Genomic DNA, 42,166 nt, shown 5'->3' on the forward strand with positions numbered 1-42,166 from the left:
AGTGGCCGAACTTAAAACCGATGAAAAGGGATATTACGAGAAAGAGGTGGATATAGCCCTGTCTTACTTTATAAAGGCGGAAAAAGAAAAGTATGAACCCGAAGATGCCTACTCCCAAAAAGGCAAACAGGAAAGGGAACATAATTTTGAACTTAACAAAAATGTAATTGATGTTAAGGAAGGCGATGATATTGCAAAAATATTCAATGTCATTATCTATTTCGATTTGGATAAATCCAACATCCGTCCGGATGCGGCACGGGAACTGGAAAAAATTATTTCCGTGATGAAACTCCATCCTTCCATAAACATCGATGTAAGATCGCATACCGATAGCCGTGCCAATGATGCCTATAACATGGCATTATCCGGAAGAAGGGCCAAATCTACCATAAATTATCTGATATCTAAGGGCATTTCAAAGACCAGACTAACGAGCAAGGGCTATGGCGAAAGCCAATTGGTGAACCGTTGTTCCAACGGTGTGCCCTGTACAAAAGCCGAACACCAACTCAACCGAAGAAGTGAGTTTATTGTTGAGTTTCAAAAATAAAACCCAAAATATTCCTACAATGCAAACACAAGAAATTTCACAAAACACGAAACACTATTTTTTGCTCTACCTGCAAAAACTACTGCTCTTGAGAAACAATAAATTTGAAGGGGAAAATGGTTTGCTCCATAACGGCTATCCAAAGGATGCCGCAATTGTAGATCCCAATGAAGATTTATTGGAGGATAATAGCGGCCTCCTGATAAGGTACTATATAAACCAGTATTGCCATTTGAAGGTAATGGATTATGAATTGATTCCAAACGGAGAATTCATAGAAGAAAAATCTAACGGGATAGACCCCACACAACGACGTTTCTATTATACACTTTTAGATCATAAGCAGAATATCGTAGACATAAAAAGTTTAATGGTATTGAATAACTTTCCTTTCTTGGACAGTGACTTTTTTGAAATTAGTATCCCCCTGAGAAATAGGGCAAAACGAATAAAAATCTATAGGGGTGATAATCTGCTTATATCGCACTTTATCCCAACATCCGAATTAAAACTAAACATATATCAAGGCTAAATTTGTCTTTTTTCTTTATACAAACCCTAGCAGCACTATACGCAATAAAAAGTTTTTAATACGGTACTATGTTTGAAACAAAAGGAAATTTTATAATCTATGACAAGCAAGGGCCTTTGGGCAATGTAATAAGGCACTCTTTAAAGAAAACAAATATTAATGTGCACCGTTATAAACGGATTTCGAGCATTACCAATTTCATAAGTTTAAGGCCCAAGGCAAACTTTCTTTTTATACTGTTTGTCTTTAACGAAGAGTACGAGTTAATTGATTGTCTTGAATTGGCTAAATTTAACATCCCCATTGTCTTTGCGCCCACTAATAAGAACAGTTATAAAAACATATGTAAGATGAAAGGAATTGAAGTTATGGACGTCTCAACAAGTAAGATCGAGTATGTTTCCCAGATTGTTAACTTTTTAAAACTATAATTATATAATTAAAAGTGCATTTTTTCGTTAGGTATGTGGGAATTGTCCCCATAATATGTTAACCCCATTACTATAATGTATTTTTTCCCAAATTTTTTATCATGACCATTGTACTAATAGATGATGATATATCTGACATAGAATATTGTAAGGAGTTGTTGTCCAAAAACTTTGATGGTTTTGACACACTAGAATACTTTACCGACCCTTTAAAAGGGCTCGAATATTTAAACGAGCATAAACCAGATTTGCTCATTGTAGATGTTGAAATGCCCAATCTAAGTGGTCTAAACCTCTTAAAAGATCTAAAATCTCCAAATACAGAAGTGGTTTTTTGTACATCACATGATAAATTTGCCATTGACGCCTATCGACATTTTGCACTTGGATTTTTACTTAAACCGTATAATGAAACCGAATTCATCGCTATTATTACAAAGGCCTTACATAGATTAGGGAGTAGTAAAAAAGAACCCGTAAACAATAAATTGCTTTTGGACACCTTGGCATTGGAGAATAAAAAAATTGCAATTCCAACTTTGGGCTGCACCTATTTTTCAAAAATCATGGATATTGTTCGTTTAGAGAGTGTTGATAGCTATGCGAAAATTCATCTAACCGATGGAAATATACATATTAGTTCTTATGGGATTAAATTTTTCGAGAATTCCCTAACACCACCTTTGTTTTTTAGGGTGCACAAGTCGCATTTGGTTAACGTAAAGAAAATAACAAAGTTTTTTCCTGATGGAACCCTGGTTCTGGATACGGGAGAACGTATTCCCGTAGCAAGAAGAAGAAGGGCAGGTCTATTGGAGCTTTTTAATGGCCAAAGTACAAGCGTATTGAATTAAATTGAGAAAGATTCCTCCTTATATGGAATCTTAATAGTTACTTGGGTTCCTGTTTTTATTCCATCCCCTAGATCTTTCGTGGCAATTTCATAACCAAATTCTTTTTTATGTATTTGGTTCAATAGCTTTAATCTTTCGTATAATATTTGTGTTGCATACGACTGATGGCCCTCTTGGGGTTCCCGATTCTTTTTTGCTTCCAAAAGCCCTATCCCGTCATCTTCCATTGTAAGTATCAACTGTTTTGTGGCTATAGATCTTTCGATTTTTATCAATATTGATTTCTCCTTTTTATCGTCTGCAAAACCATGTACGATGGAGTTTTCCACTATAGGTTGTAAGACCATGGACGGGATAAAAGTATCTTCCAGATCAATATTCGACCCACATTGGATCGTTAAAACAATTTCGTTTCCACTCTCCGTATTGGTTAAGTCCACATAACTCTTTATGTACTGTATTTCCTTTGAAAGAAGAATACGGTCATTTCTGGTCATATCCAAGGTAAGTCGCATAAGCCCGGAAAAAGTAGCTACATATTTCTCTAGTTCAAATAATTTAGCGGTTTGTACTTTTTTTCTTATCCTATTTAGCATATTAAATAGAAAATGGGGGTTCATCTGGGTCCTCAATGCCTTTCGCTCCAATTCTACCATTGCCAGGTGTAGGTTGAATTTTTTACGTTCCTTGGAACTGTAGCTTACCATACCGAAAAGCAATATTCCCAGCAGCAATAGCGCTGTAACGGTCCTAACCCAGGGCCGCTTATAAAAAACTTGCGCCACATGCATATCATATTGCAATTCATTGGATGATTCAATACCGGTAGAATTTAATCCCTTGATTCTCAAAACATAATCTCCCGGGGGTAACGATAACAATTTTAAAGTGGTCTGGTTCCCCAAATTAACCCAATCATCGGTAAGCCCGTCCAATTTATAGGCATATTTGTTAATGCTTGTGTTAAAACAGTCATTGATGCTATAAGATACCGAAAACGAATTTTTGTTATAGGGCAGGCTAAAGCTGTAATTCCCCATGTTCAAAACATCAAGCTCCACATCCTTTTTTTCATCGATACTATAATATTCGAATTTGGTAGGGAGGATCCTAATTTCTTGAGATGAGACTGTATCATCAATACTGTCAAAAGCGATCAATCCCCTAATACCTCCAAAGAACAACTTGCCTGTTGAAGTGCTGTAATAAGAATTTTGATTGAAATCATTAAATATGAGGCCGTCTTCCACATAAAATGAGGTGATCTTTTTTAAATCTTTTTCATACCTGTAAAGACCATCATAGGTGCTGAACCACACATTTTCATTGGCATCCTCTAAAATTCCCACGGCGTTTAAATTGGTGAGGCCATCCGCCAAGTCTATTACTGTTGCTTTTTCTAGATCCTTATCCAAATAAACAGCTCCCTTATCGGTACCCAACCATACATTTTCTTGCCGATCTGTTAAAATCGAATATATCTTGTTCGTAGGAAGGGTAAATCCATTATGGTTAGGGTCATTTTTGAGGTGTAAAAAAGTATTGGAATCCAAATTCTGTATAATCAGTCCGTTCGCATCGGTACCAATAAAGAGTTTATCCCCGGTTCTGTGAAGATCCCTAATAAAAAGCTCTTCATTGTTCGCCACTGGCATAAAGGGAAGCTCACGGAACTTTTTTTGTCTAAGGTTGAATTCCTGCAGACCAAAATTACTGGCGAGCAACAAAGTAGAGTCCGAATGTTGTAGAATATCATAGTATCGCAATTGACCCAATTCCCAGTCTTTATCGAAGTGGTATTGCCCAATGATCTTTTCCGAAAGAAAATTTATCTCGGTAACCAAGCGGTTTTCACCTAGGCACCAAGCCGTGGAATCGCTGGCTTTTAAAAAAGACCTGAGGTAATTTAAGGTAGGAAAAACATTTTTCGTTACGTAGGGGCTTTGACTATATTCATTTTCTGATGGTGTAATCTTAAAAACACCCGAATAGGAAGCGGCAAGCATCTCATCATCTGGAAGCTCTAGCAACCCTCTCATGCTTATAACTCGCTTATCTTTGTGGTAAAGGATCCTGTCAAAATTGTTCTTGCTGAACTTTATTTTACTGATACGATCGTAATTGCTTACATAAATGACATCGTTTTCATCAATGATTAGGTCCTCAATCCAAAAGGGAAACGGAATCTCATATGTTTTTTTTAGATTGAATTTCCCTTCTATTTCAACCATTTTATACAGCGCTAGTTTCTTTCCAAGACCATCAATTCCGATGAGATCTGCATAGTCTTTGAGTATTGGATTGCTGTCTTTGGTAATAGGGATCATTTCCTGAAAAGGCAGATTAAGTACTTGTAAATTCAGGTCTTCAATAAAATAGCTTTCAAAGACTTTTCCTCCATAGGTAAACTGAGTTTCTTTAGACTTGGGAAGGAGTTCCCCGTTAGGGGTGATTAGGATTCCATCCCCACCATTGAAAGTCCATTCGGGATGAAAATAGCCCATCATTTCATAATCTTTTGTAGAAGTGTAATCCGCAATTAAACTGATTTCTCCCTTTTCAAGAATAAACAATTTACGCCCTTGCCTACAAAGGATTTTATCGCAGTCAATCATTTTTTCAAAAAACAAAAACTCCCTTTTATAATAGTCAGATAAAGCATAGGTTGGTTTAAGGGCCTCTATTCGATATTCTTCTACTACATAGGAAGGATCAACTTTTAAAATAACGTTGTCCGCCCCAACGATCCATAAATTTCCATGGCAATCTTCGATATAGGAGTTTCCCGAAAGATTTTCTCCTCGTAAAATTGGTTTGAACTTTACGTGATTAAAACTATCGTCCAAACCTGTGTCGGATACGAAAATTCCGGTCTGGGTCGAAACCCACATCCTTTGTTGGCTATCAATAAAAATCGTGAATGCTATTTTAGGCGGGTTATCTCCTTTTTCATCCAAAAATGTTGACAGCACACTATGGGTCTCAAAATCCTTTACAACCCCGTTATTCGTAGAATACCATAGAAACCCATCATGATCTACCTGCATTACATTGATGTCCTTATGGGATTCCCCATTGGCATTGATTTCAATATCTCGAATTGTATATTCTTGTGCGTACAATAGGGTACTGAAAATTAGGGAGTATAGAAGAAGGGAAAATTTCATTCTTTTGGCTAGCGCTTGGTTTATAAACTTTAAACAGCTTACCAGGTTTTGGATATCCTTATTACAAATGACTTGCCCAATATGGTTAGTACTGCTACAACAATCCTATCCTTGATAACAATTTAATCTTTGTTATATAATTCTTGTAAGGTTAAATTAAAACAATTTATGGACAAAAGCTAATCTATATAACAGGACCAAAAAATGGACATATACATGGTAAAAAAGATATATGACGCTTTTTCGTTAGTAGTATGGCTTTAGACCAAAGTATGTTTTCCTATTCATCCAATAGCTCTAACGTTACCAAATAGGTACAATGATCCGAGGCGTAAGTGTCCGCTATGACCTTACGTTTCAAAACCCGCCACCGGTTCTTTGGATAGCACATCACATAGTCAATTTTTGCCTGGAGATTGATGGATTTATATCCTAATGCTAAGGTAGTAGACTTTTGTTCGGCAACAGACATACCGACCAAAAAACAACATTGAATTATAAAGCAATTTTTATCTGGAACAGCGCTCATAACGGACATTGGCAGTTCTAAATCCCAAAACCCATGTTCACAAGCCACTTAAGTCAATATGGAATTTTAATGGTTACTTGGGTCCCTGTTTTTATTCCATCCCCTAGATCTTTCGTTGTAATTTCATAACCAAATTCTTTTTTACGTATTTGGTTCAAAAGCTTTAATCTTTCGTATAATATTTGTGTTGCATACGACTGATGGTCCTCATTGGGTTCCCGATTCTTTTTTGCTTCCCAAACTCCTATTCCGTTATCTTCTATAGTCAGTATCAATTGTTTTGTGGCCGTAGATCTTTCAATTTTCATCAATATTGATTTCTCCTTTTCATCGTCTGCAAAACCATGCACAATGGAGTTTTCCACTATAGGCTGTAAGACCATGGAAGGGATAAAAGTATCTTGCATATCAATATTTGGTTCGCATTGGATTACCAAATTTATTTTGTGCTCACTTTTCGTATTTGTTAGTTCAACATAATTTTTGATGTATTTTATTTCCTTGGAGAGCAAAATATTTTCTTTTCTGGTTAAATCCAAGGTAAGCCGCATAAGGGTGGAAAAACTTGTGATATAGCTATCCAACTTGGCCAACTTGCCGTCTTTCACCGTTTTTCTTATTCCATTCAAAGCATTGAATATAAAATGTGGATTCATTTGCGCCCTTAATGTTTTTCGTTCCAATTCTATCAGAGTAAGGCGTAATTCATGTTTTTTCCGCTCCCTTATGGTAATGTTCAACAAAACCAATGCTGCTATGCCAAGTAAAAAAAGTACCACGAGGGACTGAAACCAGGGCCGTTTGTAAAAAACTTGCGCTACATGTATATCATATTGCAATTCATTGGATGATTCTATACCGGTAGAATTTAATCCTTTGATTTTCAAAATATAATTTCCCGGAGGTATGGATAATAATTTTAAAGTGGTCTGACCCCCTAAATCTACCCAATCATCGGTAAGCCCGTCCAATTTATAGGCATATTGGTTGTTATCGGTATTATAGCAGTCATTGATGCTATATGATACCGAAAATGAATTTTTATCATAGGGTAAATTAAAACTGTAGTTCCCCATGTTCAAAACATCAAGCTTCGCTTCTTGTTCTTTATCGGTATCATAATATTCGAATTTGGTAGGGAGGATCCTAATTTTTTGGGATTTTCCACCATCATCAATACTGTCAAAGGCGATCAACCCCTTAACTCCTCCAAAGAACAACCTGCCCGTTGAAGATTTGTAATATGAAATTTGATTGAAATCGTTAAAGGTCAGGCCGTCCTCCACATAGAACGTAGTAATTTTTTTAGAACTTTTCCCATACCTATAAAGACCATTATGTGTGCTGAACCACATATTTCCATTCGCACCCTCCAAAATTCCTACTACGTTTAAGTTAGTGAGGTCATCCGTTCCATTTATTACTGTTATTTTTTTTAGGTCCTTATCCAAATAAACAGCCCCCTTATCCGTTCCTAACCATATGTTTTCTTGCCCATCTACGTAAACCGCATGGACCTTATTAGTGGGAAGGGTCAATCGCCCGTTGGTTGGGTCGTTGTTTAAGTGCAAAAAGGTATCGGAGTCTAGATCCTGTATAACCAGTCCGTTCGCATCGGTGCCAATTAAGAGTCTGTCCTTGGTCTTGTGAAGATCCCAAACAAAAAGTTCCCGATTGTTCGTTATGGACGGAATAAGCAGTTCACGGAATTTACTTTGCAAGATGTTGAATTCATGAAGGCCATAATGACTGGCTAGCAATAGTGTGGAGTCCGAAGATTTTACAATATCATAATAGTGCAAACTTGGCAATCTCCAGTGCGAGTTAAAGACATGAATCTCTTCGATCTTGTTTTTAAGAAAATTGATTTTCCAAAGCCCTTTGCTCTCTCCGAGGCACCAAGCCGTGGAATCGCTCTCTTTTGCAAAAGATTTCATGAAATTCAGGGAAGGAAAAACATTTTCCGTTTTGTAAAGACTTTCACCATAGCCATTACCACCCGATGGAGAAAGCTTAAAGATTCCTTCAGTGGTAGCGGCAAGGATTTTTTCATTAGGGAGCTCCACAAATCCCCTTACATCAATCTTTTGATCTTCGTAACGATCAAGGATTCCATCAAAATTACTCTTTCTGAACTTTATTTTACGGATTCGGTCATGGCAGCTTACATATGTAACGCCATTTTTATCGACTGCAACATCATCGATTAAATCTGGGAATGGAATTTCATATACTTTTTTTAAATGAAGACTTCCGTTTATTTCAACCATTTTGAATAACTTCAAGGTCTTTCCAAAGTCATCGATACCGATAAGATCGGCATAACTTTTTAATAAAGGATTGTCGTCCGAAATAAGGATCATTTCTTGAAAGGGTAGATTAAGCACCTGTACGTCCAAATCTTTTATGAAATGGGTCTTATAAATTGCTCCCTTATAGGCATACTGTGTTTCTATGGATTCCGGAAGAAGGTCGCCATTATCCGTAATCAAAAGGCCGTCACCTCCATTACGTGGCCATTCTGGATGATTATAAGGGCTCTCTTCATAATTTAATGTAGCGGTAAAATCTGCCATTAAAGCCGTCTTCCCTTTGTCCAGGACAAACAGTTTACGCCCCTGTCTAATCAAAAATTTATCGCAGCCGATCCTTCTTTCAAAATGCAGAAAGTTCCTTAAAAAATATGTTGCATACACATCTCTAGGTTCAATTCCGGGAATCTGATACTCCGTAACTTCGAAAGAGGGGTCCACTTTTAAAATAATATTGTTCACAGGGCCGCCAGCAACAATCCACAGGTTTCCATTGCAATCTTCGATAAAAGAGTTCGCCTGCAGTTCCCTTCCCTTTAAAAATAGCTTGAATTCTATGTGATTAAAACTAACATCCAAAGTTTCAGTGGATACGAAAATTCCTGTTATGGCGGATACCCATACCCTTTGCTTGCTATCAATAAAAAACCCATATATAAGTTTAGGCAAGTTATCTGCGTTTTCATCCAAAAATGTTGACAGCACACTATGGGTCTCAAAGTCCTTTACAATGCCATTATAGGTAGAATACCATAGAAACCCGTCATCATCCATCTGTAAGTAATTCTTGTATTTATGGGATTCCCCATTAGCATTGATTTCAATATCTCGAATTGTATATTCTTGCGCGTACAAAAGGGTACTGAAAATTAGGGAGTATAGGAGAAGGGAAAATTTCATTCTTTTGGCTAGCGCTTGGTTTATAAACTTTAAACAGCTTACCAGGTTTTGGATATCCTTATTACAAATGACTTGCCCAATATGGTTAGTACTGCTACAACAATCCTATCCTTGATAACAATTTAATCTTTGTTATATAATTCTTGTAAGGTTAAATTAAAACAATTTATGGACAAAAGCTAATCTATATAACAGGACCAAAAAATGGACATATACCTGGTAAAAAAGATATATGGCGCTTTTTCGTTAGTCGTATGGCTTTAGAACAAAGTGTGTTTTCCTATTCATCCAATAGCTCTAACGTTACCAAATAGGCACAATGATCTGAGGCGTAAGTGTCCGCTATAACCTTACGTTTCAAAACCCGCCACCGGTTCTTTGGATAGCACATCACATAGTCAATTTTTGCCTTGGGATTGTCAGAAGGAATAGTAGGTTGCGGGTTTTCTCTATCGTAGGTGGGGTTCCATACTTCTTCAAGAATGTTGATTGGTTCGCTCCCTGGAACTGCATTAAGATCGCCCACCAAAATAGTGGGGTACTTATTGTTGGAAACCATCTCGTTGATCTTTTTAGCCTGTAAAATCCTGCCAGGCTTCCCTTCATGCGCAAAATGGGTACCTATAAAGGAAATAGTGTCCTTTGAGGAGGGGAGTTCTGATGTTACTTCTAAAGCCGCTCTAGGTTCTTGCCCGGGAATGTACGGCAAAGCCACATTCCTAGTGTTTAAAAAACTATATTTTGATAAAACACCCTCTCCATATTCGCCGCCATCATAGTACATGGCCCTCGCAAAAATAGGGGCCATTTTCGTCCTCCAACCCAGTTCGGTCGCCAAATCGTATTTCTTGGATCTGTTTACTTTATAATCCACCTCTTGCATAGCTACAAAATCTGGGTCGGCATCATTAATAAGTTTTGCCAATACATCAAGATTAAAATCATTTTTAGTAGTTCTCCCACCAAGTATATTGAATGACAATACTTTTACGATCCTGGTACTATCCACCTTGGTCTGTGACCTTAAGGGAGGGCTGACAACAAGGGCCAAAAGTAGTAGGGTTATTGCTATTGTTTTAGTTTGTTTCATATTTTTTGATTGTTGTTCAATTATTTGGAATATATGTCAATATTTATGGAGGTTCGCTAAACTTCCAATGTTTTTCTTTGTATTATGTTTAAAGGTAAATAATGAAGTTCAACTTTAATACAATCAGAAAAAACGATCAGCAAAAACCTTGTCATGATACTGAAATAATTTCTCTAGTGGTCTTTTCAGTGTATTCCTAAAATTCATCAGGTCCGATTTCGTTTCATAAAAATAGCAAAATATCGGAAATTGCCTAGGTATAGGCTTTAAAGCAAGGTTTAAACAAATTACGCTAACTAATTATCGTAATACCTTAGTGGAGCATGTACTAAGTATTACATGACCTTGGATTTTGAGAACAATATGGTAAATTCTTCCTGTCAGCTAAGCTCAAATATCGATATCTATTCCTTCACGCTTTATTAAAAAAATACCATAATCCCTTATCGTAGTAATTATTGGGATGCATGTTTTCCCTTTTTCTGTAATCGAATATTCCACTTTTGGAGGAACCACAGGATATACTTTTCTATGTACAAACCCTTCCTTTTCCAATTCTCGCAACTGTGTAGTTAGCATTTTACCCGTTATATGGGGGATATTTCGTTTTAGCTCACTGTACCTCATAGTTTTGTCCTTTAGACGCCACATAATAGGCATTTTCCAAGTACCTCCAATTCTACCCATTGCAAATTCCACCGGATTGTAGTATAACTTATTATTGTGTTTAAAAGAAGGCATAAATCATTTATATATAGATTATTATATAAGTATTGCTAAACTTGATAAATTCATCTGGATAGCCAAATATATGGTTTTATCTGAAAAAACAACGGTCAAGAAGAGATATCCACATACTATGTTTTGGAACCAAGCGAGATGTTTTGGCCAAACAAAAACATTGAAATGATAATCAAAAAACTTTGGGCTAGAATTATAATTTTAAATCTCAGCTTTTTTACAAAAAGGAGAAATGCCACGTTAAATATCTGTTTAAAAGGACTTTAGTCTACTATTGAAATTTTTATACTGGGTATTTCAAATTGAATTGTCATTCGATTCTTAATAAACTGACTGCTTTCCAGCGACTTTTTTTTTGATTCCTTTTTCCATATAACTAACTCATTTTCAGTTATGGTTACAAATATGTAAGTATGATACAAATATGTAACTACTTTATTATCAATAAGTTAATATTGATATTTGTGCAACTAACGTATACTAACTAAATTATGAAAAACAAATTACTTAAAAGACTGGTGCTTCTAGGTTTGCTCTTGAGTGGAAGCCTTATTTATGCACAAACCATTACAGGGATTGTTTCTGATGAAGGTGGCCCTTTGCCTGGGGTCAATATCTTGGTAAAAGGCACAACAAACGGGACCCAAACCGATTTCGATGGACTTTACACTCTGGAAAATGTAGGCGATCAAGCGATTATTGTTTTCAGCTACATAGGGTTTAAAACACTTGAGATTACGGTAAATGGACAAACAAAAATTGACGTCACCCTAGAAGAAGATGCAGCGCAGCTGGATGAAGTGGTAATCATTGGATATGGTACTACCACTGTAAAAGACGCAACAGGATCTATTGCTTCCGTTAAGGCAGAGGATTTTAACAAAGGTGTAATAACTTCTCCCAATGAACTACTCCAAGGAAGGGTATCCGGGGTGCAAATAACCGGTGCCAGTGGTGAACCTGGTGCAGGATCTAACATACGTATCCGAGGTACTACCTCCATTCGTGGAGGCAACAACCCGCTCTACGTAATAGATGGTATTCCTTTAGATGGTAGGGACATTAGTGAAGGAACAGATGTGGAGGGCCTAGGAGAATCTACAGCAAGGAATCCGTTGAATTTTATAAATGCCAATGACATTGCAAGTATTGATATCCTTAAGGATGCTTCGGCTACGGCCATATACGGATCAAGGGGTGCCAATGGGGTAGTGATCATTACCACAAAAAAGGGGAAATCCGGAGATATAAAGCTTTCTTATAACGGCGCCGTAAGTGTTTCCACAATTTCCAACAGGGTAAATCAATTGTCGGCAGATGAATTTCGAGAGGCCCTAGTAGTAGAAAACCTTGGAAATGCCAGTGATTTGGGAGGTAATGAAGATGCCTTTGATGATATATTACGTACTGCCTTTACACAGACCCACGACGTTTCCTTTAGCGGTGGGTCCGAGAAATCCACATACCGGGTATCTTTTGGATATCAGAATCAGGAAGGTATCGTTAAAAACTCGGGGCTCGAAAGAACAACAGGGTCTTTTAATCTTACTCAAAATTTATTTTATTCCGAAGCATTGGGGCAGGACCGGGTTAGAGTAGATACCAAACTGATTTATTCTTCCTTAAATGATGATGCAGTACCTATTACCGATGATGCCGGATTTGAAGGAAGTCTAATAGGACAAGCCTTGCAATGGAACCCAACAAGACCCTTAAGGAATCCGGATGGTAGCTTTAACCAACCGGGAAACGACGTTAGAAACCCCTTGGCATTCCAGGAGTTTTATAATGACCGCACCAATACGTCGCGTATTTTGGCCAATATAGGAGCAACCATAAAGCTAACAAGTGAACTAGACTATAAGCTAAGTATTGGTTACGAAAGGTCCGAGTCCAATAGAAGACTTGAACTTAGCCCACAACTTATTCTGGGAACCATATTTGATGACCCATTTACGGATGAACGAAGAGGGCAAGGCTTTGCCGAAATTCGAACTTTAACGGCTTCTACCTCCTTATTTGAACATACCTTGAACTACAGAAAGGAGTTTGGTGAAAATTTCCGTTTTGAAGCTCTTGCCGGATATTCTTTTCAAGAGTTCTTAAGAAGGGGCAATTCTTTAAGTGCCCAAGACTTCGTAAACGTTCGCCTGCCAATAGATTTTGTAAATGTGATTGAGTCCGTAAGAGACCCTGAAGATATAAATGGAGATTCTTTTAAAGACCCAACCTATGAATTGCAATCTTTTTTTGGTAGAGTAAATTTTAGTTTTTACGATAAATATCTGTTTACGGCATCTTTAAGAGCCGATGGTTCCACCCGTTTTGGAGAAAACAACAAATACGGGTATTTCCCCGCTGCTGCATTTGCCTGGAAACTTACCGAAGAAGATTTTATCCCCGAAGCTTTTTCCAATTTAAAACTAAGATTGGGATACGGTATCAACGGTAACCAAGAATTTGGATCGGGCTTTTCACGAACAACGGTTACTGTTGGACAGACCCCATCTGGAACTGCCCAAACAAGAACAGGAAATCCCGACTTAAAATGGGAACAATCTTCCCAGATAAATATTGGTTTGGATTACGGTTTTTTTAACGGCAGACTTTCGGGATCTGTAGATTGGTTCAATAAGAACACCACAGATCTTTTATTTCAAACAGCACCTATTTTGCCTGCTCCCGATGCGCGGTTTTTTGAAAATCTGGATGCGGAGATTGTAAATACAGGTGTAGACGTGTCCTTATCAGGTGTTATCGTACAAACCAAGGATATGGACTGGGAAGTATCTGTCAACGCCGGTTTTATAAAGAATGAGGTGAAAAATTACGATGGCGCCCCAATATTTGCTGGGCAGATAGATGGCCAAGGCCTATCCGCGGAAAGAGCGCAAATTATAGCAAACGGCGAAGCTCTCTTTGCTTTTAGTCTTCCAATTTTTGAGGGATTTGATTCCAACGGACTTTCCATATTTACCGATGTGGATGGCGATGGCGTTTTGGAGACCGGCCCTGGAGGGGACGATCGGATCATTGCCGGTGGAGCCATTCCCGATATTACGATTGGGATTAACTCTTCCTTCCGATATAAAAACTTCGATACCACGGTTAACCTCAACGGAGCCTATGGAGGCGAGGTCTATAACAACACCGCCAACGGGGTTTTTGTAAAAGGAAACATCAATAACTCTAGAAATATCAGTGCCAATATTGTGGGTAACGGAGAAAGTGTATCCAATGCCAATTCTGTCTCTACCAGATACCTAGAGTCTGGTGATTTCTTACGATTGGCCAATCTTACCGTTGGCTATACATTACAAAAACCGACACCGTTCATAGATTCTGCAAGATTCTATGTAACCGGTCAGAACCTTTTTGTTATAACACCGTATTCAGGATTTGACCCTGAAGTAAACACAAATAAAACAACCGATGATGACATTCCATCGCTGGCCATTGAATATACACCTTACCCAAGGGCCACTACGTTTGTATTTGGACTTAATGTAAATTTTTAAAAAATAAAAAATGAAAGAATATATAAAATTTAAAATATCCTATTATTTTTTAGGACTGTTTTGCACAGTATTAACTGTGAACTGTACAGATTTAGACGAAGAACTTGAAGATGTTTTAGACAATGATCAGGCTGCAGAATTTATAAGTGGAGCACAATTTTTAGAAGGTGCCTACGCATCGCTGGCTCAATTCCAAGATCAGGGTAGGGTTTGGGCGCTCCTTACACATCCATCTACACAATTGGCAGGACCAACAAGGGGGACGGATTGGGATGATGGTGGTGTATGGAGACAATTGCATCAGCATAATTGGGGAATAAGTAATCCATTTGTAGTAGATACCTATAGTGCACTACTTGCCGGTGTAAACGATGCTACCAATGTACTTGGGTTTGATGTAGATGCTTCTACCACTGCCCAGGCCAAATTTCTAAGAGGGTTTAATTTGTTTTTTACCATAGATCTTTTTGGTCAGGCAGCAGTTCGGGAACCCGGTGAAGATCTAAGGGAAGTGCCAAGTATTTTCATTACTAGGCAAACAGCTGCCGATTTTTTAATAAACGATATAGAACCTATTATTAATGATTTTCCCACTTCTGGAGGTACCAACATGAATTCTTCGGATATTGCCACAAAATGGGCGGCACACGCCTTGCTGGCAAAAATCTATTTAAACAAAGCAGTATGGGGGGCAGCTAATCCTGAAGGACCCTATACTTTTACGGATATCGACCTAAACGCCGTTATTGCGCATTGTGATGCTATAATTGATTCTGGAAATTTTTCCTTGGAGGCGGATTATTACAAGAACTTTTCATCTACCAACGGACAGCAATCCACTGAATTGATATTCGTATCCAAAAATAATCCGGGACAAGATTTAAATACTGACTTGAACGACGTACAATCCAGACATAGAATGAGTATGCACTATAACCAAAATCCTGGAGGATGGAATGGTTTTGTTGTTTTAACCGATATGTATGATATAATGGAAGATGGGGACATCAGAAAAACAAGCGACCCTACCATATCCAATGTAGTTTCACCATCAGCACAGATAATGACGGATATGACTGGAATAGTCCCTGGTTTTATTTTGGGACCACAAACGGACGATAGCGGAACCCTGTTAGAGGATAGAACAGGAGAGCCTCTTATTTTTACTAGAGATTTCTCTTTGGCTTCTTCTAACGAACGCCAAGGAATACGACAAATGAAGTACCTTCCCGATTTTGAAAATGGTGTAGATCTACCCGATACGGATTATGTGCTTTTTAGGTATTCCGATATTCTCCTGATGAAAGCTGAGGCCCTTTTGCGTTCCGGTGAAGCGGCGGCTGCTCTAGTCATTGTTAATAATATAAGGGCGATTAGGGGTGCAACAACGTTGACCGCTTTAAACGAGATCGAACTTTTGAATGAAAGAAATCGTGAATTGTGGATAGAAGGATGGGGACGAAACGATGAAATTCGATTTGGCACATTCATGAATGCTGCTCAGGAGAAACCAATAACGGGATCGCCTGCTTTCATTCTTTTTCCCATTCCTCCCGAAGCACTTGGCACCAATCCCAATTTAACTCAAAATCCGGGTTATTAATTTTAAGCAGAAGTGGTTTTAGTTCAATTTCGATTAGTTTGTGGATAGAAGAAGGGTAATGAACACCCTTCTTTATCTACGATCTATAGCATGGACATAGGCCTCTTAAAACTTTATAACACATAATTTGGTCAATCTTTTAGGTAAGGTTAATGATTACATCTATGGTTGTATTCTTCAGTATGCTAAATGACAGTTTAGTAAAGTGATATTGATAAGTAACCAAAAAACTATTCTAGGGAAAATAGCCCTTGTATGAAACTTGCAATGACTACGTAGCCAAACCAATAGATGATAAACCAAAATTAATTGAAGTATGAAATCGGAAATGACAATTAGACAAATATCCCAACTCTCTGGATTTTCCATTTCCACCATTTCTAAAGCTTTGAACGATAGGATGGACGTAAGTAAAAAAACAAAATCCAAAATAAGGGCGTTGGCAAAGCAACACAATTACGTCCCAAATAATTCCGCAGTAGCGCTAAGTAGCTCAAGAACCAATATAATTGCCGTGATATTGCCTAAAATTACGGCGGGAATGTGTGGCTACATTATTTCGAAAATTCAAATAGATGCTTTCAAGAAAGGCTATCGTATTTTGGTTTTACAAAGCTTTGGATGCGAAAAAAAAGAAGCGGAATGCTTTGAGAACATTAGCAATGGTACAGTAGACGGGGTTATTGTTGTAAGGCCTTCAATATTGGATTTTGTTGAAACGGATGCTGATAACAACGCTTTCTGTTTAAAATCAGGATTGTTATCTACCATTGTGCTAAAAGTAGCTAACACCACTTGGACTGCGAACCGAATAGATGAGATATTGGACAAATCCTTAACCTTGCTATTGTCGAAAATAGACCATCAAGAACTCCAACAATGCATTTAAGCAGCCTAAATAATTAGCGCCGGATTGCATTGAAATGTAATAGTTGATCAACATGTTCTGCCGTTCTATGATTTGTTAAATTATTCATATGAATTAAACATAATACTATGAAAGTATTGGCTACTTTACAAGCATTGCTCCTTGGCATCCCTCTTTATTTTTACAAACAAGCAACGATTACGTGCAGGTACAAAAGCAAATAGATATTAGGGTAGAAAATCTTTTGGACCAAATGACATTAGATGAAAAAACGGCGCAACCGCTATTATATAGCATGGATTTCTCAAAGAGCATCATCGATACTGAAAGCTCATAATCACCGAAATGGTGCAAATAAAATATACCGGTAATGTGATTAATGCACTAGATGATGATCTTAAATAGGTAAAAACGAATGGATCTTGAAACCGGGAGAACGTGCTATTTTATATGCAGTGGGCCTTAAGATAAAACGTTGCCTTTGCAGCAATGATTTAGTTAAGTTTTAGATTGACCAAAAATCTAGTCGTAAGTATTATCAACTAAAATATTTCTTTATGAAAAGACGCACTTTTGCAAAAAATATTACACTATCTACAGGGTTGGCCGGAATTACCTTTTTAGAGGCATGTAATGGAAACTTGGATACCAAAGGACAAAAAGCTTCAAAATCTAAAGAGTACGAAATTTCCAAGGATCTTTCGGAGCGGATGTACGCCCATGCTTTGGAAATTACCAAGTCAAAAATTCGCGGTGGAGATTCCGAAGTTTTCTTTAAGAAACCCTTTATCGATGCTGCCTTTAACAAGAATATCTTTTTGTGGGATACCTGTTTGATGTGTTGCTTTGCAAAATATCATTTGGATGAACTACCCGTTTATCAGGCATTGGATAATTTCTATGGAAGAATGGAAGAAGATGGGTTTATATGTAGAGAATACAAACAAACCGGGGAGCCTCTTTGGCCTAAAGATCACCCAGTATCCATCAACCCACCGCTCTTGGCATTTGCCGAATTGGAAATATTCGGGGTATCCAAAGACACGGACAGATTAAAAAAAGTCTATCCTATTTTAAAAAACAACTTCCAATTTCATGTAAATACTTATATGATGGATGATCATCTGTTTTATGGGGATACCATGGGATTGGGAATGGATAATATGCCCAGGGAACCAAGGGGTTGGGAGCCTACAGAAGGAAATGGATGGTCGCAACACGAGTTAGGTTTACAATTGGCGGCGCTTAAGAAAACGGATGAAGAGAAATTAAACTTCTTCGTAACAGAATATGTAAATACTAGAAATGGGGTTTGGAACAAACAAGGAAGACAGGTTGATTTTTCTTCACAGATGGCTATGTATGCACTACAACTAAAGGAAATTGCCGAATTGATTGGAAGGGAAGAGGATATAGGTCTGTACACCGAATTACATGCAAAGATCAAAAAAGCACTGAACGACCTTACATGGAACGAAGAAGATTCATTTTACTACGATCTAGGTTACAACAAGCAAATTAACAGAAGACATATTGGAATGTACTGGGCGTTATTGGCAAAGGTAGTACCTGATGACCGTTTAGAAGGATTTCTTGGCCATTTGTTAAATCCGGACGAGTTTTATAGAAAAACCCCGTTGCCTGCCTTATCAGCATCGGACGAAGACTATGTGGGCTGGGGCGATTACTGGCTTGGTGGGGTTTGGGCACCAACGGTCTATATGGTCTTAAAAGGGCTTTCCGCTTATGGAAAAGAAGATTTGGCAAGACATTTGGCGGCTAAGGTCTATGCAAGCGTTACAGAAGTCTTTGTGGCTACAGGTACGTTTTGGGAAAACTATTCCCCAGATCTGATATCCTATGGAATGCCATCTAAAAAAGATTTTTGTGGCTGGACCGCCCTTATCCCAATTTCGATTTATAGAGAATATATATTATAAAAATAGAATTATAACATCTTAAACTAATTGTTTATTAAACTTTAGCGTTATCCAGATTTTTCGAAGCCAAGAGAATGTCGAACTTCAAATCTCGTTAGACTGAAACGGTCTTTAGATTAGTTTCGCTTTAAGTAATTAATTAAGAAGTATGTTTTAAGTCCCGTAAAACGTTAAATTTAGGAAACTAGAGAATTAGTTAGAGAATAAACCAATCAATGTTCAATACCATCTTCCTTCATTAGATCAAAACCATAATCTCTTAGCATTGATATTATTGGAATGGACTCCTCCCCTTTATTAGTAAGTGAATATTCTACTCTTACAGGCACTTCTGGAATAATATTCTTTGAAATAAAGCCATCGGACAGTAACTCTTTGAGGTTTTTACTAAGCATCTTATCCGATATGTTGGAGATACTTTGTTTCAATTCAGAATATCTCCAAACTTTATCCTTTAACCTCCAAAGTATCGGCATTTTATACGTCCCCCCTATTTTAGCAAGCACATATTCTACCGGTGTGTAATACTTCTTGTTGTCACTTAAAAATTGTGGCATACTTACATAAATGTTAGTTACTAACAAATATAACGATTTGTCATTCGAAACTTACTCTTGAATACTTTTGTTCTAGTAATTCCTTGTTCTAAATGAAAAACACATTAATCGTTATAGGCTATGCTATTTGCAGCATTTTTAACCAATTGTAATTCACAATCTCAATCAGATAAAAAAATTCTAATCTTAAAAAAAAGAAATGACCGCACAAATAAAGGAGATAGAAAATTATGTGCATTTTCACGGTGCACCTTTTAAAGGAAAAATATTAATGGTTGCAAGCAGCCTTACAATTTCAAAACAAACGGGTTGGCCAATAGGGTTTTGGGCTGCAGAACTCACACATCCATTACATGTATTTCAGGAAGCAGGATATGAAGTAGATCTGGCCTCTACCGAAGGCGGAAAATTGGTTATGGACAGTTATTCCGATCCCACTGACGAAAGTGGCTATTCTGCACACGATGTAATAACACTCGGGTATATGCAACAAAAGTACTTCAATACAATGCTAGAAAACACCAAAAAACTGACCAAAGTAAACGCAAAAGATTACGATGCCATTTTTTTAGTAGGCGGGCAAGGCCCAATGTACACCTTTAAGGGCAATGAAGACTTGGAAAAACTTTTTGTGGATTTTTACGAATCCAAAAAGCCAAGTGCGGCAGTATGTCATTCGACCACATTGTTATTGGAAGCTAAAAAATCTAATGGGGAGTTGTTGGTATCCGGAAAAACCTGGACAGGATTTGCAAATTCCGAAGAGGATTTCGCTGATGAAGCAGTAGGCATGAAAATACAACCTTATCGCATAGAGGATGAAGCAAGAAAACTTAATAATACAACCTTTAAGGTTGCAGCTCCTTTTGCTTCCTACGTAATTCAGGATGGCAATTTAATTACCGGTCAACAACAAAATTCCGGAGCGGCAGCGGCCAGAATGCTGGTCGAACAATTGACCCGATAATCAAATTACCAATAAAAAAAGAGCGGATTTTTGCGCTTCGTTTTTTAAAGGGATAGATGAAGATTACTTATGATAACAAAAAGGAACTTTAATCCCTTAAAGGTCTGGCAGTATGTAAAGAAACCCATGCTGTTCGTATTGTTATGGTCAATAGTGGTGTGGCTGGGTTTTTACCTATCCAAATCGAGCATATTGGCAATAAACTTTACGCCCATTGGGGTAATGGGTTCAGCATTGGCCATTTTCGTTGCCTTTAGGAATAATTCGGCTTATGGTCGTTGGTGGGAGGCAAGACAACTTTGGGGAGGTATAGTAAATTCGAGCAGGGTGCTCTCCAGACTGATAATAACCTTCACGGATAGCCATTTACATCAGGAAAATTACGACGAGCAAAGAAGTGAACGATTTAAGAAAGAACTGGTTTACAATTGTATCGCCTGGGTACATACGTTGCGTTTACATTTGCGAAAGCAAAAAAGCTGGCAAGAGATCAAACCGTTTCTTTCAAACGAGGAGTATAGCGAACTTCTGAAATTCCACAACAAGCCAAATTTTATCCATTTGTTAATGGGCAAAAAAATATACAAGGCTATGGCAAATGGCACCTTAGGTGGTTTCGATAGTTTCCAGATGGAAGGTCAATTATTTACACTGACCAATTATCAAGGAAGTTGTGAACGAATAAAAAATACCCCTTTGCCCCGACAATATGACTATTTTACACGCCTTTTTGTTTACTTGTTCGCTTTAATGTTGCCATTTGGTCTCTTATCGTTTTTTCAACATACCGCGGCAATATCTTGGTTGATCATTCCCTTTTCATTTTTGATAGCATTGGTATTCGTAATAATGGAAAGAACAGGAGCAGCCAATGAAAACCCTTTCGAAAACAGGATAACCGATGTTCCCCTATCTGCAATCTGCAATACCATTGAAATAGATTTGAAACAAATGTTGGGCGAAACAGAACTACCTGAAAAACAAGAACCCACTAAAGGATACTTATTTTAAGAACAAAACTAGAAACGATATGAAATTGGCATTTATAGGAATAGGAAATGTAGGATTTGCGCTTGCGAACAATCTTGAAAAGAAAGGGCATGAAATTCTTTTGGGTAATAACAATACCAACAGTGAAACTGTTTTAAAAGCTATTTCAAAGAACAATAACTTCAAAGTAGTAACAATCCAGAAAGCTATTGACAGTTCGGATGTGGTGTTTTTGGCCACGCCCTTCGCAGTAAATGAAAAAATTCTGAAGGCGCTAAGGTTCAACGACAAAATTTTGATAGATTGTACTAATCCTGTGGGTGCCGGTATATCGCACGGGTTACAAAGCAAAATTTCGGGAGCGGAAAAAGTACAGGAGTGGGCACCTGATGCCAGGGTTGTAAAAGCATATACAATTTATGGTTTTGAAAATTTGATCGATTCGAACTTTCCAAACTACCATTTAAAACCAGTAATGATGATTGCCGGGAACGATGCCAAGTCAAAAAACACCGTTGGTAAGCTTAATTCCGATTTAGGCTTTGAAACACTTGATGTGGGAGGTCTTGACCTAGCGCTACATTTGGAACATATGACATTATTATGGGTAAAAATGGCAAGGCGGGATGGACATCATCCAAATTTTACTTGGGCATATATTGAAAAATAAACTACAAGACCTAATTCCCGGTTTACCTACTAAATACATTGTACAAACCCCATCTCGAATTGAGATAATAATTAGCCATTTTTTGATATCATTTGATATCAAAGTTGTCGGGATGACAGATCGAATGATGTCATCGCAATACGCTGTATGTCAATATTTTACACTGTTTTTCTGAGTTGGTTAACCGAACTCTAAACTACCATCAAATTAGCACATTTAAATGCAAATTTTAGGTGTCTTTTGCGGTACTAAAGTACGAAATAATTCAATGCTGAAAGAATTTAATTAGTTTGATTATTTAACATCCATTTGAAATATCAAGAAGAAACAATGTGCAAGCTTAACTAAACAACTTTATAGTCAATTAGGAAGACTACATCTTTAATCTTATGGTCGTCCAAAGAAGACCGGTCAGCGGGTGTTGTTGATGAAACTGCAAGATCTCCGGAGTCATTCACAGTAAGGTTAACTTCCAAGCCCTGTACTACAGGCTGGAAGGCTGAAAAAGCGGTAGTTACCGGGATTTCTCCTAGAAATAATTTTGTATTTTCCTCGCGATCCCAGGTCGTAATTTCACTTCCTGTAGTTCCGTTGCTTTCAACGTTTAGTGCAAAACTTAACGGAGCGGGCAACTCAACATCGCCATCTTCATTTCTAAAGCCATTTTCATCAAGTTCTACGATGCAACGTGCGCTGGAAATTTCTAAGCGTTTCCCTTGCAGAAACAAAGGAAAATGCCTTTCGCCTAGTTCCAACGGAACCTGCTCACCAACTGCACCATGCAATAATCTGTGGAAGGTTTGTGAAAATTCTTGCCTAAGGCTAAACGCTCTGCTTAGACTAAACTCTTCACCAGATAACAAAGTATCTAAATGACCACTTGCTTCTTCTACGGCCTCCCTAAACTGCACATCGTATTCGGCCGTGTAGCTAATGTGTAATATAACGTCATTGATACTACTATAGTCAAAAGGTTTTAAATTTTTGGGTAACTCTAGTTGCCAGGTACTTTCAACCGCACCAGCACCTTCGAAAGGCATATATCGTTCGTCTCTAAAGTCGAGACGGAAAACCCCACTATCGTTTTGAGCAGTGCTCGTAGCTACGGTAGTAGATCGCGAGGGAGGCACAAGCGCCAATTCTTCGCTACCCCATTTTGCTTCTTTTCGAATGTAACTGTTTGTCAAGGTGAGTGTGGCGCTCACATTGCTATAGGGTCCAGTGATACAGGGTATGGTCAGTCGGGCCGACTTTATGCGCCGCCGATACTGTCCTGGGTAAAAGATGTCGAAAAATAACTCGGGAACTGTGAATTCGCAACTACCTGTATTTTTCAATGATAGCAGGGCTTCCGGTGCAATTTGAGTTATTGAAAAGGCCTGGTCAATTTCCATACTGCGGTGATTGGTCTCCATGTATTTGAGTTCCATTCTTCGCAGGGCGCTCATTAGTTTTTCTCCGGCCATCATTCCCGCTTTAGTGCTTTCCCAATAATTACCCTCCAGAAATACGGAGGTTTCATCGTGCCGTTCAAATCGGTACGCCCGTTCTGCCATGCGGGCAACGGTCATCGCATTTTGATAGGCTTCTCGATATAGACGTTGTAATTGGGTGGAAAGCCACGTATAGAGACCAAGGTTGGTAAACTTATCCCGGTAGAATTCAAAAGTCTCCTGATGTTGCTCCATACTTTTTTCGTGCAGTTCTCTTGATTTTACCGAGATTTCTTTGCGGATCTCAGCTGCTGCAATTTGCTTTTCAAGTTCCTGTTCCTCTTTTTTTACCTGTTCCAGAATAAATTCCCAATTATCCCTTCGACGTTCCTGACCTCCTTTTACGGATACGATGCTAGCATCTCTCTGGTATCCAGCAGCTATAGCGTTAAAATAATCTGCATAAAGCTTTAATGCCTTTGAAATTGCTCCGGAACCGGTGGAATTAGCCATTCCAACTATCTGAGGTGGCATTCCGGCAATAGATGAGGACAAATAAAACGGCATTGCTACCAAGGAAAATGTATTGCTAGAATCCATATGGCTCAAATGCATGGATTCAAATCGGTTCAATCCAACACTTATCAACTGTTCGTAGTATCGAATCTTTAATTCCACATTCTCTTTTCTTTTTAGCAATCCCTCTAAGCTTTCTTCCGCTGCCTTAATCTCTAAATCTCTCAACTGCGTTGTATACAGTTTAAGCACCTCATCTTGTTGCTTAAGTCTTAGCAAGGCCAGATCCTCGGCGCTCTTTTTTTCTAAAGCCCCCAATAATGCAGCCCCAAATCCTTGCAACGCCCCTGCGTATTCCTTGGCCTTTGCTAGTAGGAATGCAAACCTGTAGGGAGGTAATTGGCCCTGAGTAGCAGTTAGAACATCTTCAAGTGATAAACCGGCAGCCCTTGCTCGTACCAGCAAGCGTGGATCTATTTCAGGGGCAAATAAAGAAAGTTGTCTTCTTACCCCGCTGATATTCATACAATTTCTAATTTTAAACAAGCGATCCTGGACCCGATCCCAGTACGACAAAAGATCAGGATTAGAAGGAATACAAAATAAGCAGCTCTGCTCTAATAAACTGGTATGAAACGAAGGTAAGAAATAGTGGTCCTGAAATTTATCTTTCCAATTAATTCCACCAAAATCACTGGTATCCAAACCAATATCAGCCTTTCTGCCGAAATCTATTAATGGCGTATCCAAGGAAGTGCCTGTTTCGCCTCCTGCTTCTTCTTCCTCCTCCTCAGCGGTTCCAAAATAGTAGTCAACCCAAGAACTTGCATCAAAAACAGACCATAAAATACCCAGATAACCTGTCCCAGGTCCAAAGGGCTCGGAACTTTCATCAACCCTACATCTTTCCTTTGTCTCAATGGTATTTTCTACCTCCTGTATAAAATTTTTGCACCTTGGGCTAGACAGTTCTGACTTTAATTCCCGTAAAGTAAATTGTTCCTTTTCTAGGGTATCGCATTCTCCAAGCTCCGCGGGTTTGGGACCTAGAATTTCTGAGGCCATTATATACAATAAAGAGGCTTCATTAATAGATTCCACGGTATCTTGGATGAACAAGTGATCTCCCCAATCCAACAAATTATCTATGTACTTCATAGTAATGCTCTTCATGTACGCCCCTAGACGTAGACGAGCTACCGCGTGGGGATTAAAAGGATCTTTCTTATAGGCTTCAATCGCTCGAGGGTCGTTTAGGTTTTCCTTCCAGGATGCCAGGCGGTGATTCCTAAATTCTATAAACTGCCAAACATAATTTGCCGCCTCAGCCGCACTGCTATCTTCAATTTCGATCTGAGCCATTGGGTCAAAAATATAATGGTACCAACGCTGGGCTTCAGCATACTTCTTTTGGCTATTTAAGTGATTGGCAATTAAAAAAGGTGCGTGAAAAAACATTTCACGATAGTATGTGCCTAAAGAGCCGCTAAAATCAAGCTTCCCGTGATTCCCATCATTGCAAACCAAAGAATATAGATATACAGGAAGAGGCTTTTCAACCAATTCGGCCTGGGTTTCATAGCTCAAAAGATGCTTGACCCCGCCGGCAAAAAGGAGACTACCCAGTCTGGTTCCTAGGGTCGTGCCAATTCGTTTGATCATGTATCTAAACCCCTGTCTCTCATACGAATGAACAAGCAAAAGGTCATCATCTACGCTAAAAACCCCATCGGTAAGACTACCATTTATTGACTCATAATCTATAGTACTACCATTGAAACTGAGTATTCGTGTATTCCCAATTAGATCTCCAGGTTCATCCTTCAAATACAATTCGCAATCTGCATATTGCTCTCCATCCACATAGCTAGGAATATATCCATAGGAAAGGTCTCGATCCGAAAGGTTCAATCTTTTCAGGTCAGCCAAAGGTTCTCCAGCCGAAGTCCTTAACATATAAATAGGAATTGGAAAGCCACCATCAATCGTCTTCAATTCTGAGGAACTTATATCTAAATTAGCTGTCAATTCAAAATTAGCACCAACCAGAACAAGGTTTCCGTAAGCATTATCATCGGCTAAAAGCCTCACAAAATTAACATCGGGATAAACCCGGTCCCATTGGTAACCCCTTAAAGTATAATTCTCTTTATAACCCAGATGAATGTTGTTGTCATACATTGGTTTGTAAAGGTTCTTCACATTGTCATGACTAAATTGCACGCTACATCTAAAGGTGCTGCTACCTTCTGAAGAGTCAACCGTCATGGGAATGTCTATATAGCGCGAGTTTTCAAAAATGCCCGGGTCCTGATCTATTTTTTGGTTCATCTTATCGAGCAGAAGCGCAATAACATCACTTTCTTCGATATTCAGATCAGCCAGACTTGGGCCGAAGATATTCCAACTCCCGTCGGCAATGTATATATGTCGTACAATAGATCTTTTAAATGCCTGAAATTCTTCAGGGGTTCTTAGAGGATCGAATATCACATTGCCATCATTCAAAAATTCTTCATCACTGATTTTTAATTGTTGTATTGGCGCCCATGAGCCGTCCAGCGTTAAGAAGCTATATTCAATATTCCATTTGTGATTATAACCCGTAAACTGAGATTTGCCATTTATCATTTCCGTAACGGGGTTTGTAATTACCGCTACCCAAAAAAGAAACAACTTATCCTGATACATAATAGGGGAGACTTTCCTTGCCGAAATCTTAAGATTTAGTTTGGTCCAATTACCCCATTCCATACCATGAGAAGAATCTCGGTTTTCTGACCTATATAGGTTGTCTATGTTTCTATAATAATGTTCAGGTGGATTTGAACTGGTCACTCCGAATAAATGGAGCCTGTCTACATTAGTGTCTAACTCATGAAATGACCCGGCAATTTTCAGGGAGGCTATTTCCTCGAATCCAGCCATATATTTTGAATATGCATTCAAAACATTTTGTGGGGTAATTTCTTGATGAAGCAAGTCGGATTCTAGCTTCTCAAACAGTTCCGTTTTGTTATCTCTTAAATCGGGTTCAATGTAGTTCTCCGGATACAAAAAAACTTTTCTATTGGCCTCCCATACTCTATAATTTTTTCGCCATAACCATTCCTCTTTGGGAATATCCGATGGTTTAACCCTCAAGCCTCCATCTTTGCTTTGCTCCAAATTCATTAAACAACGCTGAATATAAAGTTGAATGCTAGAGATTGCAGCAACCATTCTGGATGTTCTTGCACATCCTTCAAATTCTGTATCGATCAAAAAGTAATTGTAGAGATCATTGCTGGTATTAAACCACCTATCCTCAACAGTAGTAGTTGCCTGCCATGAATGTATCAAATAATTAACTAATGCATCTCTTTTTAATCCGCGTATGGTATCTTCAAAAGGTGTAATCTTTTCAAGCCAGGCTTCCTCCGTTTGGTATTTGGTACGTATCGCTGTAAATACACTTTTAGAGGCGCTTAGTAGTACATTAAAATCCTTGGAAACAAAGTTGGCCATTATCTCTGCTCCGATCCCCAGATATTGAACGAGTTCATTTATTTCTTTTAACTTTTTTAAAGCCGCAATGGCCTGGTTGGTAACACCGGTTGAGCTGGACGCGGGAAAAACCATATTACCGTTTAACACGCCTAGGGTGCTCTTTTTTGCATTAAGCACACTGGAATTTGCCTCAAGTTCTGCTGACGAAAAAGCGGGTCTTGCAAGATCGTATTCATAAGACTCCAATAGTGTATGAATTCCATCCTTCTCGCTCGCCATATCCTTGATCAAAGTGGCGTACAAGCTTGTTTGCGTTAAATGGTTCAATTGAGGTGCATTGTAATCATCCGGTATGTTAATTTGAAATATAGCTGTTTCCAACCCAGAGTTGTTTCTTATGAAATGAAGCGAGGTTGTATCGAACACTTCGTTTTTAAACCATACATTAAGTTTTATGAGCCTTCCTATAAGATCTTGGAGCGGCCTGAGGGAAGTCCGCCCTTGGAGTATGTTAGAAAGCAGACTGCTATTTGTGCTATCTTCAAACCTGTAATTAACCAGGGCCGCAAGATCTAAAATCTTCTGGACCGATGTACCTAGTTTACCGGCAATTAAATGAGGGACTAAAGTGCTGCTGTGATATGCCTTAACGGACGTCTTAGCAACCTCTTCTGTTATAGGGATGGAAGGAGGAATCACCATAGGAGATTCCAAACTTGCCTCTGCTTCAAACCAGTATATTCTTTCGCTTGAAACTTTTTCAAACAACGCGCCGTTTTCTATAAAAATTTCACGCGATTGTTCCAGCAATATGCTAGCAATCCCAACAAACGCTCGGTCAGTAATTTCAGGAGCGCCGGATTGGATGCTTCGAGCCACCTTGTGTAGTAGTGTAGTATAGAGCGCTACTCTATCTTCTGGGCTTAGCGATGACCAAATTGTTGCCGGAAAAGAAAGACCCAGTAGGGCTGGATCACTTTTCACCGCAGGGAACAAATCATACTGATCTGTTGTACCGGTTATAGGCCTAAAGATTCCGGGGTTTGCTTGTAAAATTGCATTTGAATCTGAACTAGATGTTCCGGAAACATTTGTCAGAATTTCGGAAGGTATCTGGCTGATTGATTCGGTGATTAGATCAGCAATGCTTTCCAGGGCTAATCCAATTATCTGGAGTAGTTGCTCGGCAGAAAGAGTAGTTAAAATAGGTGATGGAATCGTAATATTATAAAAGCCTGGATCTAAAGCAGCAGAAGCTATTCTGTACGTTTGCAAATCTGCAGGAATGAAAATGGTATCATTTGCCTCAATAATACTTTTAGATTGTTCTTCGGATATTCCCTCGTAGGCAAACAGCGTATCAGTAAACAATAAATTCTGATTCTTTTGTACATCTAACCAAAGTTCATAAGCCAAAACTTCTGGATCTTGATCTGCTGTATCTGTAGGAAGCGATCCTTCTAGAATAAGAGACAATTCGGCCAAATTATAGCCGCTTTTCTTGTACCAATTGATGGTATCGATCAGCGCTGTAATGTCATCAGAATGGCCTAAATAGGGTGTTGCTATATCGGGAGTTATCGTTATAAGAAAAAACAACTCGGAAACCTCTAATTCATACCGTTTCGACATGAATGCATGTTTGAACAGCATGGACAAATTCTCAATCGTAATTTTGATAGTGCCTTCGGAGGCCCCGGTTGGCGCTTCCAGGTGGTCTTTAAGCGCCGCTAGCAGCGAAAAAAGTTCCTCATCATTTAGCGCAAGACCTGCAAGCATCCGATGTAATGTCGCATCAGAACTTGATGAAGTCCCGTGGGCGGGATGTCTAAAAGTTAAGGTACTCCTTGAATCAAGATCTTCACTAATCCATCTATCGGACTCGTTGGTCACGAATGCTTCAAGATTGAATCTTTTGTCAAAGAACGAAGGACTTCCTTTTGTTGGAAATTGGTTTATCAAAGAGCAAAGATGATCTACATCTGTTTTAAGGGTTTTTTGAAGATCAACGAATTGTACTATTTCGTCTGGAAATAACCGGATTTGCTCGCTGTCTGGTAGCCCTTTTGAAAGATGTAAATGCTCCACAACGCTATCGAGCTCATTCATACTCCAATTCAATGATCTCCAGAGACGAATAAATCGATGCATTCTATCTAAGTGCCCCACGGATACTCGAGCATATTCCTTATTTATTTCCAGGCTACCGCCTTCTCTTCTTGCTTCTATAAGAACTTCTTGCGGCGGACTATTCTTAACAAAGTAAGTATTGATTAGCGTTGAAAATTCTTTTCGTGTTAACCTCATTACAGAGAGGAGCTCCTGGACATCAAGTAAAGGAATTCCTGTCCCAGTGGTAATCCCGTAAAGAAGTCTTATAAATTCTAAATTATCTGCCCGCGGATTCAGTATCAAGTTGTATTCCTTGGATGATACTTCTAATTGAGCCTGGGGCAAAACATTGTGTGTATCTTCCACTCCACTTAGCCATGCCTTGGCAATTGAATATCTGCTGATGGGGAAATGTTGCAAATACGTCTCGAGCATGGAGAGCGCAAGATGAAAAGGTTGATCAAAACTATTTATTAATAATGCGTCATCAGTTTCTGCCTCATGACTTAAAAGCTCATAAACATAATTTACTATTTGGTTCCTGTCTCCCGGTAACTCAGAATGAATAATATCCCCGTTATCTTGAGAGTACATAAAGTTCTCGAGAACTTCATTTATGATTTTTAAATAAGGTTCTAGCTTGTGCGTATTCTCACAATTTAAAACCAAGCCTGACCACAGATCTGGCCTTCTTCTCATCGGACTTAATATATGATGTCTACTTCCATCGACATCTTCCCCCGGAAAGTAGGTATTCATAACTTTCTTCTGAAGGAAGTCCATTAAGTCTACGAAGTAAGCCGCCGGGCTAATAATAGAGGCACAATGCTTGCACTTGCAAAAATCAGTTTCTCCGAAAAAACTCTCATACCCATCAAAGCGTCTTAAGTAATTATCGGCCTCTGCACTTATGGCAAAAACGGCACTGTTCGTTAAAGGACTATTTTTTACATCCATTACATTCCCCAGTGCAATATTTAGATTAAACGCTTGCAATTGAGATCTATCAAAATACTTTTTAGCCAACTGTTCGTTGAAACCGGTACGTTGCCGGAAATCGGCTAGACCATCTATAGCAATTTCAAAACCCGTGGTATAACCAAGGCTTTTTAATTCAAAGGTGTGTGTAGCATCCTTAGTGATATTATAAAGACTCTTGTTTGTCCTCAGTTCCCTCATCACCGTCTGTTGATCTTGCTCATTAAATCCACTAAAATCCAGACTGGTAACCGTAACACCTTCGGGATCCAGGTCTCCGGTCAAAAAATTAAAACTATTGTTCGCCCTGTAAAAGCGGTTCATAAGGCGTCTGGTAGCAGGTTGTTCCATGCTTGCCATGCGTGCCTTGAATACAGCTTCGGGAAATGTTAGTTCTACCTGTTTTTGCCTCAGTCTGGCTTCCCTTTCTAAGGCATTGTCATCGTCCGTTACCTGAGCGTCCTCCAAAGCAGTTCGCCAATCTTGCACATCCAATTTCGCCAGGTCTACTAATTTTGAAGTCGGTTTTTTTGGATTTCGGTTTTTAATGGCCCGGGCCAGAGGCATATTGCCTTGCACCAATGTAAACAGACCTGCATTGAATTGCAGGGTTTGTCCTTGTTTTTTGGTAATTGTCTTAGCTTCTACCAGCTGAGCAATTCGATTGGGCTCCAGATTTAAGGGCGTTAGATTATGGTCTAACAAAGTTTCTGTAAGGGTGTCTTTGAACTGAGCCAATTCTGCAATCTTAAAAACGTCGGCTTGATGGCGATCAACTGCTAGTAAAGGATTCTCTTTTATGGCTAGCTCGGGTTGAATTAATTCGTCTAAATTCTTGGGACCATCCCATTGTTTCAATCGGCTCAGCCCTTCTTCCTTAACAGAAACCGGAAAGGAGGTCTTCTCCAGGGCTTCGGAGAGATAATCAACCGTATTGTGCTTTGAATCAACTAAACCACTGAGATCCAGACTCTCAGCAAAATAGGTGAGCTCGCTTGTGCCAGAACTAAAAAAGCGAGCGGTGGTCTGGGCTAATTGATTCTGTGCCTTTAAGACCAAATGCTTGTATAGCTTGGGTTGCTTTTTTTTAAGGGATTTAGGGGGTAGGTCTGCATGGGCCGACAAATCTTGTAGCAGGCTTTTCGAAGCTCTTGGAGAAGGTATAAAAGGTGTGGGCGCTTCTTTAATTAAGATCTCGATCCCACTCCTATGCTTTACATTTTTTATGGGTCTTCGTTCGGTACTATGGATCATGTTTTCTCCGCGATAAATGCGGAAGAAAACATCGGGCCAATAATCGGTTGGATCGTCTCTGAATCGGGAGGGTTCATACGAGATCACAAAAGCGCCGCTAGCATCTGAAATAGCAACACCCAACTGGTCGCTGATCTTTTTGTCTTTGTCCCAGGCCTCTACTTTGAGATCTTGTACAGGTTGTTTGTTGTTTTGACGTAACACATTTCCCGAAAGTGTATACAAGCCTTCTTCTGTGGGACTCACCTCAATTTCCTTATCCAAAGTAATGGTAACCTTAGCAAGTTCTTTGACATTTTTAATGGGTTTATTCTCTGTGCTGTGAATCACCCGATCTCCCTGGTACACCAGAAAGAACACATCCGGTAGGTTGTCTTCTACCCCATCAAAAAAACGATCCTCTCCAAAACGGATGGTAAACTTTCCTTGGGCATCCGTATAAGCTGTTCCCAGATGGTCACTTACGTTTTTGTCTTTGTCCCAGGCAGAGATTTTAAAATTTGCATAAGGTAAACCTTTAGGGGCTTGTAATGTTCCTTTGATGAAATATGTTGACATAATTTTAATTAATTAGAGACTATTGCCGTTAATCGAGTTATATGTTTTATTACCTACTTTCTTCTGAGTTTTGAGAATTGAAGCCTTCCTTCAAAAATTTGATTATGTTCTTTTCTTACCTTTTGGTCTAACTGGGACTTGGAGACTCGGATTCTGGTCATTCCAAGCTCTCCTTCTATCTGCCAAAGCGCGCTCACGTGAAGACCAACTTCTGTTGCCTTTAGCTGTTTGAGGAACGACACGAACTCTCCGACCAGCCGGCGATAATACGTGAGCATGACCAATATCATGCCCCACATGTACGTCTTTACCGGTTGCTCCCGGAATTGGAGGTCCATCCACGGTACCATATATTCTTGCGAGGCGTTGATGCTCTGCTCTAAGTGCAGAACTAATGCCATCAGATGTGTCTCCAGGAGTAATTTGATGTCTTATCAAACCGCCAAGCCAAGAATGAAACAAGGGTTCTCCATTGGCATCTAATGGGAGATTTCTGGGATTATCAGGAAGTTCGAGGAAAAGCACCTCTGGGGGTGGTAATTCTGTTTGAGTTTGATTCGGTGTTTGATTGCTTCCCACAGATCGTCCACCGTAAAGATCCAATCCTCCGGAAATCCCAAGGCTAATCCCACCAGAAATTACACCTGTTGTCAATACTCTTTCCACATCAAATTCATCTTCAAAAATTGCTTGCCTTAAAGCCTCCGTGCCGCCTCCTTCAAGTGCACCGGAAGTAAAATATCCGGCACCTCTTGTAATGAAATTTGACCCTATTCTGTTGCTGAGACTAGCTATGATAGTTTGTCCTCTTGATGCACTTCCAGCCAATACTGCACTCCTAGCGCCGCTAGCATATCCGCCCAACCCCGCAGTAAAACCTCCAGTTACTAATCCTACCGCTCCCGAAAACAAAGTTTGTTCAAAATCATAATCCTCAAGAGTTAGCTGATCACTAACGGCTATGGTCAATAATTGTGAGGTAGCATCAGCTAGTAGCCCACTGGCTAGTCCAGCAACGGCTCCAGCGATAACTAGTTGACCAATGGTAGCAGTCGCCGCGGTAACACCCATAACCGCCAAAGCAGCACCAAAAGTTACTATCGTAACAGCAATAGCGACTATTGCAACCGCAACAACAATAAGAGCAGTTTGCCACCATGCCAGATCTTCAGGAGTTTCTCCACCAGCTTGTCCATTTGAAGTACCTTCCATACTTCCGTTGGGATCACCATTTCCAACGGGCAGCTCACTATTAACCGCTTCAGGGCCTAAAGCTGTCCCATTGGGATTTCCCTGTAAAGCTGCATCCGGATTAGGAATTCCCTGCTGAGCAGGAAGACCCTCATTTTCTGGTCTATTTTCCCCTATCGGTACATCAACCTCTTGGTTTTCCTGGTTTGTACGCCCAGTTCCGGTTCCACCCGTTCTTCCACCCGGCCGGCCATTTCGTCCAGAATTTCCTTGTCCAGATCCTCTTCTTCTTTGAGAACCATCTCCTCCGCCTCCGGAACCTGAACCACCCCCTTGCCCATTTCCAGTATCGTCTGAACCATTCGTTCCATCTCCAGACTGACTTCCAGATGTATCTCCAGAACCGGAACCTTCATCTTCTTCAGAATTTGCCCCACCTTCTCCCTGGCCACCTAAGCCCTCTGGGACAATCATGCCCGCATTCACAAGAGCTTCTTCCAGTTCCCGCTCAACATCTTCGATAATTTGTTCAGAGGTTCTCTCGGGAACCGCTAGGGCTAAGTTTTGACTGTTTTCAATAGCGGTACGTGCCTCCGCTCCTAGTAATAATTGCCCTTCTGGAGTGAGTGCTATCGCACCGTTCGGATTTACAGATCTAAAATTATTGACAGCCTCCCTTTGAGTCTCACTTAGGCTATTCCAAAGTTGAGAATAAGGTATGGGGGTCACTCTTCTATTTTCACTACTCTGTAATCCATCAGGGTCCACATTACTCAAAGGATTATTATGCACAAACTGATACACATTCAATCCATCCTCCGGCCCAATAGGATCCGGGTTCATCCAGCGACAAAGCCAGGGTGCATAGTAACGGAAACCGTAATAGTAAAGCTTGGTCACATCATCGCGCTCCTTCCCTGAATAGCGGTAGTCTTTTGCACGAACATCGCGTAATGCTTCCCCAAACAAGAAGGAAGAGCCTCCAAAGGCAAAGTATTCCTCGTAATTGATAATTTCTCCCCGCTCTCCCAGCTCAAAAGCGGCAGAGCCCAAATGACAATTCAAATGGTAATATACTTTTCTTTCTGTAAGATCGGTTGTTTCCCTTCCTCGCGTATCGCGCGTCCAATGATGTACAAGAGCCACACGTTGCCTGCCATCGTTAATATCCGAGGTAAACCGTTCGAGCAAGACCGAAGCCCCAGTCCGAACCCGTTTTATTTCGCAACCGTCTAAGTAAATCTTCTCTGTAACTTCTAGCGATCCGTTATCTAAGCGATGGCTCACCTTTCTGACCCTTTGCCCATCGCCTCCATATACATAGTATTCCTCATCGTGTTCCCCACTGGGGCGTTCAATGACCATGGCCCTTTGAAGTTGGTTTTGGTAATTCCAATAGATGGCCCTAAGATGTGGAAGGTATTCTAAATTGCCATTTTCGTCAAAGTGTTCTTCGGGTCGCGGTTCTGGATTTCCTCTTAAATCTCGGTTGTCCATAGAGCGATTAGAACTTCTGGAAATCCAAAAATCCCGGCGCCAACGGAATACATCTGAAGGCCTAGAGCCAGCGCTTTGAACCATGCTCTCCATATTACCGTTGAGGTCGTACCGGTAGGTCCGGGTATAGGTCTGAAGCTGGTCTAAATTGCCCAGGTTTAGGTGTCGGGTTCCTTTGATAAAACCAGGTGCCTCAAAACCATGCGCATGATCCGTTCGCTGCATAGCCTGATGTGTGCGCCCTTGAGCTTCAATCAGCTGGTAAAAAGCGTCGTACGTATAGGTATTGACTCTTGCCGAAGTAAATAAGGCATTGGCTTGGGGCTGTGCGGTATCTCGAAGCTGGGTGATGTTGCCCACTGCATCGTACGTATATTGAATGTTTTGATATTGTCTTGAGGGAGCAGATGAGCCCGCCGGGATGTAGCTTCGCTTTCTAGTCAGGCGAAAACTCAAAGGATCATATTCGTAGCGCTGTACCAGGTTGTTACCGTAAGTAGTCATCAAAGATTGACCCCTGGCGTTATAACTGCTTCCGGTAACTATAGGCTTATCTATCCATTCTCCATCGACAGTACTTACTAATAATTGTTCCAAAGCCCCGCTTAAGGAATAGCTAAACCGGCGTATAGTATCGTCCGGAAATCGTTGCTCTACGGTACCTCCCAGCGCATTGTAACGCAATTGAGAAACAAAAGGCGAATCGGCTGTCCAAATCGGGGAGCTCGCCGTTGACCAGTTCATCATTCGCGTGTAGTCATCAAGGAGGCTACGTTCTTTTCGCAACACGTTCCCGATAATGTCGTAGCCCGAGATGCGTGTGAGACCGGCCTGATCATAATGTTCCACCAGCTTTCCAAACTGATTGCGGCTAGCTGCATCTGTAACCGACGGATCTTCTCCATAAATAAAGCGCTCTGTAATATGATCCAAATCTGGTGGCCCTTCAACTTGTTTTTGCACTACGCGCCCCCAACTATCAAAGGTGATCTGCTGGTGCATTCCCCGGGCGTCCCACAAATTGGTAGCAAGATCCAGTGCATTCATAAATTGCCACTTGGGTCCGGAATCCATGCTTTCCTCATAAAAAAGACGGCTCTGCATATCAAGGACATATCTAAAGGCCGGTAATTCTCGCGCATCCCTAAGTTCAATTGGGTTTCCAAGAACATCGTAAACGGTTTTGTTGGTACGAACTTCCCCGCCCAGGCCTTCTTCTTCCGTCATGAAGGTTCTTCCCAACCCATCTGTATGAGCTGTTATTCCGGTGTTCCTATGTGCTAATGACTTTTGTAAGGCTTCCCATTCAGGACTATCTTCAGCATGTTCCGTTTCAATTCTGGTTTCGTACAAACTTCCTTCTACCCAATCATTGGCATCTAATTGTCTGGTATACCAAGCGGCATAGTCGTTTCGGTTTCGGGTCCCATCCGGAAAGAAAATAGCCTTCTGCCTTCCTACCGCGTCATAGGTAGTCAGGGAGGCTTGCCCGAACGTATCTACGACTTCATTTGAAACATAATCGACGGAAGTAATGAAGTAAGGTTCGTATTGCTTAACCCCCTCCTGCTTATTGTTGAAAACAACATGGCCAGACGTTCTCCATCTGTTGGAGCCTGTTGTAAGTAATTCTGGTTCTCCTCCGGGATCCAACAGAATCCTGCCTCCCTCATATTGAACAGTGGCTTCTCCGCCTTCTACAAGGGTCTTCGTTTGAATCACCCTTCCGAAACCATCGAGGTAAGACACTGCTACTTGAACAGTTCCATTCTCAAGGTAGTTCCCTTGCCCATCGTAGACCCAATCTTCTCGCGCAAGTTGTACACTTCGTAAAGGCAGGCTATGGCGTTGCCAACTATCTAATTCATAATAAAAATAAGTGGCACACTGCCGAAGGTAATTGTTGGGAGAATCAATGATCTCACCAAACTCCAGAGTGGAAGGTTCGATATAATCTGAAAGCGAACGGTGACCCATTCTTTGAACAGTTCCCGATTCGGACAAAATATTGCCATGAACAGAGGACAACAGCACAATACCAAACGGGTCGTATTGAACCTCAGAAACATTCTGATTACTATCTTCTAACCAATAAGGAGCAATAAGGTTATAATCAATTTGAGCAGCGACCCGATTTCTGGCCACTTCTACCCTCCTTTCATTTACTAAAATAGCCTCCGAACTTATTAGGGCTAAGGAGTAAGTATCATACTGATATGCTGTCCTTCCGCCATTTACCTGTTCTTCTGCTATGGGTAAATAAAATCTATCCGCTCCGAGAAACTCAGTAACCGCGGTAGGTTGCCACCACAAACCGTCATGAGACAAATAATACCCTTCGGAAAGCATGCCGGATGCTAATCGAGGACCTAGCGTCTCATCCAAAAAGTCATTATTAAAACAGGCTATTTCCTGGTGATGAAGTAGAATTTTATCACCTACTTCTTCAAAGGGCAACACAGCTGTTAAAGCAGTATTCCAATAGTAGTTTTTAACCCACTGCAATACTCTTGCTTGTTCGGCCCGGTCAAAGGATGCATTAAAGGAGATTGGGCGGTCTAAGGCCGTGTCCAGTAGGGCCTCCATATCTTCATACGAATACAAGAGTCCTTCCGGAGGGGGGTTTTCATGGTGAATCTCCAATATCTTTCTATCCCATTCTATACCTAGCTCATAGCGGTCTTGCGAATCAAAATGATCTACATTTACTTGAGTTGCCGTAAGATGAAATTGTTCCTGTTCTGGCAGCGCATCTGAGTGTATCCTTGGATACGCTACAGAAGCCTGAATAAATGGTATTCCATAAGCATCTACCTCCTTGGTGAAAGCATGGGATATACGGGGATCACTAGGATCTTCTTCGAATAGAATTTCAAGCTGCTCTCGTTGAAAAAAAGTATAGCAGGCATCATGTTTTGCCTTTCCGGGTTGTAATCTTCGAATAGCAAAAGCAGCTTGCGCTATCTGGAAGGGGTGTTCTTTGCGCCCTTCTTGGGTTACCCCATACGTTTCACTGCGAACCACTTGACCCGCCAAACTTTGGATAGCATCAAAATATTCCTCGGGACCTAGTGTATCGATCTCTTCTATCTTAAAATCACGAAGCTGAGTACCAAAGGTGTCTCCGCGATAATATCCTTTAGTTCTTTCTTTTTGCCACCCCACTGCTCCGTTATGATACCATGTTCTAACGCAAACCGGATCACTGAATTCAGCCTCAGGTACGGTTGAATCGCCCAGGTAAACATCAGAATCATATTGATCGACCAAACAAAATCCCCGGAAAGTTCTTTCTTCTCCATCAAAAAACCCATCACGATATTCAAAACGTTGCCTAAATCGTGTATTCCCTATTTGATCTATCCTTTCTATAGTGTCTACCACTATTTTGTGTGATGGAATTTGAGTCATCCAGGGTTCTCCGGCTTGCTTATCTCTTAAAAAATGCTGACCTGAATACCCATAATGGAAACGAGTTTCCAAGCCCATTGAATTTTCGACTCTAATCATTAAGCGTGGCTTCACGCCTTTGGTAAGTCTTAGGTAGCTGAGAGGCAAACCGGTATTGGCGTTCAGGGTTGAAGACCATACCAAACAAGGAGTGCCATCTCCCAAAAAATCCAGGATCTGAGCTGAAGCAAGATTATCTATAAAGGGAAGGCCGTCAATGCTATTTTCTTCTAAAAAAAAATTTCCACTTGCATTGATCCAGTAACGTATTTTTCCCCTATCAAGATATACGAGATCCGAAGTTCCGGAACCGTCAAGATCTACAAGGCGGATGCGGCTAGCATCAAGTTCAAAATCAAAGTCGAGCTGGGGAGCATTCTCCATAACAATCCCGGCACCGAACTTACCGTTTCCCATATTAGGCCAGTATTCTACCCTACCGTTGTATATCCGTACTTGATCAGGCAAGCCAGAGCCATTCATATCTGCAAAGAAGTAGTCGAGCATTGGATTAACACCAATAGTAGGTGCCCTGCTTACACCGTTTGAAATAGGTTTTGACATTTGAACGGGCATCCCAAAACCGGCTTTCCCCTCAGCAGGATACCAAACAAGACGATCTTCTTCAACTGTTACGATATCTGATCTGCCATCGCCGGTGAGATCTAGCAATTGGGTATTTGTATCCTGTGAACGTACGTGGGGTGCCTTATCAAAGGCTTTAAAGCTATCCCAGGTTTTACGATCACGATCGTATTCATAGAATCCGGATTCTCTACCTTGAAGCACAACTAAATTAAGGTTCCCATCTCCATCAAAATCATTGAGCGCATAGTTGCCGAAACCAATACTGGGTTTTTCTATTACCCGTTGCTGATTTCCAAGGTTACCATCACCGAGATTATGTTTAAAATACCAGGCATTATTAGATTCGTAAAGCACTCCGGGCAGACCCTCTCCATATAAGTCTACCCATTTGTAATTCAGGCCGCTTAATCCAATTGGAATATTGGTATTGCTTTGCTCCGGGGCTGGTCTAAAGCTTTGATCAGGTGCAGGTTGGCTATATGAAAAACGGAGTGCTGGTATTGTTTTTTGATCGTAGTTTCCAGAACCCATCCTTTTATAGCGCTCGTATTCTATATGGGTAAGTATAGTTCCCTCAGGTGCTGGAGCATGGGCCAGTTTTAGATTACCAATTAATGTGGCATCTGATCCCAAATCTTCAAAATGATGAAACATTAGAATTCGGTGACAAAGCCTGTACGTCCTTTGTTCGAAGCCCGCAACGTACGATGAGAAAGGATCGGGTCTGACCGACCAGCCAGTGGCATTTAAGGAATAAAAAGGAGGCGTATCTGTCTCTTGATCACCATAATCAAAGATCAGCTCAAAATGCCAAATTTGATCGGGTTCGGGATCACTATCAGGGTATTCTGGCCTACCGTTCCCGTAGCGAATACGCTTAAGATATTTTTGAGCATTTGACGAAGAATCAAGAAACTTGTTTTTTTCAAAGCTCGCTGTTGTAAGAACACCCTGAGTATTGTCTTGAACGTATTCGTATAGTATGGCATTGCCCATACTGTCATAGTGCGTATCTAAAAGCCATTGAAAAATAACATTAGGGCGTATAGGATCAACGATCTTGCTACTGTCATCTGCACTGTGACCAAAAATCAGTATGCTGTTATCCCTGGCACGAACTCGCCAATGGGTTTTTCCTGTTGTCCTTTCATCCCATTTTTCGAAACGCGAATAAGAAGTATCAATCCTTGCACGGAAGTATTGTATATGAAAAAGTGCTGTTTCTTCTTCGCGCGGGGACCATTCTTCCTCTATTTCTTCAAGCCAAGGAACAAGTTCTTGACCTCCAAATGAGAATTTATCCGAACCGTCGTACTTTGGGTACCCGTCTTTAAGGCTAATACCAATAGATGGGACTCCTTCGAGATTCCAACCAATACCAAAGACAGAATTCCCGGCATTGGAGTTATAACTTAATGATAAAGAAGGCTGAAAATTATTTCTGCCTGCAGTAACAGGTATCCCTACCGATGTGATCGCAGCCCCGGTTTGCGGATTTACCGAATTTTCATTGGGAATCCTTATTTCCGAAGGGTCAATCTCCAAAAAAGTAAGTTCTTGAGACATGGAATTAAGGATTACATATCACTTTCTAGGGTTTCCTTCCAAACGGATATGAATTCTCTATTAAGTTATTAAATAAATGGATTTGACAGAAAAATTCTGTATCAAATGTTAGAATCTCTTTATGGTTGGTAAGTAATAATGTTTGAGTTACTTGTGACGCCATAATTACCTATATAAGCATTTAGATAAAGATTTATAAAACTCTATGTAAACTTGAACTGAACTCGTGTATTTTAAGCGAGCGAAACTAGTTTCGCGCTGCAAGCGTCCCAAACCTTACCAGGACTAATACTATTGAGCCGTATACCATTGCCCGGCCCAATATAGTAATGAACTTGCGTCCAGGTCTGCTCATAACCTTGTACGGATAGTCTCTGGATCTTTCTTTCCTCGATGTAGGTTTCCATGAACTCCAGAAGGCCGATACCACTGTCCTTTCTCAGTTCATCTATGTGTTGCTGGAGCAAGGATATTTCCAGTTCCTTCTCGCGGGGAATCCCCTGTTTCATAATCTTCAAGACTTCATCCATTGCCAGGCCAAGATCATTGCAATATCTTACCCTCTTTTCGGTATCTGTCATCTTTTTTGCAATAATCGGGGTAAGCTTGACCGTTTCCTCCCATTGGTGGAGTTTAGTGCCAATTGATCGGGTTTTTTGGATTATTGAGCATAAACTCTTATCTCTATGGGGTAACCGTTCTTTGAGGCCCTTCTGGTATCCACTATAAATTTAGTACTGATCATATTGGTTCGGTTTGCAATAAATTTGCAATGAAAAGTACTATTTTATTCCAATAATTATCAATTTTTACCAGTATTAATGGTTTTTGAACCAATAAGCGGAGAGGGCTGAAAATAAAGAAACCCCTGTAAATACAAGGGTTTCAAGGGTGTCGGGATGACAGGATTTGAACCTGCGACCACACGGCCCCCAGCCGTGTACGCTAACCGGACTGCGCCACATCCCGAAATTTAATTCTCGTCAAGATACCTTTTGATACCTCTCTTCTTAATCTTACTTTCCTTTTGGACCGCTTCGGAACGTGTCCGGCAGCCATATATTTTGACCAACTTCCAAGGGACACCTTTCGATGTATATTTCTTACCTCCTTGGTTATGTACTATAAGCCTTTTTTCGAGATTGGAGGTCTGCCCACAGTAATAGCGACTCAACTTTTCACTAAACAATACGTAAACCACATAATCCATGACTCATCGCGACCATTCCGCCTTAGGCGGAATACGCTAACCGGACTGCGCCACATCCCGAAATTTAATTCTCGTCAAGATACCTTTTGATACCTCTCTTCT

20 protein-coding genes and 1 tRNA gene are annotated in these 42,166 nt (G+C 40.1%); 11 read left to right on the forward strand and 10 right to left on the reverse strand.

Features of this window, described 5'->3' with window-relative positions:
* The 4 genes from ACEQ81_RS18040 to ACEQ81_RS18055 all read left to right on the forward strand — a co-directional run.
* The coding region (locus tag ACEQ81_RS18040) for an OmpA family protein (protein ID WP_411032324.1) at positions 1–553 on the forward strand (553 nt) is incomplete at its 5' end.
* Between the two features lie 19 nt (positions 554–572).
* Positions 573–1,085 carry a hypothetical protein gene (locus ACEQ81_RS18045; RefSeq protein ID WP_411032325.1) on the forward strand — a complete coding sequence of 171 codons (513 nt, stop codon included), beginning with the start codon at positions 573–575 and terminating at the stop codon, positions 1,083–1,085.
* A 68-nt stretch (positions 1,086–1,153) separates the two neighbouring features.
* Positions 1,154–1,516 carry a hypothetical protein gene (locus tag ACEQ81_RS18050; RefSeq protein WP_411032326.1) on the forward strand — a complete coding sequence of 121 codons (363 nt, stop codon included), beginning with the start codon at positions 1,154–1,156 and terminating at the stop codon, positions 1,514–1,516.
* A gap of 101 nt (positions 1,517–1,617) precedes the next feature.
* Positions 1,618–2,370: a LytR/AlgR family response regulator transcription factor gene (locus tag ACEQ81_RS18055; RefSeq protein ID WP_411032327.1), complete on the forward strand. Its 753-nt coding sequence runs from the start codon at positions 1,618–1,620 to the stop codon at positions 2,368–2,370.
* Here the strand turns inward: ACEQ81_RS18055 and ACEQ81_RS18060 are convergent.
* From ACEQ81_RS18060 to ACEQ81_RS18075, 4 genes are all read right to left on the reverse strand, one after another.
* A complete protein-coding gene (locus ACEQ81_RS18060; RefSeq protein ID WP_411032328.1) occupies positions 2,367–5,537 on the reverse strand; it encodes a histidine kinase in 3,171 nt (1,056 codons plus the stop codon). The genes ACEQ81_RS18055 and ACEQ81_RS18060 overlap by 4 nt on opposite strands.
* A 582-nt stretch (positions 5,538–6,119) precedes the next feature.
* Complete coding sequence (locus ACEQ81_RS18065; RefSeq protein WP_411032329.1) at positions 6,120–9,278, reverse strand: histidine kinase; 3,159 nt, start codon at positions 9,276–9,278, stop codon at positions 6,120–6,122.
* 280 nt (positions 9,279–9,558) lie between these two features.
* Positions 9,559–10,368 carry an endonuclease/exonuclease/phosphatase family protein gene (locus tag ACEQ81_RS18070; RefSeq protein WP_411032330.1) on the reverse strand — a complete coding sequence of 270 codons (810 nt, stop codon included), beginning with the start codon at positions 10,366–10,368 and terminating at the stop codon, positions 9,559–9,561.
* Between the two features lie 390 nt (positions 10,369–10,758).
* Entirely contained in the window at positions 10,759–11,109 is a 351-nt protein-coding gene (locus ACEQ81_RS18075; protein ID WP_411032331.1) for a winged helix-turn-helix transcriptional regulator, read from the reverse strand.
* 491 nt (positions 11,110–11,600) lie between these two features.
* Between ACEQ81_RS18075 and ACEQ81_RS18080 the strand changes: the two genes are divergently transcribed.
* From ACEQ81_RS18080 to ACEQ81_RS18095, 4 genes are all read left to right on the forward strand, one after another.
* Positions 11,601–14,627 (forward strand): SusC/RagA family TonB-linked outer membrane protein, encoded by a 3,027-nt coding sequence (locus tag ACEQ81_RS18080; protein ID WP_411032332.1) that lies wholly within the window; start codon positions 11,601–11,603, stop codon positions 14,625–14,627.
* 10 nt (positions 14,628–14,637) lie between these two features.
* Positions 14,638–16,230, forward strand: coding sequence for a RagB/SusD family nutrient uptake outer membrane protein (locus ACEQ81_RS18085; protein ID WP_411032333.1), 1,593 nt, complete (start codon positions 14,638–14,640; stop codon positions 16,228–16,230).
* A gap of 316 nt (positions 16,231–16,546) precedes the next feature.
* The gene (locus tag ACEQ81_RS18090; RefSeq protein WP_411032334.1) at positions 16,547–17,119 is read left to right on the forward strand and encodes a LacI family DNA-binding transcriptional regulator; all 573 of its coding nucleotides are present in this window, start codon (positions 16,547–16,549) and stop codon (positions 17,117–17,119) included.
* 536 nt (positions 17,120–17,655) lie between these two features.
* On the forward strand, positions 17,656–19,038 hold the full coding sequence (locus ACEQ81_RS18095; RefSeq protein WP_411032335.1) for an MGH1-like glycoside hydrolase domain-containing protein: 1,383 nt from the start codon (positions 17,656–17,658) through the stop codon (positions 19,036–19,038).
* A 212-nt stretch (positions 19,039–19,250) separates the two neighbouring features.
* Here ACEQ81_RS18095 and ACEQ81_RS18100 read toward each other — a convergent pair whose 3' ends face one another.
* Positions 19,251–19,595 carry a winged helix-turn-helix transcriptional regulator gene (locus tag ACEQ81_RS18100; RefSeq protein ID WP_411032336.1) on the reverse strand — a complete coding sequence of 115 codons (345 nt, stop codon included), beginning with the start codon at positions 19,593–19,595 and terminating at the stop codon, positions 19,251–19,253.
* Positions 19,596–19,794: 199 nt separating this feature from the next.
* Here ACEQ81_RS18100 and ACEQ81_RS18105 point away from each other — a divergent pair, with 199 nt between their 5' ends.
* The 3 genes from ACEQ81_RS18105 (at position 19,795) to ACEQ81_RS18115 (ending at position 22,222) form a co-directional block, all read left to right on the forward strand.
* The gene (locus ACEQ81_RS18105; protein WP_411032337.1) at positions 19,795–20,562 is read left to right on the forward strand and encodes a type 1 glutamine amidotransferase domain-containing protein; all 768 of its coding nucleotides are present in this window, start codon (positions 19,795–19,797) and stop codon (positions 20,560–20,562) included.
* Positions 20,563–20,631: 69 nt separating this feature from the next.
* Positions 20,632–21,573, forward strand: coding sequence for a bestrophin family protein (locus ACEQ81_RS18110; RefSeq protein ID WP_411032338.1), 942 nt, complete (start codon positions 20,632–20,634; stop codon positions 21,571–21,573).
* Positions 21,574–21,592: 19 nt separating this feature from the next.
* On the forward strand, positions 21,593–22,222 hold the full coding sequence (locus ACEQ81_RS18115; RefSeq protein ID WP_411032339.1) for an NADPH-dependent F420 reductase: 630 nt from the start codon (positions 21,593–21,595) through the stop codon (positions 22,220–22,222).
* Positions 22,223–22,566: 344 nt separating this feature from the next.
* On the opposite strand, the gene ACEQ81_RS18120 is transcribed toward ACEQ81_RS18115, so the two are convergent.
* The 5 genes from ACEQ81_RS18120 to ACEQ81_RS18140 all read right to left on the reverse strand — a co-directional run bounded on the left by ACEQ81_RS18120 (position 22,567) and on the right by ACEQ81_RS18140 (position 42,064).
* Positions 22,567–32,562, reverse strand: a complete 9,996-nt coding sequence (locus tag ACEQ81_RS18120) for a neuraminidase-like domain-containing protein (protein WP_411032340.1) — start codon at positions 32,560–32,562, stop codon at positions 22,567–22,569.
* 102 nt (positions 32,563–32,664) lie between these two features.
* On the reverse strand, positions 32,665–40,854 hold the full coding sequence (locus ACEQ81_RS18125) for a SpvB/TcaC N-terminal domain-containing protein (RefSeq protein WP_411032341.1): 8,190 nt from the start codon (positions 40,852–40,854) through the stop codon (positions 32,665–32,667).
* A 233-nt stretch (positions 40,855–41,087) separates the two neighbouring features.
* Positions 41,088–41,435, reverse strand: coding sequence for a hypothetical protein (locus ACEQ81_RS18130; RefSeq protein WP_411032342.1), 348 nt, complete (start codon positions 41,433–41,435; stop codon positions 41,088–41,090).
* 313 nt (positions 41,436–41,748) lie between these two features.
* A tRNA-Pro gene (locus ACEQ81_RS18135) sits at positions 41,749–41,823 on the reverse strand.
* Positions 41,824–41,827: 4 nt separating this feature from the next.
* Complete coding sequence (locus ACEQ81_RS18140; RefSeq protein ID WP_411032343.1) at positions 41,828–42,064, reverse strand: GIY-YIG nuclease family protein; 237 nt, start codon at positions 42,062–42,064, stop codon at positions 41,828–41,830.
* Positions 42,065–42,166: the final 102 nt, after the last annotated feature.

This window comes from Spongiimicrobium sp. 3-5 (assembly GCF_046557915.1).
In the GTDB taxonomy this organism is placed as follows: domain Bacteria; phylum Bacteroidota; class Bacteroidia; order Flavobacteriales; family Flavobacteriaceae; genus JBHEBG01.

Excerpts from the sequence above, each read along its gene's own strand:
- ACEQ81_RS18045 (WP_411032325.1), top strand. The coding sequence starts at position 573 with ATGCAAACACAAGAAATTTCACAAAACACGAAACACTATTTTTTGCTC.
- ACEQ81_RS18050 (WP_411032326.1), top strand. The coding sequence starts at position 1,154 with ATGTTTGAAACAAAAGGAAATTTTATAATCTATGACAAGCAAGGGCCT.
- ACEQ81_RS18055 (WP_411032327.1), top strand. The coding sequence starts at position 1,618 with ATGACCATTGTACTAATAGATGATGATATATCTGACATAGAATATTGT.
- ACEQ81_RS18060 (WP_411032328.1), bottom strand. The coding sequence starts at position 5,537 with ATGAAATTTTCCCTTCTTCTATACTCCCTAATTTTCAGTACCCTATTG.
- ACEQ81_RS18065 (WP_411032329.1), bottom strand. The coding sequence starts at position 9,278 with ATGAAATTTTCCCTTCTCCTATACTCCCTAATTTTCAGTACCCTTTTG.
- ACEQ81_RS18070 (WP_411032330.1), bottom strand. The coding sequence starts at position 10,368 with ATGAAACAAACTAAAACAATAGCAATAACCCTACTACTTTTGGCCCTT.
- ACEQ81_RS18075 (WP_411032331.1), bottom strand. The coding sequence starts at position 11,109 with ATGCCTTCTTTTAAACACAATAATAAGTTATACTACAATCCGGTGGAA.
- ACEQ81_RS18080 (WP_411032332.1), top strand. The coding sequence starts at position 11,601 with ATGAAAAACAAATTACTTAAAAGACTGGTGCTTCTAGGTTTGCTCTTG.
- ACEQ81_RS18085 (WP_411032333.1), top strand. The coding sequence starts at position 14,638 with ATGAAAGAATATATAAAATTTAAAATATCCTATTATTTTTTAGGACTG.
- ACEQ81_RS18090 (WP_411032334.1), top strand. The coding sequence starts at position 16,547 with ATGAAATCGGAAATGACAATTAGACAAATATCCCAACTCTCTGGATTT.
- ACEQ81_RS18095 (WP_411032335.1), top strand. The coding sequence starts at position 17,656 with ATGAAAAGACGCACTTTTGCAAAAAATATTACACTATCTACAGGGTTG.
- ACEQ81_RS18100 (WP_411032336.1), bottom strand. The coding sequence starts at position 19,595 with ATGCCACAATTTTTAAGTGACAACAAGAAGTATTACACACCGGTAGAA.
- ACEQ81_RS18105 (WP_411032337.1), top strand. The coding sequence starts at position 19,795 with ATGACCGCACAAATAAAGGAGATAGAAAATTATGTGCATTTTCACGGT.
- ACEQ81_RS18110 (WP_411032338.1), top strand. The coding sequence starts at position 20,632 with ATGATAACAAAAAGGAACTTTAATCCCTTAAAGGTCTGGCAGTATGTA.
- ACEQ81_RS18115 (WP_411032339.1), top strand. The coding sequence starts at position 21,593 with ATGAAATTGGCATTTATAGGAATAGGAAATGTAGGATTTGCGCTTGCG.
- ACEQ81_RS18120 (WP_411032340.1), bottom strand. The coding sequence starts at position 32,562 with ATGTCAACATATTTCATCAAAGGAACATTACAAGCCCCTAAAGGTTTA.
- ACEQ81_RS18125 (WP_411032341.1), bottom strand. The coding sequence starts at position 40,854 with ATGTCTCAAGAACTTACTTTTTTGGAGATTGACCCTTCGGAAATAAGG.
- ACEQ81_RS18130 (WP_411032342.1), bottom strand. The coding sequence starts at position 41,435 with ATGACAGATACCGAAAAGAGGGTAAGATATTGCAATGATCTTGGCCTG.
- ACEQ81_RS18140 (WP_411032343.1), bottom strand. The coding sequence starts at position 42,064 with ATGGATTATGTGGTTTACGTATTGTTTAGTGAAAAGTTGAGTCGCTAT.